General features: G+C 60.6%; 57 protein-coding genes, 1 tRNA gene and 1 riboswitch (1 of these 59 cut by a window edge). Of the genes, 30 read left to right on the top strand and 28 right to left on the bottom strand.

Translation table 11 applies throughout. From position 1 onward, the window contains the following. Window positions 1-625: nucleotidyltransferase family protein (locus ACPYOI_RS05440; protein ID WP_481422651.1), on the top strand; the 625-nt coding region annotated here is incomplete at its 5' end. A 2-nt stretch (window positions 626-627) separates the two neighbouring features. Continuing rightward, entirely contained in the window at window positions 628-945 is a 318-nt protein-coding gene (locus ACPYOI_RS05445; protein WP_168831163.1) for a TfoX/Sxy family protein, read from the top strand. Here the strand turns inward: ACPYOI_RS05445 and ACPYOI_RS05450 are convergent, their stop codons facing one another. The 5 genes from ACPYOI_RS05450 to ACPYOI_RS05470 all read right to left on the bottom strand — a co-directional run bounded on the left by ACPYOI_RS05450 (window position 946) and on the right by ACPYOI_RS05470 (window position 5729). Continuing rightward, window positions 946-1368 (bottom strand): NUDIX domain-containing protein, encoded by a 423-nt coding sequence (locus ACPYOI_RS05450; RefSeq protein ID WP_481414987.1) that lies wholly within the window; start codon window positions 1366-1368, stop codon window positions 946-948. A 7-nt stretch (window positions 1369-1375) separates the two neighbouring features. After that, complete coding sequence (locus ACPYOI_RS05455) at window positions 1376-2869, bottom strand: DEAD/DEAH box helicase (protein WP_481414988.1); 1494 nt, start codon at window positions 2867-2869, stop codon at window positions 1376-1378. Between the two features lie 157 nt (window positions 2870-3026). Then, window positions 3027-4334, bottom strand: a complete 1308-nt coding sequence (locus tag ACPYOI_RS05460; protein ID WP_481414989.1) for a peptidoglycan DD-metalloendopeptidase family protein — start codon at window positions 4332-4334, stop codon at window positions 3027-3029. Between the two features lie 100 nt (window positions 4335-4434). Then, window positions 4435-5259 (bottom strand): ferritin-like domain-containing protein, encoded by an 825-nt coding sequence (locus tag ACPYOI_RS05465; RefSeq protein WP_481414990.1) that lies wholly within the window; start codon window positions 5257-5259, stop codon window positions 4435-4437. Next, window positions 5256-5729, bottom strand: coding sequence for a peroxiredoxin (locus ACPYOI_RS05470; protein ID WP_481414991.1), 474 nt, complete (start codon window positions 5727-5729; stop codon window positions 5256-5258). Before ACPYOI_RS05470 ends, ACPYOI_RS05465 begins: the two co-directional genes overlap by 4 nt. 120 nt (window positions 5730-5849) lie before the next feature. Here ACPYOI_RS05470 and ACPYOI_RS05475 point away from each other — a divergent pair, with 120 nt between their 5' ends. After that, window positions 5850-9245, top strand: coding sequence for a YhdP family protein (locus ACPYOI_RS05475; RefSeq protein ID WP_481422652.1), 3396 nt, complete (start codon window positions 5850-5852; stop codon window positions 9243-9245). 44 nt (window positions 9246-9289) lie between these two features. On the opposite strand, the gene tyrS is transcribed toward ACPYOI_RS05475, so the two are convergent. Next, window positions 9290-10546: a tyrosine--tRNA ligase gene (tyrS, locus tag ACPYOI_RS05480; protein ID WP_481418587.1), complete on the bottom strand. Its 1257-nt coding sequence runs from the start codon at window positions 10544-10546 to the stop codon at window positions 9290-9292. Between the two features lie 116 nt (window positions 10547-10662). Here tyrS and ACPYOI_RS05485 point away from each other — a divergent pair, with 116 nt between their 5' ends. Both ACPYOI_RS05485 and ACPYOI_RS05490 read left to right on the top strand, forming a co-directional pair. Continuing rightward, window positions 10663-11781, top strand: a complete 1119-nt coding sequence (locus tag ACPYOI_RS05485; protein WP_481418588.1) for an anhydro-N-acetylmuramic acid kinase — start codon at window positions 10663-10665, stop codon at window positions 11779-11781. Next, window positions 11781-12302 carry a GNAT family N-acetyltransferase gene (locus tag ACPYOI_RS05490; RefSeq protein WP_481418589.1) on the top strand — a complete coding sequence of 174 codons (522 nt, stop codon included), beginning with the start codon at window positions 11781-11783 and terminating at the stop codon, window positions 12300-12302. Before ACPYOI_RS05485 ends, ACPYOI_RS05490 begins: the two co-directional genes overlap by 1 nt. A gap of 3 nt (window positions 12303-12305) precedes the next feature. Here the strand turns inward: ACPYOI_RS05490 and ACPYOI_RS05495 are convergent, their stop codons facing one another. Next, the gene (locus ACPYOI_RS05495) at window positions 12306-12983 is read right to left on the bottom strand and encodes an alpha/beta hydrolase (protein WP_022715287.1); all 678 of its coding nucleotides are present in this window, start codon (window positions 12981-12983) and stop codon (window positions 12306-12308) included. A 202-nt stretch (window positions 12984-13185) separates the two neighbouring features. Between ACPYOI_RS05495 and ACPYOI_RS05500 the strand changes: the two genes are divergently transcribed. The 9 genes from ACPYOI_RS05500 (at window position 13186) to ACPYOI_RS05540 (ending at window position 21421) form a co-directional block, all read left to right on the top strand. Then, window positions 13186-14352, top strand: a complete 1167-nt coding sequence (locus tag ACPYOI_RS05500) for a cysteine desulfurase family protein (protein ID WP_481418590.1) — start codon at window positions 13186-13188, stop codon at window positions 14350-14352. A gap of 141 nt (window positions 14353-14493) precedes the next feature. Continuing rightward, complete coding sequence (gene sufB, locus ACPYOI_RS05505) at window positions 14494-15963, top strand: Fe-S cluster assembly protein SufB (RefSeq protein WP_481418591.1); 1470 nt, start codon at window positions 14494-14496, stop codon at window positions 15961-15963. Between the two features lie 61 nt (window positions 15964-16024). Beyond that, window positions 16025-16366 (top strand): GIY-YIG nuclease family protein, encoded by a 342-nt coding sequence (locus tag ACPYOI_RS05510; RefSeq protein ID WP_481418592.1) that lies wholly within the window; start codon window positions 16025-16027, stop codon window positions 16364-16366. 101 nt (window positions 16367-16467) lie between these two features. Further along, window positions 16468-17223 (top strand): Fe-S cluster assembly ATPase SufC, encoded by a 756-nt coding sequence (gene sufC / locus ACPYOI_RS05515; RefSeq protein WP_168831176.1) that lies wholly within the window; start codon window positions 16468-16470, stop codon window positions 17221-17223. A 22-nt stretch (window positions 17224-17245) separates the two neighbouring features. Then, window positions 17246-18520, top strand: coding sequence for a Fe-S cluster assembly protein SufD (gene sufD / locus ACPYOI_RS05520; RefSeq protein ID WP_481418593.1), 1275 nt, complete (start codon window positions 17246-17248; stop codon window positions 18518-18520). A 13-nt stretch (window positions 18521-18533) separates the two neighbouring features. Further along, window positions 18534-19775: a cysteine desulfurase gene (locus tag ACPYOI_RS05525; RefSeq protein ID WP_481418594.1), complete on the top strand. Its 1242-nt coding sequence runs from the start codon at window positions 18534-18536 to the stop codon at window positions 19773-19775. 10 nt (window positions 19776-19785) lie between these two features. Continuing rightward, on the top strand, window positions 19786-20166 hold the full coding sequence (locus ACPYOI_RS05530; RefSeq protein ID WP_168831179.1) for an SUF system Fe-S cluster assembly protein: 381 nt from the start codon (window positions 19786-19788) through the stop codon (window positions 20164-20166). A gap of 136 nt (window positions 20167-20302) precedes the next feature. Further along, entirely contained in the window at window positions 20303-20698 is a 396-nt protein-coding gene (sufA, locus tag ACPYOI_RS05535) for a Fe-S cluster assembly scaffold SufA (RefSeq protein WP_481418595.1), read from the top strand. 93 nt (window positions 20699-20791) lie between these two features. Next, window positions 20792-21421, top strand: coding sequence for a LysE family translocator (locus tag ACPYOI_RS05540; protein ID WP_481418596.1), 630 nt, complete (start codon window positions 20792-20794; stop codon window positions 21419-21421). A 55-nt stretch (window positions 21422-21476) separates the two neighbouring features. On the opposite strand, the gene ACPYOI_RS05545 is transcribed toward ACPYOI_RS05540, so the two are convergent. Beyond that, window positions 21477-21782 carry a flagellar basal body protein gene (locus ACPYOI_RS05545; protein ID WP_481418597.1) on the bottom strand — a complete coding sequence of 102 codons (306 nt, stop codon included), beginning with the start codon at window positions 21780-21782 and terminating at the stop codon, window positions 21477-21479. 532 nt (window positions 21783-22314) lie between these two features. Between ACPYOI_RS05545 and ACPYOI_RS05550 the strand changes: the two genes are divergently transcribed. Further along, window positions 22315-23997: an arylsulfatase gene (locus ACPYOI_RS05550; protein ID WP_481418598.1), complete on the top strand. Its 1683-nt coding sequence runs from the start codon at window positions 22315-22317 to the stop codon at window positions 23995-23997. 68 nt (window positions 23998-24065) lie between these two features. On the opposite strand, the gene ACPYOI_RS05555 is transcribed toward ACPYOI_RS05550, so the two are convergent. Next, entirely contained in the window at window positions 24066-25076 is a 1011-nt protein-coding gene (locus ACPYOI_RS05555) for a trypsin-like serine peptidase (RefSeq protein WP_481418599.1), read from the bottom strand. Window positions 25077-25205: 129 nt separating this feature from the next. Between ACPYOI_RS05555 and ACPYOI_RS05560 the strand changes: the two genes are divergently transcribed. After that, a complete protein-coding gene (locus tag ACPYOI_RS05560) occupies window positions 25206-26006 on the top strand; it encodes a class I SAM-dependent methyltransferase (protein ID WP_481418600.1) in 801 nt (266 codons plus the stop codon). 42 nt (window positions 26007-26048) lie between these two features. Here the strand turns inward: ACPYOI_RS05560 and ACPYOI_RS05565 are convergent, their stop codons facing one another. From ACPYOI_RS05565 to gcvT, 4 genes are all read right to left on the bottom strand, one after another. Beyond that, window positions 26049-26432 (bottom strand): VOC family protein, encoded by a 384-nt coding sequence (locus ACPYOI_RS05565; protein WP_481418601.1) that lies wholly within the window; start codon window positions 26430-26432, stop codon window positions 26049-26051. A gap of 159 nt (window positions 26433-26591) precedes the next feature. Beyond that, window positions 26592-29456 carry an aminomethyl-transferring glycine dehydrogenase gene (gene gcvP, locus ACPYOI_RS05570; protein ID WP_481418602.1) on the bottom strand — a complete coding sequence of 955 codons (2865 nt, stop codon included), beginning with the start codon at window positions 29454-29456 and terminating at the stop codon, window positions 26592-26594. Further along, window positions 29456-29818: a glycine cleavage system protein GcvH gene (gcvH, locus tag ACPYOI_RS05575; protein ID WP_481418603.1), complete on the bottom strand. Its 363-nt coding sequence runs from the start codon at window positions 29816-29818 to the stop codon at window positions 29456-29458. The genes gcvP and gcvH overlap by 1 nt, the downstream gene beginning before the upstream one ends. 24 nt (window positions 29819-29842) lie before the next feature. Then, the gene (gene gcvT, locus ACPYOI_RS05580; protein WP_481422653.1) at window positions 29843-30979 is read right to left on the bottom strand and encodes a glycine cleavage system aminomethyltransferase GcvT; all 1137 of its coding nucleotides are present in this window, start codon (window positions 30977-30979) and stop codon (window positions 29843-29845) included. Window positions 30980-31131: 152 nt separating this feature from the next. Beyond that, a riboswitch (glycine riboswitch) is annotated at window positions 31132-31224 on the bottom strand. Between the two features lie 25 nt (window positions 31225-31249). Between gcvT and ACPYOI_RS05585 the strand changes: the two genes are divergently transcribed. The 3 genes from ACPYOI_RS05585 (at window position 31250) to ACPYOI_RS05595 (ending at window position 32804) form a co-directional block, all read left to right on the top strand. Beyond that, a complete protein-coding gene (locus tag ACPYOI_RS05585; RefSeq protein WP_481418605.1) occupies window positions 31250-31381 on the top strand; it encodes a hypothetical protein in 132 nt (43 codons plus the stop codon). After that, window positions 31381-31761 (top strand): hypothetical protein, encoded by a 381-nt coding sequence (locus ACPYOI_RS05590; protein WP_481418606.1) that lies wholly within the window; start codon window positions 31381-31383, stop codon window positions 31759-31761. The genes ACPYOI_RS05585 and ACPYOI_RS05590 overlap by 1 nt, the downstream gene beginning before the upstream one ends. A 77-nt stretch (window positions 31762-31838) precedes the next feature. Further along, window positions 31839-32804, top strand: a complete 966-nt coding sequence (locus ACPYOI_RS05595; RefSeq protein ID WP_481418607.1) for a copper chaperone PCu(A)C domain-containing protein — start codon at window positions 31839-31841, stop codon at window positions 32802-32804. 56 nt (window positions 32805-32860) lie between these two features. On the opposite strand, the gene ACPYOI_RS05600 is transcribed toward ACPYOI_RS05595, so the two are convergent. After that, complete coding sequence (locus ACPYOI_RS05600) at window positions 32861-33127, bottom strand: hypothetical protein (RefSeq protein ID WP_481418608.1); 267 nt, start codon at window positions 33125-33127, stop codon at window positions 32861-32863. Window positions 33128-33245: 118 nt separating this feature from the next. On the opposite strand from ACPYOI_RS05600, the gene crcB reads away from it, so the two are divergent. The 7 genes from crcB (at window position 33246) to ACPYOI_RS05635 (ending at window position 38710) form a co-directional block, all read left to right on the top strand. Continuing rightward, window positions 33246-33623: a fluoride efflux transporter CrcB gene (gene crcB / locus ACPYOI_RS05605; protein WP_481418609.1), complete on the top strand. Its 378-nt coding sequence runs from the start codon at window positions 33246-33248 to the stop codon at window positions 33621-33623. 91 nt (window positions 33624-33714) lie between these two features. Continuing rightward, on the top strand, window positions 33715-34707 hold the full coding sequence (locus ACPYOI_RS05610) for an RluA family pseudouridine synthase (protein WP_481418610.1): 993 nt from the start codon (window positions 33715-33717) through the stop codon (window positions 34705-34707). Then, window positions 34704-35354, top strand: a complete 651-nt coding sequence (locus tag ACPYOI_RS05615) for an HAD-IA family hydrolase (protein WP_481418611.1) — start codon at window positions 34704-34706, stop codon at window positions 35352-35354. Before ACPYOI_RS05610 ends, ACPYOI_RS05615 begins: the two co-directional genes overlap by 4 nt. Before the next feature lie 9 nt (window positions 35355-35363). Beyond that, window positions 35364-36152 carry an ATP12 family chaperone protein gene (locus ACPYOI_RS05620; protein WP_481418612.1) on the top strand — a complete coding sequence of 263 codons (789 nt, stop codon included), beginning with the start codon at window positions 35364-35366 and terminating at the stop codon, window positions 36150-36152. 67 nt (window positions 36153-36219) lie between these two features. Further along, complete coding sequence (locus ACPYOI_RS05625; RefSeq protein WP_481418613.1) at window positions 36220-36678, top strand: hypothetical protein; 459 nt, start codon at window positions 36220-36222, stop codon at window positions 36676-36678. Window positions 36679-36713: 35 nt separating this feature from the next. Next, complete coding sequence (locus tag ACPYOI_RS05630; RefSeq protein WP_481422654.1) at window positions 36714-38246, top strand: acyl-CoA carboxylase subunit beta; 1533 nt, start codon at window positions 36714-36716, stop codon at window positions 38244-38246. Between the two features lie 77 nt (window positions 38247-38323). After that, window positions 38324-38710, top strand: coding sequence for a DoxX family protein (locus tag ACPYOI_RS05635; protein ID WP_481418615.1), 387 nt, complete (start codon window positions 38324-38326; stop codon window positions 38708-38710). Window positions 38711-38735: 25 nt separating this feature from the next. Here the strand turns inward: ACPYOI_RS05635 and sugE are convergent, their stop codons facing one another. From sugE to lipB, 9 genes are all read right to left on the bottom strand, one after another. Then, window positions 38736-39050, bottom strand: a complete 315-nt coding sequence (sugE, locus tag ACPYOI_RS05640; protein ID WP_481418616.1) for a quaternary ammonium compound efflux SMR transporter SugE — start codon at window positions 39048-39050, stop codon at window positions 38736-38738. A gap of 188 nt (window positions 39051-39238) precedes the next feature. Continuing rightward, on the bottom strand, window positions 39239-39700 hold the full coding sequence (locus tag ACPYOI_RS05645) for a YaiI/YqxD family protein (protein WP_481418617.1): 462 nt from the start codon (window positions 39698-39700) through the stop codon (window positions 39239-39241). Between the two features lie 104 nt (window positions 39701-39804). Then, window positions 39805-40383, bottom strand: coding sequence for an S-(hydroxymethyl)glutathione synthase (gene gfa, locus ACPYOI_RS05650; RefSeq protein ID WP_481422655.1), 579 nt, complete (start codon window positions 40381-40383; stop codon window positions 39805-39807). Between the two features lie 295 nt (window positions 40384-40678). Beyond that, window positions 40679-41806: an S-(hydroxymethyl)glutathione dehydrogenase/class III alcohol dehydrogenase gene (locus ACPYOI_RS05655; protein WP_481417066.1), complete on the bottom strand. Its 1128-nt coding sequence runs from the start codon at window positions 41804-41806 to the stop codon at window positions 40679-40681. 135 nt (window positions 41807-41941) lie between these two features. After that, window positions 41942-43207 carry a zinc metalloprotease gene (locus ACPYOI_RS05660; protein WP_481417067.1) on the bottom strand — a complete coding sequence of 422 codons (1266 nt, stop codon included), beginning with the start codon at window positions 43205-43207 and terminating at the stop codon, window positions 41942-41944. Between the two features lie 113 nt (window positions 43208-43320). Next, a complete protein-coding gene (locus tag ACPYOI_RS05665; RefSeq protein WP_481417068.1) occupies window positions 43321-45330 on the bottom strand; it encodes an acetyl-CoA carboxylase biotin carboxylase subunit in 2010 nt (669 codons plus the stop codon). Between the two features lie 103 nt (window positions 45331-45433). Next, the gene (locus tag ACPYOI_RS05670) at window positions 45434-46126 is read right to left on the bottom strand and encodes a hypothetical protein (RefSeq protein ID WP_481417069.1); all 693 of its coding nucleotides are present in this window, start codon (window positions 46124-46126) and stop codon (window positions 45434-45436) included. 86 nt (window positions 46127-46212) lie between these two features. Then, window positions 46213-47151 carry a DMT family transporter gene (locus tag ACPYOI_RS05675; RefSeq protein ID WP_481417070.1) on the bottom strand — a complete coding sequence of 313 codons (939 nt, stop codon included), beginning with the start codon at window positions 47149-47151 and terminating at the stop codon, window positions 46213-46215. A 58-nt stretch (window positions 47152-47209) separates the two neighbouring features. Next, a complete protein-coding gene (gene lipB, locus ACPYOI_RS05680; protein WP_481417071.1) occupies window positions 47210-47923 on the bottom strand; it encodes a lipoyl(octanoyl) transferase LipB in 714 nt (237 codons plus the stop codon). Window positions 47924-48098: 175 nt separating this feature from the next. On the opposite strand from lipB, the gene ACPYOI_RS05685 reads away from it, so the two are divergent. After that, a tRNA-Leu gene (locus ACPYOI_RS05685) sits at window positions 48099-48183 on the top strand. A 221-nt stretch (window positions 48184-48404) separates the two neighbouring features. Here ACPYOI_RS05685 and ACPYOI_RS05690 read toward each other — a convergent pair. Continuing rightward, on the bottom strand, window positions 48405-48959 hold the full coding sequence (locus tag ACPYOI_RS05690) for a TetR/AcrR family transcriptional regulator (RefSeq protein WP_481422656.1): 555 nt from the start codon (window positions 48957-48959) through the stop codon (window positions 48405-48407). A 195-nt stretch (window positions 48960-49154) separates the two neighbouring features. Between ACPYOI_RS05690 and ACPYOI_RS05695 the strand changes: the two genes are divergently transcribed. Continuing rightward, on the top strand, window positions 49155-50384 hold the full coding sequence (locus ACPYOI_RS05695) for a YbfB/YjiJ family MFS transporter (protein WP_168831209.1): 1230 nt from the start codon (window positions 49155-49157) through the stop codon (window positions 50382-50384). 119 nt (window positions 50385-50503) lie between these two features. Continuing rightward, the gene (locus tag ACPYOI_RS05700) at window positions 50504-50995 is read left to right on the top strand and encodes an ester cyclase (protein WP_481417073.1); all 492 of its coding nucleotides are present in this window, start codon (window positions 50504-50506) and stop codon (window positions 50993-50995) included. Between the two features lie 31 nt (window positions 50996-51026). Here ACPYOI_RS05700 and ACPYOI_RS05705 read toward each other — a convergent pair whose 3' ends face one another. The 3 genes from ACPYOI_RS05705 to ACPYOI_RS05715 are packed head-to-tail and all read right to left on the bottom strand — an operon-like array spanning window position 51027 to window position 54287. Further along, a complete protein-coding gene (locus tag ACPYOI_RS05705; protein ID WP_481417074.1) occupies window positions 51027-51668 on the bottom strand; it encodes an Isoquinoline 1-oxidoreductase subunit in 642 nt (213 codons plus the stop codon). A 2-nt stretch (window positions 51669-51670) separates the two neighbouring features. Then, window positions 51671-53824 (bottom strand): xanthine dehydrogenase family protein molybdopterin-binding subunit, encoded by a 2154-nt coding sequence (locus ACPYOI_RS05710; RefSeq protein ID WP_481417075.1) that lies wholly within the window; start codon window positions 53822-53824, stop codon window positions 51671-51673. A 4-nt stretch (window positions 53825-53828) separates the two neighbouring features. Continuing rightward, window positions 53829-54287 (bottom strand): (2Fe-2S)-binding protein, encoded by a 459-nt coding sequence (locus ACPYOI_RS05715; RefSeq protein WP_481417076.1) that lies wholly within the window; start codon window positions 54285-54287, stop codon window positions 53829-53831. Between the two features lie 329 nt (window positions 54288-54616). On the opposite strand from ACPYOI_RS05715, the gene ACPYOI_RS05720 reads away from it, so the two are divergent. Then, on the top strand, window positions 54617-54943 hold the full coding sequence (locus tag ACPYOI_RS05720; RefSeq protein ID WP_168831213.1) for a hypothetical protein: 327 nt from the start codon (window positions 54617-54619) through the stop codon (window positions 54941-54943). A gap of 123 nt (window positions 54944-55066) precedes the next feature. Here ACPYOI_RS05720 and ACPYOI_RS05725 read toward each other — a convergent pair whose 3' ends face one another. Continuing rightward, window positions 55067-55096: the 3' end of a BON domain-containing protein gene (locus tag ACPYOI_RS05725; protein WP_481417077.1), read on the bottom strand. 468 nt of this gene lie beyond the right edge of the window; the window shows 30 of its 498 coding nt (coding positions 469-498); its start codon lies off the right edge, out of view — the gene reads right to left on this strand; the stop codon is at window positions 55067-55069.

The raw sequence follows: 55096 nt of genomic DNA on the forward strand, positions 1-55096 counted from the left end.
GACTAGTCGTCGGCAGCGTCAGATGTGTATAAGAGACAGGCTGGCGGCCGGCCGCGCGCGCCGGATGGGCGAAGCCGGCCAGCACAAACTGCTTGCGGAGTTCGATGGAATACCGCTGGTCCGCCGCTGCGCATCTGTTGCCATCGGTAGCAAGGCGGGCTCGGTTATCGTTGTAACAGGTCACCGGAACAGCGAAATCGAAGCCGCGCTTGAAGGCCTCAACGTAAGGCCCGTCTTCAACGCCGATTACACCTCAGGCATGGCAAGTTCGCTCGCCGCCGGCTTTGCGGATGCCCATGCGAGGGGCGCCGACGGCATTCTTGTCATGCTCTCGGATATGCCGGGTGTTTCGACTGCGGATCTTGATAGTTTGATCGATGCATTCGAGCGGGCAGACGGGCGGGTGATCGTTCGCGCCGTTGCGCAGGGAAAACGCGGAAATCCGGTTATCCTGCCGCGATCGCTTTATCAGGCGGTGCTTGCGCTCGAGGGAGACGTCGGGGCGCGTCACATCATCGAAGCGGCAGGACTTCCTGTCATCGATGTCGATATAGGCGAGGGCGCGCATCTTGACGTGGATACCCCCGAGGCCGTTGTCGCTGCGGGCGGCATTTTGAAGGAATAGCAATGGACGCCGCCGGCATAGAGGAAATGTTCCAGGGTCTCGGTCCCGTGACGATCAGGCGCATGTTCGGCGGCAAAGGCATCTATCACCTTGGCCGTATCGTGGCGGTCGAAGTCGGCGGAGAGGTGCTGCTCAAGGCCGATGCCGAAAGCGCGCCGGAGTTTGCGGCCGCTGGTTCCAGCCAATGGTTCTACGAGGGCAAGAAAGGCAATCCCGTAAAGATGCCTTACTGGTCGGTCCCCGAGGCTGCCTATGACGATCCCGATGAGATGGCGAAGTGGGTACGGCTCGCCTATGAGGCGGCGTTGCGGGCGGAATGACTAGCGGAAGTCGGTTTCGCTGAGGGCGGCAATCGCGGCCTTCGTGAAAGCTGAAAGCGGTTGCGGCGGGTCATGGCGGCCGAACCAGCCGAAATCGGAAAGTTTGTCGGGCTCCGTCAGTTGCGGTTCCCCCTCGACATCTCGCGCCACGTAAAGGAGTGAAATCCAGTGCTGGCGGTCTGCCTCGATAATCTGCTCGGTCGGTTCTAGCAATTCGACGTGGCCGATCTTCAGCCCGGTCTCTTCCTCTGCCTCGCGGCGGGCGGCTTGCTCGGCCGGCTCCATGTGATCGACCTTGCCGCCGACGATATTCCAGAAGCCGGCTTCGGGCGGAAGCATGCGCTTGTAGAGCAGGATTTTGCCGTCGCGCAAAATCACCAGGCCTACACCGAGGCCCGGAAAATCGATGCCGGGCTTGCCCATCGAGAGATCAGATCTTGGCGTTTGCCGCGATCAGCATGAATGCGGGAATATCGTCGCCGAAGCCGACGGGCGTCGGGCCGTCGTCGTGGTCGCGATAGCGGCGGCGTTCGCGAACGTCGTCGTTCGCCGGATAGGGCCGGGTGTTGCGCGCGGTGTTTTGCGGCTTCTGGTCTGCTTTGCGCTCTTGCTTCACGCTTTCGGCCCTTGCTGGTGCTGCTTCGATGGTTTCGGCGGCATTATCCTCGGCGCCGATATCAGATTTATGACCCCGGCGATCCTTGCCGCGGCCACGGTCCCTGTCGCTGCGATCCCGGCTGCCCTTGCGGCGCGCGCGGTCGTCCTCGCGGCCCGGCTCGGGCGGCGGAAGAGCGGTAAGGTTGCCATTCAGCCATTCGACCTTCTCGCCGATCAGCTTTTCGATCGCATCGGCGTGTTTCTGGTCACGACCGGTGACAATGGTGAAGGCAGCGCCAGATCGGCCCGCGCGACCGGTGCGGCCGATGCGGTGCACGTAGTCCTCGGAATGGATCGGCACATCGAAATTGAAGACGTGGCTGACATCCGGAATGTCCAGGCCGCGGGCGGCGACGTCGGATGCGACGAGCAGTTGCAGCTGGCCATCACGGAAGTTCTGCAGCATGGTCGTGCGCGAGCGCTGGTCCATGTCCCCATGGAGAGCGCCGACGGAGAAGCCGTGGCGTTCCAGCGAGCGGAAGAGGTCGGCCACGTCCTTCTTGCGGTTGCAGAAGATGATCGCGTTCTTCAACTCTTCCTGTGCGCGGATCAGATCGCGCAGCGCAGCGCGCTTCTCGTAGTCCTTGCCGTGCGCGGCGACGAAACGCTGCGTGATGTTCTTGGCGGCGGATGCCGGCTTTGCGACTTCGATGCGTTCCGGATTCTGCAGGAAGCGGTCGGCGAGCTTCTGGATTTCCGGCGGCATAGTCGCCGAGAAGAACAGCGTCTGGCGCGTGAAGGGGATGAGCTTTGCGATGCGCTCGATATCCGGAATGAAGCCCATGTCGAGCATACGGTCGGCCTCGTCGATGACGAGGATTTCGACGCCGCTCATCAGCAGCTTGCCGCGCTCGAAATGGTCGAGCAGCCGGCCGGGCGTGCAGATCAGAACGTCTGCTCCGCGCTCAAGCTTGCGGTCCTGGTCTTCGAACGACACACCGCCGATCAGGAGCGCGACGTTCAAGCGGTGGTTCTTGCCGTATTTTTCGAAGTTTTCCGCGACCTGCGCTGCGAGTTCGCGCGTCGGCTCGAGGATCAGCGTGCGCGGCATGCGGGCGCGGGCGCGACCCTTTTCCAGCAGCGACAACATCGGTAGCACGAAGGACGCGGTCTTGCCCGTACCCGTCTGCGCAATCCCGCAGATATCGCGGCGCTGCAGAGCGAACGGGATTGCGCCCGCCTGAATAGGAGTAGGGGTCGTGTAGCCGGCGTCGGTAACGGCGGAAAGCACTTTTTGGCTCAGGCCAAGATCAGCAAATGTCGTCAAAGGGAAAACTATTTCCGTTCAGGTTCGGCCAAACTCCGGTTGAGTCGGCGGGATTGCATGCCGCAATGCAGCGCGACATAGTCCCAAACGGCTTGCAAGTCAAGGAATACGGCAACTGCAACCTGTGCGCAGGTAAAGTGATGGTTACTTCATTTGGTTATTTGATGTAACTCGCGAGTTTCAGCCCGGCATTCATGAAATACATGGGGTCTACCGCGCGGCCATTTTGGCGGACCTCGTAGTGCAAGTGCGTGCCTGTCGAACGCCCGGTGCTTCCCGCAAGACCGATCACCCCGGACCGCTCAACCGTGTCCCCGGCTTTCACCAAAATCTGCGACATGTGGCCGTAGCGAGTGGAGATGCCATTGCCATGATCGATCTCGACCATGTTGCCGTAACCGCCGGTCCAGCCCGCGCTGAGGACCTTGCCAGGCGCAGCCGCGCGAACCTTTTCACCGGCGGCGAACCGGAAATCGATGCCGGAGTGAAGCGCGAGCCGGCCTAGAAACGGATCGCGCCGGTTGCCGAACGGACTGGTGATTTCCTTGCCGGCCGCCGGAGTGCCAAAGGGGAGCGATTGCGCCGTGCTGCGCACCGCCTCAAATCGCGTCAGAGCAGTGTCGAGCTGTGCAAGGGAATTGTTGAAGTCGTCGTCGCTTTCCGGTTCGATGTAGGGCCCGCCGACAGCGCTGTCGTCTGCAGCTTTGGCGAGTGCCTGCTCCGGAACGGCGATATCGAAGCGGGTCAGGATTTTCTCGATGTTGTTGGCAGCGTCGCCCGCATCGGCGGTGAGCTGGTCCACACGGGCGCGTTGCTGCTCCTCGATGCCCTTCAGCGTCAGCGTAACCTTCGAAAACAAGCGGTCGGCACGGTCGCCGGCAGTTTCACGCGCAGGTACATAGGCGAGCGTAGAATTGTCGGGTGTGGCGTCGGCGGGTTCGTCCCTGCCTGCCAGAAGTTTGTCGATCGCTGCGGCTCCGGCTGAAAGCGACGCGCGCTTGTCCTTTATCTCGGGTGCGTAGGATTGAACTGGAACTGCCTCATCCTTCTGCGTCAGCCCGGAATTTTCGGCGCGGTCGAACAGGGAGCCGAGCTTTCCGTTGCGTGACGTGAGCGCCATCTGTTGCTCCAGGAGCTTGTCGACCTTGTCTTCAACCACCTGCTGGTCGAGCAGCTGACGCGAGGTCACGCGATCGACCTGTGCGCGAAGAGCAGCGATACGGTCTTCATAATCATGCTGCATGCGGGCCTGGCGGGCCATAGTCGCGCCGATCAGGTCGTCGCGAAGGACAAGATAGGATGTGGCAAGGAGATAACCGATGACAAAGACGCCGCCGAAGCAGAAGGCGAGGGCGGCCATCCACGGCTTTATGGTCGCGTGGCGGACCTTATCGCCGCTGGCGAGAATGAGGATATGCTCCTGCGAACGCTTGCCGAATACGCGACTATGCTGTGCATGCGTCACGGAGAATCTCCCGATTGGTCGCCCGCGCTTAGGTCAGGAGATGATTACACACGGTTATGGTTAATAACGCCTTAGCGAAAAAGTTAACAAGAACAGTACTTTAGGCAATGCTAATAGATGTCAGCGAGCGGTAGAACGATGGCGTGAGGCCAGCCTCTGCGCGCGCCAGATCGTTGAACGGCGGCTTCAATGGCCCGCGGAAGTTGGCCCGCACCAGGTCCTTGAAGGTCTGCGCCGGGTCGCGACGCTCGCGAGCGCAAAGAAAGCGAAACCACTTGGCGCCGATTGCCACATGGCCTTTCTCGTCATTGTAGATGACATCGAGGACGGCCGCGCTGTCGAGATCGCCGGTTTCGCGCATTTTTGCCTGGAGCGACGGGGTGACGTCCAGCCCGCGGGCTTCGAGGATAAGAGGAACGACGGCGAGCCGTGCCGTCAGATCGCTTCTGGTCGAATGGGCTGCCTGCCAGAGGCCGTCATGCGCGGGCATATCGCCATAATCGGCGCCGAGGTCCTGCAGGCGCTTACGCACCATGCGGAAGTGCTTGGCCTCTTCGAAGGCGACCTGCATCCATCCGTCAAAGAAGGAATTGGGAACCGCTTCAGTGGCAAAACGTGCGACGATATCGAGCGCGAGGTCAACGGCATTGAGCTCGATATGGGCAATTGCATGAAGCAGTGCGATGCGGCCGTTGACCGTGTGAAGCGAGCGCTTCTCGACCTGCGTCGGCGGGACCAGCGCCGGTTTCTCCGGCCGGCCGGGCCTGTCGGGCAAGGAGGCATCGAGGGGCGACCGCAGCGAAATCTTGCGGGCGAACCAGCGGGTTGCGGCCTCCTGCGCGAGCGCCGTCTTGCGATCGAGATCGGCGGAGCGGATAGCGTCGATCGCACCGCCGCGTAGCGACGTCATCGAAAGCACATTCATGCGGCGAGGTTCCTGACGGCCTTCAGAACGTCTTCGGCATGGCCGGGTACCTTTACCTTCTGCCAGATCATCGCGATCGTGCCTTCGGCGCCGATGAGGAAGGTCGTGCGTTCGACACCCATGAAGGTGCGGCCGTACATGCTCTTTTGCTTCCACACGCCATAGGCCTGCAGCGTCGTCTTCTCCTCATCCGAGGCGAGCGCAACGGAAAGCTTGTGCTTCGTGACGAAACGATCGTGGCATGCGGCCGAATCGGGGGACATGCCGATAACCGCCGCGCCTGCGGCGTCGAATTCGCCGGCCAGAGCGGTGAAGGCCAGCGATTCAGCCGTACAGCCGGTCGTATCGTCCTTCGGATAAAAGAACAGGACCAGCGGCTTTCCGCGGAAATCGGCAAGCGATACCCGCCCGCCGCCGTCGCGAGGAAGGTCGAATTCGGGGGCCGAAGCGCCAATGCCGAGAAGAGCCATGTGTGGAAACCTTTCTTTTGCCGGGTTTTAGGATGACACTATGTCCCGCGGATATATATTGAAGACCAATTCGTCCAGCCAGGCTGGACCAGTTTCGAGGCAGGGGGCTATCCAAAACGCATGGCGTCGATTCGCGGCGAAAAGGTTACGTTTCGCAAAAAGGACATCGTCGCGCTGCATGAGCTCCCATCCGCCCAGGCCGAAGATCCCATCATCGTGCATTGCCCGCGGCCTCGCTCTCGCATTCGCCGTGCTACGGGCGTAACGGCGGGTTGTATTGTCACTCTCCTCTTCATTCTCGCCGCGATCATTTTCACCGTCGAAAGCGGAATGTTCGATGCAACGCTGTCGCGCCAGGCGCAGACCGCATTGAATTCGGCAATAGGTCCCCGCTATCGCGCGGAAGTCGGCTCGACCGTCATCCGCTTCACCTCCGGCCTGCAGCTCGCCCTGGAAGCCCGCAACGTCAACATGGTCGATCAGCAGAGCGGGCAGCATCTGTCGACCACCGGCGCCATACGCATGGCGCTTGATCCCTTGGCTCTATTTCGAGGCCGTGTGGCGGTAGCTGCAATCGAAGCGGACGACATTGCGCTCGATACGGCTCTGCTTCCGTCCGGCGGTCCTCTCGACTTCAGCCAGCTTCGCATCGACGCAATTCCGGTGGCGATGGAAGCTGTGTTTTCCCGCCTTGATGTGTTGGATAGTTTTGTCGAGCGCGGCGGCACGGATACCGTCCGCTTATCGGGTATCAACATCAAACTGGCCGATACCGCCAACGGCCCGCTCTCGGTCGAGATCGACAATCTCGCGTTCACACATGTGGGGGCGTCTTCGCTGCAGTTGAAGGGCGAAATCGCCATCAACGGCGAAGTGGCGGCGCTGAATGTTCTTGTCGACAAGGTAGCGGGGAAATCCTCCCGGGTTACGGCAAAGCTCACTCATGCCGACCTGACGCCCTTTACCTTGAGGCGGAATGCGCTCGGGGAAATTCGTCAGGGCGTCAATGGCTTCGCCGACCTTGCCGTTTCAGCCGTGCGCGGCGAAGGCGACATTGCGCCCTCGCTCGAGGCGGCTGCGGATATCGCGCCGGGGCTCCTCTATGTCGACGGTGATGAGCAGCGGCTTTCCGGCGGCCGGATCAATCTCGGCTATGATTTCGGTAAGCAGACACTGGAGATATCCAGATCGCAAGTGCAGTTCGCAGACACGTCCGTGCCTTTCAATGGCGCGGTCATCGATCTCGACAAGCTCGATCAGGCCGCCGGCAAGGGCTTCGGTGTCGATCTTCTGATCAGCGGGGGTACGGCAGCACCCGCAGGGTCGGGCGAGCATCCGTTGCCGTTCGATCTTCAGATGACGGGCCGCTACCTCATCGCCTCGCGAGAACTGCAAGTTCCGGGCCTGACGGTCTCCAGTCCCTTGGGGCAGTTGTTCGGATCGCTTCATGTCAGGTTTGGCGACAGGTCGCCGGAAATCAGCTTCGTGGGGAATTCGCAGCAGCTCCAGACGGCGGCGATCAAGCAGCTCTGGCCGTTCTGGATGGCGTCCAAGGCGCGTGAATGGGTGCTTGGAAATCTCTTCGGCGGGACAGTCACGGATGCGTCGATCTCCGTATTCATCCCGTTCGGCAAGCTGGACGAAGCCGTCGGCAAGGGACTGAAACTCGACGATGACCAGATCCGCATCAATTTCGATATCGCGGATGCGCGCATGAACGTCACGGGTGATATTCCGCCGATCCGGGACACGTCGGCGCACTTCGATCTGATCGGACGGAAGGCAACGATTTCGATCAAGAGCGGCACGTCCTACTTCGCGTCGGGCCGCTCGGTCAGTCTCGGGGAGGGCACTTTCGTGCTGCCTTCGACCTACGACAAGCCGCTGATGGCGGAAATGAAGCTCGCAGTCTCCGGCGACGCCGATGCCGTGGGAGAGCTCCTGACCTACAAGCCGATCCAGGTCTTGCAACGCGCCGGCTTGGCACCCGGAGACCTTAAGGGCGAGATCACCGCCGAGGTCGAAGCGAGGTTAGGTCTTCTGCGTTCGCAGAATCCTCCGCCGCCAGAATGGAAGGCAGCGATGCACCTGGCCGGCGTGGATGTCGCCAAGCCGATTTCGGGCCGGATGGTGACGAAACTCGATGGCGAACTCAACGCCGATCCGCAGCAGGTGATGCTCAATGCCAAGGGGCAGCTTGATGGCATTCCGGCCGAGATCGATCTCGTCGAGCCGACCGACAAATCGTCCGGTGTCAAGCAACAGCGCATCATCACGGCGACGCTGAACAACGACCAGCGTGAGAAAGTGCTGCCTGGTCTTTCGGGCATTATCAACGGCAGCATGAAGATGCAGCTGACGCGGATCGACGAGGATCACCAGAACGTTGAGATCGATCTCGGCAAGGCGTCCCTGCAGCTCCCCTGGATTGGTTGGGCAAAAGGCAGCGGAATTCCAGCAACGGCGGAGTTCGACGTGTCGGGGCCTGCTGAAAACACGCAGATTAGGAACTTCCAGCTGAAGGGCGACGGTTTCGGCGCCAGCGGCGCGCTGATGCTGAGCAAGGGCGGTTTGACATCGGCCGACTTCGACAGCGTGAAGCTGTCCTCTCTCGATGACTTCGCCATATCGATCAAACGCAGCAAGGGTAGTTTTGATGTCGCGGTTTCGGGGAGCACCGCCGATGCGCGTCCCATTCTTTCAAGGTTGAAGAACGGGCAGGGCGACAGCAGCGATGCAGATGGCAGCAATGCCAGCATCTCGGTCCGTGCCAAGCTCGACAACGTTGTCGGCTTCAACGACGAAAAGATCCGCAATTTCGAGGCTGCTTACATCTCGAGCGGCGGCCGGCTGCAGGCGCTGAATTTTTCGGGGGTTACCGACAGCGGCGAAGCAGTCGTCAGCCAGACGAGAGAGGGCCGTGTACTGAACATCACCAGCGGCGATGCCGGCGCCGTCTCGCGCTTCGCCGATCTCTATCAGCACATGCAGGGCGGCTTGCTCAACATGTCAATCAGGCTCGGCGACGCGCGCAACTGGGACGGCTCCGTCGACATACGCCGCTTTGCCATCGTTAACGAACAACGCCTTCACTCGATTGTTTCGACGCCGGTCGGGCAGGACCAGCGCAGTCTCAGTTCCGCGGTCAAACGCGACATCGATGCGTCCGCACAGCGCTTCCAGCGGGGCTTTGCGCGCGCCGTGTCCCGCGGCGGGGTGATCAGCATCGAGAACGGTGTGGTGCGCGGCGATCAGGTCGGTGCGACGTTCCAGGGCGTGATCCGGGATCAGAGCGGCAACATGGACATGACGGGTACCTTCATGCCGGCCTATGGGCTGAACCGGCTCTTTGCGGAGCTGCCGGTCATCGGCATCATTCTCGGAAACGGATCGGATCGCGGCCTCATCGGCATTACGTTCAGGCTGACGGGCAAATTCGATAAGCCCGCTCTGGTGATCAATCCGCTTTCAATCATCGCACCGGGCGTTTTTCGCAATATCTTCGAATTTCAATAAAAAAGCCGGCGCTTGCGCCGGCTTTCATTGGTCAGAGCTGGAGCTCAAGCCGCCGGGCGGATGAGGATATGCTTCTTCTTGCCGAGCGAGAGCTTGATGACCCCATCTGCGGTGATTTCGCCGCTACCGATCATTTTGCGCTCATCACTGATCGCCTGATCGTTGATGCGCACGGCACCGCCCTGAACGTGACGGCGGGCTTCGCCGTTCGAGCCTGCAAGCCCGGCCCGGACGATAAGTGAAAGCAAGCCGATGCCGGCATCCAGCTCGGAGGCGGGAATGTCGACGGAGGGCAGGTTTTCGGCAATGGCGCCTTCCTCGAAGGTCTTGCGGGCTGTCTCTGCCGCTTCCTCGGCAGCGGCGCGCCCGTGCAGGATTGCCGTCACTTCGGTTGCCAGGATCTTCTTGACTTCGTTGATCTCCGAGCCGCCAAGTGCGGAAAGGCGAGCGATCTCGTCCATCGGGAGCGTGGTGTAGAGCTTCAGGAAGCGCGAAACGTCGGCGTCTTCGGTGTTGCGCCAGTATTGCCAGAAGTCGTAGGCCGAGAGCATGTCGGCATTCAGCCAGACGGCGCCCGTGGCCGATTTACCCATCTTGGCGCCGGAAGAGGTCGTCAGGAGCGGGGAGGTCAGAGCATAAAGCTGCGGCGTCCCCATGCGGTGACCGAGATCGATGCCGTTGACGATGTTGCCCCATTGGTCCGAGCCGCCCATCTGCAGACGGCAATCATAGCGCTTGGCAAGCTCCACGAAGTCATAGGCCTGCAGAATCATGTAGTTGAATTCTAGGAACGACAACGACTGCTCGCGGTCGAGGCGCGTCTTGACGCTGTCGAAGGCCAGCATCCGGTTGACGGAGAAATGCCGGCCAACGTCACGCAGGAATTCCAGGTAGTTGATCGAACGCAGCCATTCGGCATTGTTGATCATCAGCGCGTCTTTGGGCCCGTTGCCATAGGTCAGGTAATTGGAGAAGACGCGCTTGATCGAGGCAATGTTGCTCTCGATCGTATCGATGGTCATCAGCTGGCGGGCCTCGTCCTTGAAGGAGGGGTCGCCCACCATGCCGGTACCGCCGCCCATCAGGGAAATGGCGCGGTGGCCGGTTTTCTGCAGCCAATGCAGCATCATGATCTGGATCAGCGAGCCCGCATGCAGGCTCGGCGCCGTGGGATCGAAGCCGATATAGGCTGTCACGGTTTCCTTCGCCATTAGATCGTCGAGGCCCGATTCATCGGAAATCTGATGAATGAAGCCGCGCTCTTTCAGGGTGCGCAGGAAATCGGATTTGAACTCGGACATGACCTTTTGCTCTCGGATGCGGATTTTGGGATTGGCTATTGTTGAAGCGTCGCGGCGCGTTTAGCACTGTTTTGTTGAACAGTCACCATTTGGTGGAAATCTTCCGGCGGGGTGCCATGGGGAAAATGAGAACGGCAATCGGCCTGATGAGCGGCACGTCGATGGATGGGATCGATGTCGCGTTGGTTCGCACCGACGGCCTTGCTGCCGTGGAACGCGGGCCGTTTCTGGGAGTGCCTTACGATCCGGCCTTCCGCGACAGGTTGAAGCTGGCGCTCGAACAGGCAAAATCCATTCGCCAGCGAAACGAGCGCCCCGGCGAGTTGGCAGCGATCGAGCACGAACTGACGCAGCGTCATGCAACTGCCGTTACGGAGTTTCTTGAACGCAACTCTCTGGATCGAAGCTCGATCGATCTCATCGGGTTCCATGGTCAGACGGTGCTTCACCGGCCCGACGAGGCGCTGACGGTCCAGCTCGGCGACGGGCCGCTGCTTGCCAAAGAGACCGGCGTAGCGGTCGTTTACGATATGCGCGCCAACGACATGGTGCATGGCGGTCAGGGCGCACCCTTGGTGCCCGCCTATCATGCGGCGCTCGCCGGGACCATTCGAAACGCCAGGCTGCCGGTCTGCTTCGTCAACATCGGCGGCATTTCGAACCTGACCTATGTCGGCGCCGATGGTGCCGTCGTTGCCTACGACAGCGGGCCGGGAAACACCTTGATCGACCAATGGGTCGAGACGCACGCCGGAATACCGTTCGACCAGGGCGGCATGATCGCCTCGGAAGGCAACGTGATCACCGAGTTGGCCGACCGCTATCTCGACAACCCGTTCTTCACGGCCGAGAAACGCCGATCGCTCGATCGCAATGATTTTTTGCCGCTGGGCGGAAAGGACGCCGAGCTTGCCGATGGAGCCCGGACGCTGGCTTATGTCGCTGCCGCCTCGATCATCAAATCGGCCGGTCACCTGCCGGTGACGCCGGCGCTCTACGTGATTTGCGGTGGCGGGCGCCTCAACCGCACCATCATGCGGGACTTGAGCGATCTTGCAGCCCGCCAGAACGCCGGCGTGATCTCCGCCGAGGAGGCCGGCTTCAACGGCGATGCGATGGAGGCCGAGGCCTGGGGCTATCTGGCCGCCAGATCGCTGGAGGAATTGCCGCTGACGTTCCCGGGTACGACCGGTGTTCGCGAGCCGGTTACCGGCGGCATTCTTGCGAGGCCATGATGACGGAAACGATCATTCTCGAAACGCCGCGCCTGCGGCTGGTGATGTGGGATAGGGATGACGTCGGACTCGTTCTCCACCTGCATTCGACGATTGGAACGACGCGCTATATGTCCGGTGGCGCGCCGTGGACGAGGGAACGGTGCGAGGAGCGACTGACGCGCTGGTTCGGCGAGCATGCCCGCGACGGGACGACCAAATACAAAGTGCTCAGCCGTGACGATGGCCGCTTCATCGGCCGCGCCGGCATTTCGCTTTACAACCGGCAAAAAAACGAATTCGAGCTTGGTTACGCGCTGCGCGAAGAGGAATGGGGAAAGGGCTACGCGACGGAGATCGCCCGTGCGCTAGCCGACTGGTTCTTTGGCAAGCGGTTTGCGACCCACCTTATCGCCTTCACGCATCCCGAGAATGCGGTGTCGCAGCACATCCTAACAAAAATCGGCATGCGAAGCCGCACGCCGATTTTGATCGATGGGATTTTGTGCCCGACCTTCGAGCTCACCGCTGATGTCGGGTGAGTCCTAGCGAATGCGCTTCGCCGCCGGTTCCGGCACCAGTTCGCCGTTCAGACGGCGGTCGAGGTAGTCCTCGCATTCGGCCATCAGCGTTTCGACCTGGCCGTTGAAGAAGTGATTGGCGTTCGGCACCGTGCGGTGGGTGATAAGGATGCCCTTCTGCGTCTTCAGCTTCTCGACCAGACCGTTCACATCCTTTTCAGGCGCGACCTTGTCGGCTTCGCCATTGATGATCAGGCCGGAGGACGGGCAGGGCGCCAGGAACGAGAAGTCGTAGGTGTTCGGCTGAGGCGCAATCGACATGAAGCCTTCGATTTCCGGACGTCGCATCAATAGCTGCATGCCGATCCAGGCTCCGAACGAGTAACCGGCGACCCAGCATGTCTTCGAATCGGGATGCAGGCTCTGGACCCAGTCGAGTGCGGAGGCCGCATCCGAAAGCTCGCCCGCGCCATGGTCGAATTCGCCCTGGCTACGGCCAATGCCCCGGAAATTGAAGCGCAATGTCGTAAACCCGCGCTTCTGGAACATGTAGAAGAGCTGGTAGACGATCTGATTGTTCATCGTGCCGCCGAACTGGGGGTGCGGGTGCAGGATAAGGGCAATCGGCGCGCTTTTTTCCTTGGAGGGCTGGTAGCGGCCTTCAAGACGGCCGGCGGGGCCGTTGAAAATGACTTCGGGCATCGGTACTCCGGGTTTTATTTTCAGCGTTCTTGCTGCTTAGACTTGACGGATGTTGTCAGGTTTTCTAAAACGCAGTTTAGAACAATTCGAAACTTGCATGGCGGTCCACGGTCTTCGTGGAACGTGTCATAAGGCAAGCCCGGCCGAAATTTCAAGGAAAATGAGCCGAGCTTAGCAGGAACCAAGCGCAGGACCCGAGAACATGGCGCCGCCCCGCCTCTATCTTGATTGGAACGCGACGTCGCCGCTGCATCCCGCAGCGCGTGAGGCGGTTCTGCGCGCGCTCGATCTCTTCGGAAATCCGAACTCGGTTCATGGCGAGGGACGTGCGGTACGCGCTGCGATCGAACGCGCCCGCCGCCAGGTTGCGGCCCTGACCGGCGCCGAGCCTGCACATGTGACCTTTACCAGTGGCGCGACGGAAGCGGCGAATATGGTGCTGACCCCGGACTTCCGCATGGGACGCACGCCGCTTGCGATCGGTCATCTCTATCATTCGGCGATCGAGCATCCCGCCGTGCGCGAGGGCGGTCGGTTTCCGGCTGAGAAGAAAACCGAGATTCCGGTAACTTCCGCAGGTTTGGTGGATCTCACGGCGCTGGATACGCTGCTTGCGAATCACGACAAGGCTTCGGGCCTGCCGATGGTGGCGATCATGCTCGCCAATAACGAGACCGGCATCGTTCAGCCTGTTCGCGAGGCTGCGAAGGTGGTTCAGGCGCATGGCGGCCTGCTCGTCGTCGATGCCGTGCAGGCCGCGGGACGCTTGAGGCTCGACATCAATGAGCTTGGTGCCGATTTCATGATCGTCTCATCGCACAAGATCGGTGGCCCGAAAGGCGCCGGCGCTCTGATCAGTCGTGGCGAGGTCCTGATGCCGCGCCCGCTGATCCACGGTGGCGGCCAGGAGAAGGGTCACCGCTCGGGGACCGAGAATTCGCTTGCCGTGATCGGCTTTGGCGCGGCCGCCGAAGCTGCCGTTGCGGAATTCGATAGACGCAATGAGGCGGTTTCAGCCCTGCGCGATCGATTGGAAGCCGGAATGCGCCGCGCCGCACCTGACATCGTCATCTACGGCGCCGGCGCTTCGCGCGTTTCGAACACCACCTTCTTCACGCTTCCGGGCCTGAAAGCCGAGACCGGCCAGATCGCCTTCGATCTCGAGGGTGTGGCGCTTTCGGCGGGGTCGGCGTGCTCGTCCGGCAAGGTCGGCGAGAGCCATGTTCTGGTGGCGATGGGCCGCGACCCGAAGCTGGGTGCGCTGCGCATTTCGCTCGGTTTTGCGACGACGGAAGAAGACATCGACAGGGCGGTTGCCGCCTTTGCGAAAATTGCCGGCCGGTGCAGGCCGGCCGGAGAAGCGGCCTGATTGCTTCAATTAATTGCGGAAACGCAAATTTCCGCTTGCCAATCGGGCTGAAAACGGCCTTCTGGCCACCTACATACGGGGTAGTAAAAATTACCCCAAGACGACCTGCCGGACCTTGACCCGGCGAGATTGGAGAACGACATGCCCGCCGTCCAGGAAACGGTTGATCGCGTCCGACAGATCGACGTGGACCAATACAAATACGGTTTCGAAACCGTCATCGAAATGGACAAGGCACCCAAGGGCCTGTCCGAGGATATCATCCGCCTCATCTCCGCCAAGAAGCAGGAGCCGGAATGGATGCTCGAATGGCGTCTCGGGGCCTACCGGCGCTGGCTGACGCTTGAGGAGCCCACCTGGGCACGCGTCAATTATCCGAAGATCGATTTCAACGAGATCCATTACTACGCCGCACCGAAGAGCACGCCGGGTCCGAAGTCGCTGGACGAGGTCGATCCGGAAATTCTGAAGGTTTACGAAAAGCTCGGGATTCCGCTGAAGGAGCAGGAGATCCTCGCCGGTGTCGAAAAGCCGAAGATCGCCGTCGATGCCGTTTTCGATTCCGTCTCGGTCGTCACGACCTTCAAGGAAGAGCTGAAGAAGGCCGGCGTGATCTTCATGTCGATCTCCGAGGCGATCCGCGAGCATCCGGAGCTTGTCCAGAAGTATCTCGGCTCGGTCGTTCCGACGACGGACAACTACTACGCGACGCTGAACTCGGCGGTGTTCACCGATGGCTCGTTCGTGTTCGTGCCGAAGGGTGTCCGCTGCCCGATGGAGCTTTCCACCTATTTCCGCATCAACGAGAAGAATACCGGCCAGTTCGAGCGCACGCTGATCATCGCCGAGGAGGGTGCCTACGTCTCCTACCTCGAAGGCTGCACCGCGCCGCAGCGTGATGAGAACCAGCTGCACGCAGCTGTCGTCGAACTCGTCGCTCTCGATGATGCCGAGATCAAGTATTCCACAGTCCAGAACTGGTATCCGGGCGACAAGCAAGGTAAGGGCGGCATCTACAACTTCGTCACCAAGCGCGGCGATTGCCGCGGTGCCCGCTCGAAGATCTCCTGGACGCAGGTCGAAACCGGCTCTGCGATCACCTGGAAGTATCCGTCCTGCATCCTGCGCGGCGACGACAGCCGTGGAGAATTCTATTCGATCGCCGTGTCGAACGGTCACCAGCAGATCGACAGCGGCACCAAGATGATCCATCTCGGCAAGAACACGTCGAGCCGCATCATTTCCAAGGGTATTGCTGCGGGCGTTTCGCAGAACACCTATCGCGGCCAGGTTTCGGCCCACCGCAAGGCGTCGAACGCACGCAACTTCACCCAGTGCGACTCGCTGCTGATCGGCGACAAGTGCGGTGCGCATACCGTGCCTTACATCGAAGCGAAGAATTCGACGGCGCAGTTCGAGCACGAAGCGACCACCTCGAAGATCTCCGAAGACCAGCTCTTCTACTGCCTGCAGCGCGGTATCCCGGAGGAAGCGGCGATCGCACTGATCGTCAACGGCTTCGTCAAGGAAGTCCTGCAGGAGCTGCCGATGGAATTCGCCGTCGAAGCGCAGAAGCTGATCAGCATCTCGCTTGAAGGCTCAGTCGGCTAAATCTCGGGTTCCGTCATCCTCGGGCTTGTCCCGAGGATCTGCGGCGGCTTACGGATAAAGGATGAGTGGCTTCGTCTACATGATGTCCGACAAACCGCGCGGCGTGATCTACACCGGGGTTACGAGTGATTTGCATGGTCGCGTTTGGGAGCATCGCAACGAAGTACACAAGGGGTTTACGGAGAGATACAGAGCGAAAAATCTGGTCTGGTTCGAAACCCACCCGAACATCGTGCTGGCGATAAAGAGAGAAAAGTCTCTGAAGCGCTATGTGCGTGAATGGAAGATCAAGCTTATCGAGGGACTTAATCCGACTTGGATGGACCTCTACGAGCGGATCGATGAAATCGAGAGTGTCTATCGGCCGCATCCGAACACGCGGCAGTGGAGCGACTACAATTGAAGGCTTAGATCCTCGGGACAAGCCCGAGGATGACGATCAGGACCGGTATGAGACGGTCAATCAGGCGGCACTTGAACCCGCCCTACGAACAGGAACTTGAAATGCTTGAAATCAAAAACCTGCACGCCCGCATCGCCGAAGACGGCACCGAAATCATCCGCGGCCTGAACCTTACCGTGAAGGCCGGCGAAGTTGCCGCCATCATGGGCCCGAACGGCTCCGGAAAGTCGACGCTCTCCTACATTCTTGCGGGCCGCGAAGACTACGAAGTGACTGAAGGCGACATCCTTTACAACGGCGAGAGCATCCTCGAGCTCGACGCCGCCGAACGTGCCGCCAAGGGCATTTTCCTCGCCTTTCAGTACCCGGTCGAAATTCCGGGCGTTGCCACCATGCAGTTCCTGAAGGTCGCGATGAACGAACAGCGCAAGGCGCGCGGCGAAGAAGAGCTGAAGACGCCTGATTTCATGCGCCTCGTCAAGGACGCGGCCGGCAAGCTTCAGATCAACACCGAAATGCTGAAGCGTCCCGTGAATGTCGGCTTCTCGGGCGGCGAGAAGAAGCGCGCCGAGATCCTGCAGATGGCGCTGCTGCAGCCGCAGCTCTGCGTGCTTGACGAGACCGACTCCGGCCTCGACATCGACGCTCTGAAGATCGTCGCCGACGGCGTCAACGCCCTGCGTTCGCCCGACCGTGCGGTCGTCGTCATTACCCACTACCAGCGCCTGCTCGATTACATCGTTCCGGACACCGTTCACGTTCTCTACAAGGGCCAGGTGGTCAAGTCCGGCGACAAGACGCTGGCCCATGAGCTCGAGGCAAACGGTTACGCTGACATCATCGGGGCGGCAGCCTGATCAGGCGGAAAGGACCAGTCTCATGAACATGCAGACGACGAGCCGCCTGACCGTTGCGGAAGCGGCGCTCATCGAGGCTTTTAACAACCAGTTCGGCGACCTGCCGGGCGACGGCGCCGTTACCGCGACGCGCGACCGCCTTCTTGACGACCTGAAGAAGAGTGGGCTGCCGACGCGCCGGGTCGAAGCCTGGCACTATACCGATCTCAAGACCCTGCTTCGTGAGGTTCCGGCCGTTGCCGGCGATGCCGCCGCCAAACAGATCGAGCCGCTGATCGAGGGGTCTTCGGTTCTTTCGCTAGTGCAGGGCCATGCAGACCCGAAAGCGACGGCCGGCGACCTCGGTGTTTCGAGCTATGCGCAGAGCCTGCTCGACGGTTCGGCTGCTGCGGCGCTCCGTGTCCTCGGTACAGATGATGCCGTCGGCAGCATCAACGGGAGCTTCGTGCGCGACGGCTACGTCGTGGATGTTCCGGCGGATATCGAATTCGACAAGCCGTTCGAGGTCGATATCACCCATGCCGGTGGGCAGATCCACACGCGCCTGCCGGTATCGTTCGGCGCAAACGTCAAAGCGACGGTCATCGAGCGTCACCAATCGGTGACTGGCGATGCGGCGCTCGTGTCCCACGTCAGTGACATCACCGTCGGCGAAGGCACGGAACTGACCTGGATCATCCTGCAGCAGCAGGGCGCCGAAGACACCCACCTCGGCCAGATCCGCGTCGACCTCGGTGCCAACGCCAAGCTGAAGCTGTTCGTCATCAACGCCGGCGGCAAGCTGGTTCGGCAGGAACTGCATATCAAGGTGACGGGCGAAGGGGCCGATCTGACGCTTCGCGGCATCAACCTGCTCGGTGGCGATACCCACACGGACGTCACCATGGTGCTCGGCCACAACGTTCCGCATACCAGCTCGACGGACGTCATCCGCAACGTCGTTTTCGACCGCGCCAGGGGCGTCTTCCAGGGCATGATCCGGGTGGCTCCGGACGCGCAGAAAACCGATGCCAGAATGGCCTGCAACACGCTGCTGATGTCTGATGATGCGGAGTTCTCGGTGAAGCCGGAGCTCGAAATCTTCGCCGACGACGTGCAGTGCGGCCACGGGGCGACCGTCGCCGATATCGACGACAACCATCTCTTCTACCTGCTGTCGCGCGGCATTCCCGATAAGAAGGCGCGGGCAATGCTCGTCAACGCCTTCGTGGCGGAGATAGTCGAAGAGCTGGAAGACGAAGCCCTGGTCGAGGCGCTGGAAGGCGTCATTTCGGCCTGGCTCGAAAAGCACGCCTGATCGGACAAGAGCCATGGACAAGATAGTACCAGCAGCAAGCTACGACGTCGAAGTCATCCGCAAGGATTTTCCGATCCTTGCGACGGAGGTCTATGGGAAGCCGCTGGTTTATCTGGACAACGGCGCCTCCGCCCAGAAACCGCAGGCGGTCATCGATGCAATCTCGCATACCTATTCGAACGAGTATGCGAACGTCCACCGCGGCTTGCACTTCCTCTCGAATGCCGCCACAGAGGCCTATGAGGGAGCCCGCGAAAAGGTGCGCCGCTTCCTGAACGCGCCTGATGTCAACGACATCATCTTCACCAAATCATCGACCGAGGCGATCAATACGGTCGCCTATGGTTGGGGGATGCCGAAGATCGGCGAGGGCGACGAGATCGTCGTCTCGATCATGGAGCATCACTCCAACATCGTGCCCTGGCATTTCATTCGCGAGCAGCAGGGCGCCAAGCTCGTCTGGGTGCCGGTCGATGACGAGGGCGCGTTCCACATCGAGGACTTCGAGAAGAGCCTCACGGAACGCACCAAGCTCGTCGCCATAACGCATATGTCGAATGCGCTGGGCACCATCGTTCCGGTCAAGGAAGTATGCCGCATTGCGCATGAGCGCGGCATTCCGGTGCTGATCGATGGTTCGCAAGGCGCCGTGCACCTGCCGGTCGACGTCCAGGACATCGATTGCGACTGGTATGTGATGACCGGCCACAAGCTTTACGGTCCTTCGGGAATCGGTGTGCTTTACGGCAAGAAGGATCGGCTTCGGGAGATGCGTCCCTTCCAGGGCGGCGGCGAGATGATCTTCGAGGTGACGGAAGACAACGTTACTTACAACGATCCGCCGCATCGTTTCGAAGCAGGCACGCCGCCGATCGTTCAGGCGATCGGCCTCGGCTATGCGCTGGACTACATGGAGAAAGTCGGCCGCGAGGCGATCTCGCGCCATGAAGCCGATCTGACGGCCTATGCCACCGAACGGCTGCGGTCGATCAACTCGCTGCGTGTTTTCGGAACGGCGCCGGGCAAGGGTGGTATCTTCGCCTTCGAACTGGCCGGCCTACACGCGCACGACGTGTCGATGGTTATCGACCGGCAGGGCGTTGCGGTTCGCGCCGGCACCCATTGCGCGATGCCGCTCTTGAAACGGTTCGGCGTCACCTCCACATGCCGAGCATCCTTCGGCATGTACAACACGCGAGCCGAGGTTGATGCCCTGGCCGATGCGCTGGAATATGCGCGCAAGTTTTTTGCCTGAGGAGTGCCTTATGAGCCTGGACGAAAGCGAACAGAAGATCGACGTGCGCGAGGGCATCGTGCATTCGAGCATTCCGGCCGACGAGCTGGCGCGCCTTAGCGATGACGTCATTAGCGCGCTGAAGACGGTTTACGATCCGGAAATCCCGGCCGATATCTTCGAGCTGGGCCTGGTCTACAAGATCGACATCGAAGACGACCGCATGGTGAAGATCGTCATGACGCTGACGGCGCCAGGATGCCCGGTGGCCGGCGAAATGCCGGGCTGGGTCGAAAATGCCGTCGGTGCCGTCGAAGGCGTTTCTGGCGTCGAAGTCGAGATGACCTTCGATCCGCCGTGGACGCCGGACCGCATGTCGGAAGAGGCGCAGGTCGCCGTCGGTTGGTACTAGCATGACCCCGAAAAGTTGCAGACTTTTTCGGACAGGATCATGCGGCGGACTGGTATTGATCGGTTAAGCTGCTGGCACTACATTTGAATCGTGAAACGCCGGACCTTGAATCCGCGCGCGGAAGGAGAAGAGGCCGATGGGCTTTGCAGTAATGAGCATGACGGAAGCCGCCGCGAGCCGCGTCAAGGCGATCGTCGAGAATTCCGGGCCGGACGCCAAGGGCATCCGCGTTGGCATCAAGAAGGGCGGTTGCGCCGGGATGGAATATACCATCGATCTGGTGACCGAACCGAATGCCAAGGACGACCTGATCGAGCGCGACGGCGCCAAGGTCTGGGTCGAGCCGTCTGCGGTGCTCTACCTGCTCGGCACGGAGATGGGCTTCGAGATGACGACCCTGCGCTCCGGCTTCATCTTCACGAACCCGAACCAGACGTCCGCCTGTGGCTGCGGCGAATCCGTGGAGCTGAAACCGGCGGATCTGGCAGCGCTTGCCGCTCGGGGCGATGCGGTGGTCCCCGCGGCGCACTAACGCCTTCGGGATCGAGATCCGAAGAGCCGCCAGCGATGGCGGCTTTGTTATTTTTGATTTGCCCCTTTTCGGCGCCAAACCAGTTTCTGCCGTATGATCATCGAAACGCTGCTTGTGCTTTTCGTCAAAGGCGCTTTGCTTGGCCTTGTCGTCACCGCGCCGCCGGGCCCGATCGCGACGCTGTGCATCAATCGCAGCCTTCATCGCGGGTTCGGTTCGGGGGTGGCGATTGGCATTGGCGCGGCGCTGGGGGATTCCTGTTACGCGCTGGTTGCCGCAGCAGGGCTTGCGATGGTGTCTGATGCCCTGGATTCTTATTCCCTGCCGATTGCGGCGGCCGGTGGTATCGTGCTCATCGTTCTTGGCATCCGCGATCTTATGACGCCGCCGGCAGAGGCGGTGGAAGTCGGCGCCCGCAATTTTTTCCGGACCATCGTATCAACCTTCCTGCTGGCAATTTCCAATCCCGGCGCATTTCTGTCCTTCGGAGGCCTCTTTGCGGGGCTAGGCTTGGTGAACGGCAATACGGTGACGGAGACCGCAGCGATCGTCATCGGTGTGTTCTTCGGCGCGATGGCGTGGTGGACGGCGTTGAGCGCGGCGGTCAATCTCGCCCGCGACAGGATTTCAAGCGATCTGACGCTGCTGATCCGACGCATCTCCGGCGGCCTGATTATCGCCTTCGGTGTCGTCGTGCTCGGCTATGCCGCGACGTTGCTGTAACGGGCTTTCATCGCTGATGATCGAGGCGATGCGCGGGATCGGCGGGTACGCTTTCCTAATCCCGCTTTATGCTCATCAGCACGTCCCACATGTCCGCGCCTGTCTCGAACACGCTGGCGTTGGCGGTAAAGCTCTGCTTGGCTTGGAGCAGGTCAGTCAGCTCGCCGGCCGGATCGACTTCGCCATCGGTCTGGCTGACGATCGCCTGAACGCCATTCGGGGAGAGGGATTGCAGGCGGGTATTCAGCGCCTGGTAGCCGGGCGTACTGACGTTCGCGGCGTTATTGGCGATAGCGCTTAGGCGTGTCGTCTGCGCCAGCATTCCCGAAAGAGCGGTACTCGTGATGCCTGATATGCTCATCGGTCCTATCCCTGAAAAATTGGATGGAGCCTTTCTACAGGCAGGAGCTTAGGGAATGCTGAAGGGGCTGGGTTAGCGAAGAGCTGCGAGCAGGCGCGCATTATCGCGGTTTCTGTATTGTATTGGCACAGAACTCAGCCGACAGCGACTGCTTTTAGGCGGAACCGGCCGACCGTGGGTTTCGGCATTCCCTTCATACCAAAGGATGCGGCCACTCGCGTGAGACGAGAGCTTTCAATCTGGCAGTGAAGGTAAAGATGTGCCATATTCGCGCTTAGGACGACTGCCTACACTGGGGCAGACGCCAGAGCGAGCATTTTATCGCTAGCCTTCGACGCTTCGATGGCGGGGACGCCTGTCGCTACCTTATGGCGACTAATCAGAGCTGCATTCACATACCCAGTATATCCCGCTGTGCCGGCCGCCGCGCCGCGCAGTTTCACAAACTCAGATCGTCGCAGACATGAGGGTGCACCCTTATGCTGTGAGAAGACAATCGCGATTTAGACCAAGTGAAACGGAGGGTATAATCATGAGTAGCACGAGAAATCTTTGCCTTGGTTTGCTGGCATCCGCGTTCGCCACCGCGCTGGGTGCGCCGACAGTCGCACAGCAGCAGCCAAAACCTAACATCCTTGTCATCATGGGCGACGATATTGGCTGGTTCAACCTTGGCGCCTATCACCGGGGAATCATGTCCGGGAAGACACCCAACCTCGACAAGCTGGCGTCCGAAGGCATGATGTTCACCGACTATTATGCAGAGGCGAGTTGCACTGCCGGCCGGGCGAGTTTCATCACCGGAGAAATTCCGTTGCGTACCGGCCTGACGACTGTTGGTCAGGCAGGCGCAGATGTCGGCATGCCTGACAAGGCGGTAACCCTAGCCGCCGTTCTCAAGAACGAGGGATATGCCACCGGTCAGTTCGGCAAGAACCATCTTGGCGACTTGAACAAGTATCTGCCGACACTGCATGGCTTCGATGAGTTCTTTGGCTATCTCTATCACCTCGATGCGATGTCAGACCCCTATTGGTATTCGTTTCCGAATGATCAATCGTACCGGGATAAAGTCGGGCCGCGTAATTTGGTCCACACCTTTGCAATGGACACGGACGATACGACGGAGCAGCCGCGCTGGGGCAAGATCGGCAAGCAGAGGATCGTGGACGAGGGTCCCCTGGCGCCATATCCCGACATGTCCAACGTGCCGAACATGCATGACGTCATGCCCAAGGCCAAGTACGACATGGGCACGTTCGACGAAGTGCTGGTCAAGGCTTCGTGCGACTTCATGGACAAAGCCAAGACTGACGCCAAGCCGTTTTTCGTCTGGCACAACACGACACGCATGCACGTCTGGACTTTTCTGTCGCCCAAATACCAAGCCCTCATGAACAGCGATTCCAACTATGGCCTTGAGGAAGCCGGAGTGGCGCAGCTTGATGACAACGTCGGCGCTCTTCTCAAATGCGTGGAAGATGCGGGCGAGAGCGACAACACCATCGTCGTTTTCACGACCGACAATGGGGCGGAGGTGTTTACCTGGCCCGATGGTGGCATGACCCCGTTCAAGGGCACCAAGGGTACCGTGATGGAAGGTGGCTTCCGCGCACCGGCCATCATTCGCTGGCCGGGCAAGGTCAGGCCGGGTACCGTCGAGAACGGCATATTTTCGGCCCTGGATTGGTTCCCGACGTTGGCGGCCGCCGCTGGCAACACCGAGATCACCGACCAGCTGCTTAAAGGTGTGAAGCTGGGCGACACGACCTACAAGAACCATCTTGATGGCTACAATCAGATGGACCTGTTGTTGGGCAAATCACCATCCGCACGGCATGAGTTTTTCTACTTCGCTGGCCCTGCTCTTGGGGCAGTTCGGATCGATAACTTCAAGTTCCAGTTCTTGCAGCAGCCGCAGGGCTGGCCCGGTGGAAAGGTAACGACGGACATGCCCACCATGGTCAATATCCGTCAGGATCCCTTCGAGAGGACACCATCGATTGGCGAGCAAAGCCTCAATGACCTCGGTGGAGGTTACATGAATGACTTCTTTGCCCGCGAGTTCTGGCGCTTCGTCAGCGTCCAGCAGGAAGTCGGGAAACTTGCCCTCACCGCGGTCGACTACCCGCCGATGCAGGACCCGGCTTCCTTCAATCTCGATGCTGTGAAAAGGCAGATCGACGCGGCCATCCGGAACAAGCCGGGCAACTAGTCGAGTGCGGTAAAGTCCAAGGGCGGCCCGGAAGGGCTGCCCTTTGTTCATGGCGCAGGCCTCTCCGTCTATTGCCAGTTATCCCAGCCGTAGCGAACCACGCCCACCATCGGACCGCCGCCGGCGAATACGCCGCGAACGGGATCCCATCCATCGGCCTCATAGCCGCTCTTGACGCCGCCGACACGAGGGTCGCCGTCGATCCAGTCCCAGAGCGGGCCGCCCGACCAGCCGCCGGCGAAGGCGGTGGAATAATCGACCTCCAGTTCCAGGCTGTCGTTGTCGTCGCCATCGATATCCTCGATGTCAATGTTGACGTCCATCACCGGATCCTGTCCACCCATATAGACTGAGGGATAGCCGATGCTGAGCCAGCGACGGTCGTAATACTTGTCCTCGTCGCCGAAGGACTGCGAGCCCATCCAGCCGACACGCTCGCCGAGCGGGGTATAGAGGCGGCAGATGACATAATCGAGACCGTAGGGATCCTCATGCGGCCGATATCCGTGGACCGATTGCACGTAGGAGCGTCCATACGGCTCGAGGCCGCTGACGTAGCCGGGCGAAAAGCGCATCCACCAACCTTCCGGCGGATGATCCCACGGCATCAGGTGGCTCGCAGTCAACATCAGATTTGGTCCAACCAGCGTACCCGTTCCCCAGCCGAGAGGCCGATCGAAACTGGTTCCGTGACCATACTCGACGCGGCCGACGGTAGAATAGGGATAGAGGCAGGGCGGCAGTTCCGATCGGCTCAACGTCTTCATCACCGGCAGCCCAAGAAGCAGGAGTGTGGTGGCACGAGGGAAGGCCATGGCGTTGGGCCGGCGGGCGCGGGGCCGAAATGGTATGAGGGGCGGCAGATGGGTGAGCGTTGTCCACGCGGGGCGATAACCCTCGATGATCCCCGCTGTCGGCATCTTGAGCGCGGTGATTGGCTCCAGCACGGCATCTTTCCCGCTCTGTCCCTCGCAGGCTTTGCCGGCGGCCTGTTCGGTCAGGATCGCTTTCTCGATATCGTCGGGGAAGGGCTCCGTCGCTGGCTGGTCGGGGAGTGCCCACAATTCCATAGCGTCCATCGTACTCTCCTCTCCTGTTCGAGCACTCAGAATATGAAAACATGCTAATGTTTTAAAGGCAATCTGGGGGCGATGCCTTGGCAATCTTCCAGTCGAGGTTTACCATCTGTTCTGCAGATGGAGGCTCGCATGTCTTCAAGCTTCACTGTTCACGATGCGGCTGGATACGAACAGCTCATGGGACGCTGGAGCCAGAAGCTCGCGCTTCCATTCATAGAGTTTGCGGGCCTTGGCGATGGCGAGAAGATACTTGACGTCGGCTGCGGCATCGGCAGCCTGACCTTCGCGCTCGACCGAGCCGCCAGTCTCGGCGAGATCACCGCGATCGACTATTCGCCCGTCTTCGTCGAGGAGACAATTCGGCGCAACACCAGCCCTCGCATTAAGATCAGCCAGGCGGATGCCTGCTCCTTGCCGTTCGAAGACGGCACCTTCGACCGTGCTTTGGCGCTGCTCGTCCTACATTTCGTGCCCGAGGCCGATAAGGCGGTGGCGGAGATGGGCCGCGTCGTGCGGCCCGGCGGCACGGTGGCGGCAGCCGTCTGGGATCATCTCGGCGGCATGCCGGTCATGCGCATGATGGTCGACACGGTGGCGGCACTCAGCGAGGCCGGGCGCCAGCTACGCAGTCGCTATTGCTTTCAGCCGATGATGCAGCCGGGCGAAATGAAGCGGGCTTTTGTCGAGCAAGGCCTCTTGGACGTTGCGGAAACACAGCTGCTGATCCGCATGGACTACCAGAACTTCGCTGACTTCTGGGCACCTATCGCTGCGGGCGAAGGGCCTCTCGGTCAATATATGACGACGCTCGGCGCCTCGGAGCGAGCCCGCATCGATGCCGCCATCCGCGACGCCTACGAGGCCGGGCGACCGGACGGCCCGCGATCCTTTGCCAATGTCGCCTGGGCCTGCCGAGGCATTGTTCCCTGAGGCCCAAGCAACTCGTATGCGAAGGGCCGCTACAGCAGACTGTCATTGCTGTGCCGGCTGGAACAGTTCGACGAAATTCCCGGAAGGATCGACCAGCAAGATTTGAGCGCCTCCGGGCCCTTTGACGATGTCGTTCCGGAAACGGACGCCAGCAGCGCGCAGCCGCGCTACGGTGGCAGGCAAATCGTCAACGATGAGATGAATGCGATTCCAGCCGCCCGGCTTTGGCTGTTCGCCATCCGGCATAGACCGTCCCGCCGAGCTTGTCGGCCCGCTTAAGAGGAGCCGTAAATTCCCCAACCGCACATCCGCGAAGGCCGGAGCATAGTTCGTCAGAAGCGAGAAGCCGAGGTGGCTCGTATACCATGCGATGGCGGCCTCCACATCATCGACCATGTAGCGGACATTGACGGTGGTTTCCGGCATTGTTCTCACTCCCGCACTCATGGGCACGTTCAGGCTGACCCGCGGCCGTCATGCACACGCCACTACTTTTACCACACCTGAGGCACGGCCGATCGAAAAAAGCGAGGTGAGATTTGCAGGAGCCCCTTCTCCCCGGGCAGGGAGAAGGGGATCTTCAGGTTATTCGGCAGCCTCGGCGTAGCTCTCCACCGGCGGGCAGGTGCAGAGTAGGTTGCGGTCGCCATAGACGTTGTCGACGCGGTTGACCGGCGACCAGTATTTGTCGACGCGGAAGGCACCTGGCGGGAAGCAGGCCTGTTCGCGCGAGTAGGGGCGGTCCCATTCGCCGACCAGGTCTTCGACCGTGTGCGGGGCATTCTTCAGCGGGTTGTTCGCCTTGTCGGAGCGGCCCTCCTCGATGTCGCGGGCTTCCTGGCGGATCGCCAGCATCGCCTCGCAAAAGCGGTCGAGTTCGGCCTTGGTTTCCGATTCAGTCGGCTCGATCATCAACGTGCCGGCAACTGGCCAGCTCATGGTCGGTGCGTGGAAGCCGCAGTCGATCAGGCGCTTGGCGACGTCGTCGACGGTGACGCCGGCGCTGTCGACTAGCGGGCGCGTGTCGATGATGCATTCATGCGCCACGCGGCCAGCTTCGGACTTGTAGAGCACATCGTAGGCGCCCTTGAGGCGGGCGGCGATGTAGTTGGCGTTGAGGATCGCGACCTTGGTCGCCTGCGTCAGGCCTTCGCCGCCCATCATCAGGCAGTAGCTCCACGAGATCGGCAGGATCGAGGCGGAGCCGAAGGCTGCCGCCGAGACCGCACCGGAGCGACCGTCGGCTTCCGGATGGCCGGGGAGATAAGGTGCCAGATGCGCCTTGACGCCGATCGGCCCCATGCCCGGACCGCCGCCGCCGTGCGGAATGCAGAAGGTCTTGTGAAGGTTGAGGTGGGAAACGTCCGAGCCGATGTCACCGGGACGGGACAGGCCGACCATGGCGTTCATGTTGGCGCCGTCGAGATAAACCTGGCCGCCGTGGCTATGGACGATGTCGCAGATTTCCCTGACGGTCTCCTCGAAGACGCCGTGCGTCGACGGGTAGGTGATCATGCAGCAGGAGAGGCTTTCCGAATACTGCTCCGCCTTGGCACGGAAGTCATCCATGTCGATGTCGCCGTTGTCGCGAACCTTGACCACAACCACCTTCATGCCGGCCATCTGCGCAGAGGCGGGGTTGGTGCCGTGTGCCGAGGTCGGGATGAGGCAGACATCGCGATGAGTATCGCCATTCGCCAGGTGATAATTGCGGATCGTCAAGAGGCCGGCATATTCGCCCTGCGCGCCGGAATTCGGCTGCATCGAGAAGGCGTCGTAGCCGGTCACTGCGCAAAGCTTGTCGATGAGATCGTCGATCATCTCGCGGTAGCCCAGCGCTTGGTCGGCCGGCACGAAAGGATGGATGTCGGAAAATTCCGGCCAGGTGATCGGCAGCATTTCCGCCGTCGCGTTCAGCTTCATCGTGCAGGAGCCGAGCGGGATCATCGCCCGGTCGAGCGCCAGGTCGCGATCCGAAAGCCGGCGGATGTAGCGAGTCATTTCGCTTTCGGCACGGTTCATGTGGAAGATCGGATGCGTCAGGTAATCGCTGGTCCGCAGCAGGTCCTTCGGCAGACGGTAGCCCGGCTCGAAATCGGCGATCGCGAAGTTACCACCGAAGGCGCGCCAGACGGCCTCAAGTGTCGCGGGACGGGTGCGCTCGTCGAGGCTCATGCCGATCTTCGTGTCGCCGACCTTGCGAAGGTTGACGCCTTCCGCGATGGCGGCACGCAGGATGAGGCCCTGCATATGGCCGACGTCCACGGTGAACGTGTCGAAAAAGGTTTCCGGCTCGACCGTGTAGCCGAGCTTTTCGAGGCCCTTCGCCATCAGCACCGCCTTCTGGTGGACCTGCTGGGCAATCGCCTTGATGCCCTTCGGACCATGGAAGACGGCATACATGGAGGCCATCACGGCCAGCAGCACCTGCGCGGTGCAGATGTTCGACGTCGCCTTTTCGCGGCGGATGTGCTGCTCGCGGGTCTGCAGCGACAGACGATAGGCGCGGTTGCCGCGCGCATCGACGGAGACGCCGACGAGACGGCCGGGCATGGAGCGCTTGATGGCGTCCTTGACGGACATGTAGGCCGCATGCGGGCCGCCATAGCCGACCGGAACGCCGAAGCGCTGCGAGGAGCCGATGGCGATATCGGCGCCCATTTCGCCCGGCGACTTCAGGAGTGTCAGGGCCAGGATATCGGCTGCAACGACAGCGATCGCGCCAGTCTGGTGCAGGCGGGCGATCAGGCCGGAGAAATCATGCACATGGCCGTGCGTGCCCGGATACTGGAAGATCGCGCCGAAGACTTCGGTCGGGTCGAGATCGGTGAAAGGGTTGCCGACGATGACGGTCCAGCCGAGCGGCTCAGCGCGGGTGCGGATGAGCGCGATCGTCTGCGGATGGCAGTCGGCATCGACGAAGAAGGCCTTTGCCTTCGACTTGGAGACGCGTTCGGCCATAGCCATGGCTTCGGCGGCGGCCGTGGCCTCGTCGAGCAGCGAGGCATTGGCGACGTCGAGGCCGGTGAGGTCGCAGATCATCGTCTGGTAATTCAGCAGCGCCTCGAGGCGGCCCTGGCTGATTTCAGGCTGGTAGGGTGTGTAGGCCGTGTACCAGGCCGGGTTTTCGAGGATGGTGCGCTGGATGACCGGCGGCGTGATCGTGCCGTAATAGCCCTGGCCGATCAGCGAGGTCAGCACCTTGTTCTTGTTGGCGGTCTCGCGCAGCTTGTCGAGCGCCTCGCGCTCCGTCATCGGGGCGCCCCAGGTCAGCGGCTGCTTCTGGCGGATGGAGGGCGGTACCGTCGCATCAATCAAGGCATTGAGGCTGCCGTAGCCGATGACCTTCAGCATGTCAGCCATTTCAGCCGGCGAGGGGCCGATATGGCGGCGATTGGCGAAGTCGTAGGGCTGGTAGTCCGTGAACTGGAATTCCGTGGGCGTCGTCATTACGCGGTGAGCTCCTTGTAGGCCGCCTCTTCGAGGAGGCCATCTGCATCGGCCGGGTTCTTGAGCTTCAGCTTGAAGAACCAGCCGGCACCCTGCGGGTCGGAATTGACCAGCGACGGATCGGCGGTAATTGCCGGATTGACTTCGGTGATCTCGCCATCGAGCGGACAATAAACGTCGGAAGCAGCCTTTACGGATTCGACCGTTGCGGCGGCATCATTCTTGGAGAAGCTGCTGCCTACTTCCGGCAGTTCGACGAAAACGAGGTCGCCGAGTTGATCGACGGCATAGCTCGTGATCCCGACCGTCGCAACGCCGCCTTCAATCTTCAGCCACTCGTGTTCTTCGGTAAATTTCAGCATGGTTCGTCCTCTCTGGAAAAACTATTAGCGTTTATAGGTCGGCGTGATGAAGGGAAGCGCGCTGACGGTGAGGGGCAGGTACTTGCCGCGCACCTCGGCGTAAATCTGAGTTCCCGCGGCAGAATGCGAAACCGGCACGTAGCCCATGGCAACCGGACCTTCGACACTGGGGCCGAAGCCGCCCGAGGTGACTTCGCCGATTTCGGTCTTGCCTTCGGCATCCGCGTAAAGCTTTGAGTGGCCGCGCACCGGCGCCTTGCCCTCGGGCTTCAGGCCGACGCGGCGGCGCTTGGCGCCATTGTCGAGTTCGGAAAGAATGCGTTCGGCACCCGGAAAACCGCCGGCGCGGGCTCCGCCCGTCCTGCGGGCCTTCTGCATGGCCCATTCGAGCGCGGCCTCGATCGGCGTAGTCGTCGTGTCAATGTCGTTGCCATAGAGGCAGAGACCGGCTTCCAGCCGGAGTGAATCGCGGGCTCCGAGGCCGATCGGCTGCACGTCCGGATGCTCGAGCAGCCGTTTGGCGATATCTTCGGCCATCTCCTGCGGCACCGAGATTTCGTAGCCGTCTTCGCCGGTGTAGCCGGAGCGGGACACAAGACAGGAGACATCGTGCAGGCGGCAATGGCGCACGTCCATGAACTTCATCGAGGCGACGTCGGCCCAGAGTTCGGCGAGCACATCGACTGCGTGCGGCCCCTGAAGAGCGATCAGTGCCCGATCGAGCACGGTAATGTCGCAGCGGTCGCCGATATGCTTCCGCAGATGCGCGACGTCGACCTCCTTGCAGGCGGCGTTGACCACGACGAAGAGGTGGTCGTCGAGATGGGCGATCATCAGGTCGTCGAGGATGCCGCCGTTCTCGTCGGTGAAGAAGCCGTAACGCTGGCGCCCTTCAGCGAGACCGAGGATGTCCACAGGGACGAGGCTTTCGAGCGCGAGCGCGGCGTCTTCGTATTTGCCGGATTTCGCTTTCACGATGACCTGTCCCATGTGCGAGACATCGAACAGGCCGCCTGAGGTGCGCGTCTGCAGGTGTTCCTTCATGACGCCGGCCGGATATTGCACCGGCATCTCGTAGCCTGCGAAGGGGACCATGCGGGCGCCGAGCGAAAGATGCAGCGCGTGAAGCGGAGTTTTCTTGAGGGCAGCAGTATCGTCCAATGACGCCTCCGGGGTTTGCGCGTGGAATCCCAAGCGCGGGCTCAAATCTGCAGGCACCGCCGCGCCCGTCTTTCGAGCCCCCTCTGTCCCTGTGCCTGAGATTGCTATCCCTTCGGCGAGCGTTTCGAGAACGCTTCTCTCCAGAGTTCCGTCTGCCCCTTGTGGTCCTTTTGCCTGAGAGTTTCCGGGGCGGTTGCTCCTTCGGCACCGGTCGCTAGCGGACCGGATTCTCCCAACAAGGTCGCCGCAATTATCCGGCGGAGCGGGTTGTTGGCAAGGGGGAATGTCGCCACCGAGCAAATTTTTGTCGCGCTTTCCGTGGGGCAGCGTCTGATCTGCGGCAAAACGCTTTTGCTTTTCGCCGGTAAAGTGGTTAATCGCAAAGTCGCCGAGGGGATTTGATGACGGACAGGAGCCGAAGAGCTGGGATGCTGACGCGCGTAGTCTGCGCGTTGAGCCTGCTTTTGCTCGGCCTTGCGCATCAGGCTCCGCGGGTTTCGTCCGAGCCCGCTTATAACGGCGCCGAATATGCCCTGCCGGACGGCTCGTATGCCTCGCTCTGCGTGACGGTTACCGACACTGACGGCAAGACCGTTCCACCGAAGCCGAATTGTGAAGTCTGCCATCTCGCGGCTTCCGTCATTCTGCCGGGGCCCGATTCCGGCTCGTGGCTGAATCTCGAATTTGCCTCGCTGCATAACCCGCCGGTTGAGGCGCATGTGACTATCGGCACGCGTGCCGTCGAACAGCCGAAATCCAGGGGGCCCCCGGTTCTGGTCTGATCTCCAGCCATGACCGAAATGACATTATAGTGCTGGTGCGCCAAGGTTTGTGGGCGATACCGGCGAGGAGATATCCAATGAAGACAATCAAAGCACTCGGCGGCGTCGCGCTGCTTTCCGCTACCACGTTCACCGCCGCGCAGGCACATGTGACTTTCCTCGATCCGCAGGCGCCGCAAGAGAAGACGATTCTTGCCACGCTGCAGGTCTCGCATGGATGCGACGGCAAGGCGACGAACGAGGTACGGGTCAAACTGCCCGAAGGGTTCGTGTTCGCAAAGCCGCAGCCAAAGGCGGGCTGGGAACTCGAGATCGTCAAGGGCGACTACAAGAAGAGTTACGACAATCACGGCACCGCAATGACATCCGGCGCTGTCGAGATCCGCTGGAAAGGCGGCAATCTCTCCGACGATTTCTACGACACCTTCGTCATTCAGGGTAAGATCTCTGGCGTCGAAGGCGGGACGTCGCTCGCTTTTCCGGTCACCCAGCTTTGTGGCGATGCCGTAGCAGCTTGGGATGAGGTCGCCAAGGAAGGCGGCGATCCGCACAAGCTCAAAAGCCCGGCGCCGGTGCTGACGGTCGTTGCAGGCGCAGAACATGATCACGGCCATGATGATATGGCTGGCATGGATATGAGCGGCATGGGAGGTGACACGGTAACGCTCGGCGATCTCCAGATTTCCGGCGCTTTTGCAAAGGCGATGCTCCCCGGTCAGCCGGTCGGCGGCGGCTTCTTCACCGTCAAGAACAACGGCAAGACCGACGACAGGCTCGTTTCGATCTCATCTCCCAATGCGGGCGAAGTTGAACTGCACGAGATGGCGATGCAGGACAATGTCATGAAGATGCGGGAGCTGAAGGACGGGATTCCCGTGCCGGCTGGCGGGACCGTGACGCTCGCGCCGGGAGGCCTGCACCTGATGTTCCAGAAGGTCAAGGCGCCGTTCAAGCAGGGCGACAGCGTGCCCGTGACGCTGACCTTCGAGAAAGCCGGCAAGGTCGATCTGACGTTGAAGGTGCTTTCGGCTCAGGGCAAGTAATCAGGCGGAAGCCCGCGGCATGGGTCGCGGGCTTTTTTCTTCCCCGGCGACGGAATTCAGGAATCTTCGTAGGATTTCAGAGCCTGCCGTAAACCGGCCTGCGGCTGCTTGTTGCCACTCGTCATGAGGTCGAGAGCGATCTCGGTCGATTGGATGATGTTCTGGGTTTCCTCGACTTCATCCGCCGCCGTGCCCTTGAGCTGGCGATCGGCGATACGGCGCGCATCCTTGGCCGCAACGCTCGCCGGCACGCGGGGAGCGATCCTCAGCGTCTCGAAAGCGGCAGCGGCGGTGCTCGCGGATATGGTAATGACCTGTGCCATACTGATATGGTACAGGCCTTTTGTTTGTGTCCGGCTAAAGAAATTAATAGCATTTTACAGAACTGCAGATCTTTTCTTGCCGATCGGAATCCATGGATTTGTGACGTAAGGCGAACGTATGATTCAGGCTTTTCTTGTGGGCGCCGGCGGCGCCATCGGTTCGCTTCTGAGATATTATGTCGGCCAGTGGTCCCTTCGGCTCATGGGACCGAACTTTCCATGGGGCACGCTGATCATCAACGTCGTGGGATGCTTTGCCATCGGCGTTCTTGCTGAAATGATCGCCCGCAGGTTCAACGCCTCTGTCGAACTGAGGCTTTTGCTCATCACCGGCTTTCTCGGCGGCTTCACGACCTTCTCGGCCTTTTCGCTCGACGCGATTTCGCTCTTCGAGCGCGGCGAGGCTGTCTCCGGCTGGCTCTACATCGCCGCAAGCGTCGGGTTTTCGATGGCCGCTGTCATGGCTGGACTCGCCGCGGCGCGCGCTTTGATCTGAAAGGCGGTTTCCGTGTGGACAAAAATGCTCTAAAGCCACGGGCAAAGGCCGCGTTCGGCGCAGGCATCCCATTTCCGGAAAGAAAAGAAAAATGGCCGGTATTGAACATATCACGGTGGAATCCGACGAGGCGGGCATGCGGCTCGATCGCTGGTTCAAGATTCATTATCCGGGTCTCGGCTTCGGCCCGCTGCAGAAACTCATGCGCTCGGGACAGGTCCGCGTGGATGGCGGCCGGGTGAAGACGGATGCCCGCGTGCAGCCGGGGCAGGTGGTGCGCGTGCCGCCGCTCGACGTCGATGCGAAGAAGAGCGGACCGATCGCCAATCACGATCTGAAGCATGGGGGCGACTACGAGCTTCTGCAGCGCATGGTGCTGCATGAGGACGACAAGGTGATCGTACTGAACAAGCCGGCCGGTCTTGCCGTGCAGGGCGGCTCCGGCGTGACGCGCAATATCGACAAGATGCTCGAAGCCTGGACGAGCCCCAAGGGCGAGAAGCCGCGGCTGGTGCATCGCCTCGACCGCGATACCTCCGGCGTACTCGTGATCGCCCGCACGCGCGGAGCGGCGCAGAAGCTCACTGCGGCCTTCCGTGAGCGGGATACCAAGAAGACCTACTGGTCGCTGGTGAAGGGTGTGCCGCGCAAGCACGAGGACAAGATCTCCACCTGGCTGGTGAAGGAAGCGACCGCCGACGGCGATCGCATGCGCGTTGCCAAACATGGTGAGGATGGCGCCGATCACGCCGTTTCCTATTATCGCGTCGTCGAGACTGCCGCTCAGAACCTCGCCTGGCTGGAAATGGAACCCTATACCGGGCGCACGCACCAGCTTCGTGTGCATGCGCTCCATATCGGCCACCCGATTATCGGCGACCCCAAATATTTCATCGAAGATCCGAACTGGGACTTCCCCGGTGGCATACAGAAGCGGCTGCACCTGCATGCGCGCAAGATCGACATTCCGCATCCCTCCGGCGGGCGCCTGCGCGTTACTGCGCCGCTGCCGCCACACATGGTCCAGACATGGAATCTGCTCGGCCTCGATCTTGCCGGTGCGGAGAGGGAAGACGAAGAATGAAACTTGCTCTTTTCGATTGCGACGGCACGCTGGTCGATAGTGCCGCTCTCATCCATGAGGTTATGGCGCGTACCTTCGTGCATTTCGGCCATCCCCGGCCCGAGGTCGCCAGCACCAAGTCGATCATCGGCCTGACGCTCGATATCGCCATTGCTCGCATGCAAGGCAAGCCGCATGTCGACGACGAGGCCGCTGCCATGACTGCGCACTATAAGTCGATCTATATGGATGTCCGTCAGCAGCCGGGCATGGACGTTCCGCTGTTCGCCGGCATAAGGCCGATGATCGAGGCGCTGACCCAGAGGGAAGACATCCTGATAGGCGCTGTCACGGGGAAATCCCGCCGTGGCCTCGTGAACATTCTCGAAACCCACGGCTTCGCGCCACATTTCATCGTCTCGCGCACAGCCGACGATTGTCCGTCCAAACCGCATCCGGCGATGGTGACCGAATGCTGCGACGAGGCCGGCATGAGCCCGGCCGACGCCATTGTCGTCGGCGACGCTATTTACGACATGCAGATGGCAAAGGCTGCAGGTGCGAAGGCAATCGGTGTATCCTGGGGATATGCGAGTGTTGTCGATCTGATCGCCAGTGGCGCTGATGCCATCGCCTACCATCCGAATGACGTGCTTTCCAATTTTTGAGGTGACGCTATGCGCGACCTGCTGGACGACCTATCCGAGGGCCTGAGCCATCCTGATCCGATCCGCCGTGCGCAGATCCAGATGAAGAAGCCGCTTCCGGCTCGCTTCTACGAAAGCGCGGCGGTTGCCGAGCGGGGTGATGAGGGTTTCGCAATCGAGCTCGACGGCAAGGTCGTGCGCACCCCGGCCAGGCAGGTACTGGCAGTGCCGGTTCGGGCGTTGGCGGATCTCATCGCCGCCGAATGGGATGCGCAGGCGGAGGTCATCGATCCGGTGACCATGCCGGTGACTCGTCTCGTCAACACCGCGCTGGACGGCGTTGCCAACGACCCACAGGCTGTCTTTGAAGATATCTTGCGTTTCTCCACGAGCGATCTTCTCTGCTATCGCGCCGAGAGTCCCGAAGCTCTGGTACAGCGCCAGACCGAGCGTTGGGATCCTGTTCTCGATTGGGCGGGGAACGATCTCGGCGCGCGTTTCATCCTGATCGAAGGCGTCATGCACCACGAACAGCCCCGCGAGGCCATCGCCGCGCTTGGGGTCACCCTGCGGAGGCATGACAGTCCGCTCGTGCTTGCCGCGCTCCACACCATGACGACGCTCACAGGGTCAGCAATACTTGCACTCGCCTTCGCTGAACGCCACCTGACGACTGAGGAAGTCTGGTCGCTTGCGCATCTCGACGAGGACTGGACGATCGAGCATTGGGGCAGCGACGAGGAGGCCGAGTTACGCCGCGCCAAGCGCTTTGATGAGTTCAAGGCTGCGGCGGATGTTTTTTTGGCGCTAAGGGCCTGAAAGACATTGCTTTGCGGACCGTTATGACGAAATCTGCGACTCCAATTGGGGAGCGCGGAATTTCGGGATGAGACGGTTGAGGTCGTGTTTTTGTCAGCTGATGCTGATTTGCGCCACGCTGACGGCCTGTGCGAGCTGGTTCTCCAGCGAACCGCCCGGTCCCATCTACGATGTTCGCAGCGCCGTCGTTCTAGGCGGCCCCGAGGTATCGCGAGAATTGCTCTCGGGTATCGGCGATCGCATAAATTCCGCCATCAATGCGACGGTTCGCACCGAGGTCTATCCGCGCGTCGTGCTGACAATTCGCGTCGCTTCCGTCCAAAAGGCGGTCGGTTTCGATCGGAACCGAAACGTTGCCAAGATGAGGATCGACGCTGCTTCCGTGGACGATGGTTCGGTCATCGCCGTCAGCGCTTTCGAGGTTACGAGCACCGCAAACGATGAGAGGATGGTTGATCAGATCCTCGCGGAAGATGTCGCCGCGCGCATCCGTTCGGCCTTCCAGCTCACGGCCGGCGGCGCTTGAAATCATGCCGCAATTTCTGCGGCGAGGGGAGATTCATGAAGGAAGTTCTCGAAGAGCTCGAGCGGCGCCGTGAGATTGCCCGGCAAGGCGGCGGCCACGCGCGCATCGAAGCGCAGCACAAGCGTGGCAAGCTGACGGCGCGTGAGCGCATCGACCTCTTTCTCGATGAGGGCTCGTTTGAGGAGTTCGACATGTTCGTCGAGCACCGGTCGACGGCTTTCGGCATGGACAAGAGCCGTATCGCCGGCGATGGCGTCGTCACCGGCTGGGGAACGGTCAACGGGCGGACCGTCTTCGTCTTCGCCAAGGATTTCACCGTCTTCGGCGGCTCGCTTTCCGAGGCGCATGCCGAGAAGATCATGAAGGTGCAGGACATGGCGCTCAAGAACCGGGCGCCGATCGTCGGGATCTATGACGCGGGCGGTGCGCGCATTCAGGAAGGCGTTGCGGCGCTCGGCGGCTATGCCGAGGTCTTCCAGCGCAATGTGCTCGCCTCCGGCGTCATTCCGCAGATTTCGGTGATCATGGGGCCGTGCGCGGGCGGTGACGTCTATTCGCCTGCCATGACCGATTTCATCTTCATGGTGCGCGACACCTCCTACATGTTCGTCACCGGCCCTGACGTCGTGAAGACCGTCACCAACGAAACCGTGACGTCCGAGGAACTTGGCGGCGCGACCGTCCATACAACGCGCTCATCGATCGCCGACGGCGCCTATGACAACGATGTCGATACGCTGCTGCAGGTTCGTCGCCTTGTGGATTTCCTGCCTCTGTCGAATACCTCGCCGGTGCCGGAGATCGAATGTTACCAGTCGGTGACCGGTGCGGACATGTCGCTGGACACGCTCGTCCCGGCCAATGCCAACAAGCCGTATGACATCAAGGAACTGATCAACAAGGTTGCCGACGAAGGCGATTTCTTCGAGATTCAAGCCAGCTTTGCCAAGAATATCGTCTGCGGTTTCGGACGCATCGAAGGTTCGACTGTCGGCTTTGTGGCCAACCAGCCGATGGTGCTCGCCGGCGTGCTCGACAGCGATGCGTCGCGCAAGGCGGCACGTTTCGTTCGCTTCTGCGACTGCTTCAATATTCCGATCGTCACCTTTGTCGATGTCCCGGGCTTCCTGCCTGGTACGGCGCAGGAATATGGCGGGCTGATCAAGCATGGCGCAAAGCTGCTTTTTGCCTATGCGGAGGCCACGGTGCCGAAACTGACGGTCATTACCCGCAAGGCCTTCGGCGGGGCCTACGACGTCATGGCCTCCAAGCATCTGCGGGGTGACCTCAACTACGCCTGGCCGACCGCACAGATCGCCGTGATGGGGGCGAAGGGCGCTGTGGAAATCATCTTCCGCAAGGACATAGCCGATCCAGAAAAGATCGCCGCACATACCAAGATGTACGAAGACCGCTTCCTGTCGCCCTTCGTGGCTGCGGAGCGGGGCTATATCGATGAGGTGATCATGCCGCATTCGACAAGGCGGCGTTTGGCGCGGGGTCTGAAGATGCTTCGCAACAAGGATCTCTCGAATCCCTGGAAGAAACACGACAATATTCCACTCTGACGAATAAAATCGGCTCTGAGGTGTTTTAGGCGCAAAAGCGTCCGGGGGGCGCGGCTTAGACTTGATCGGAGAATTTGATGTTGGAATTCGAGCGCCTCGGGCAGTACCGGCCATATGCCCTTGCAGTTCTCAGGATTGTCACCGCGCTTCTGTTCATGGAACACGCAACGCAAAAGCTCTTCAATTTTCCGCCATGGCAATATGGTGAGATGACAACGCTGTTCACCGTTGCGGGCGTCATTGAGCTCATAGGCAGCATCTTCATCATTCTTGGGCTTTTCACCCGACCGGTTGCCTTCCTTCTGAGCGGCGAGATGGCCATCGCCTATTTCATGGAGCATCTGCCGATCAGCGTCTTTCCGGTCATCAACGAGGGCGACGGCGCCGTGCTTTTCTGCTTTATTTTCCTGTATCTGGTTTTTGCGGGGGGCGGCGCCTGGTCGCTGGACAGCCGCCGCGCCTGATATCGTCTGCTTGGGACTTGCGGCTTCAGGATACGAATTTCAGCCCTGCAATCCCCATCACGATCAGACCGATGCAAGCGAGCCGCGTGGGCGTTGCGGGATCACCGAGCAGCCAGATGCCCAGCAGCACCGTTCCGACGGTGCCGATGCCGGTCCAGACTGCATAGGCCGTCCCGACTGGCAAAGTTTTGACCGCAAGTCCAAGAAGGACCACGCTGATAATCATCGACACCGCCGTGAAAATTGTCGGCACGGGGCGTGTGAAGCCATCGGTATATTTCAAGCCGATTGCCCAACCACATTCAAAAAGACCTGCAAGAAACAACAGGAACCAAGCCATTTTGCTCTCCTTTAGCAAGAGCGAGGCCGTCCCCGCGACGTTTGCGCCAGGAAATCAGGCGCCGCAGTCGTCTGCGTCGATGCCTATATGCACAGTTTGACGGCTGGTTTCAAGTTGGGGATTGGCATAGCTGCCATGCCACCCGTTTCTTGCGTTCCTCAGGAAACAGGCAGGGCTCGATGACCCAGTTAGCCTGTACTCGTCTGTGATATGCTCTTTGCGCGGCGGCAGAGCCGGTCGAAGGTTTCGAGAAAACGCGACCGGTCTTTGGGACCGAAGGAGGCATTGTAACCTTTGCTCTCGCCAGTCTCGCGGAGATGCGCACCGAGATCGCGCATGGCGCTCGCCATGCCGATATTCGTTTCGTCGAAGACACGGCCGGACGGGCCGCAGACAAGCGAACCGGATGCGACACACCTGACCGCCAGCGGTACGTCTGCCGTCACCACGACGTCGCCCTTCGTTGCATGTTCCGCAATCCAGTTGTCGGCGGCATCGAAGGCATTGGAGACGATGACGTTATGAACCATCGGATCCCGCGACGGACGGAGCCCGGAATTGGCGACAAACGTCACTTCGATCCCGTGGCGTTCCGCGACTTTGAGAATTTCCGATTTCACGGGGCAAGCGTCTGCATCGACGTAGATCATGAATTTCAATCTGCTCTGGCTGGAAACGCTACGCGGCCTTGGCGGGCGCGTAGCGGCGGTTCGATCGGATCTAATAGTCCGACGGTTGCCCCTCGTTCAAGACGTCAGGCTTCCTTCAGCGTGCCTGCCTTTTTCGCCACCCAGGTTGCTATGACATCCATCAGCGTCGGGTTCAGGCAATCGTAGGGCGTGACGCCGAGTTCGTTCAAGCGGCTGCGCACGCCTGCCATCGCCGAAGGCGGCGTGCCCGATTCGATGATCGAGGAAACGAAGGCCGCAAATGTCGGCTCGGGCCAACCGCTTTCCTGAAAGCGTTCCGGGTGAATGAAGTCGAGACCTTTGAATGCGTGGTCCCGCTCCACCGGTCCGTACATGTGCACGCCGCATTCCTTGCAGGCATGGCGGCGGATCAGTGCGTCGGGATCGATGATCTTTAGCTTGTCGCCGTTTTCGAGAACGGTGACGTTCTCATGCGGCGTGACGGCGACGACGGAGAAGGCGGCGCCCTTGGGCTTCCAACATTTTGTGCAGCCGCAGGCGTGGTTATGGGCGATATTTCCCTTGATGGCGACTTTGACGGGACGGTCGGAGCAGGCACAGACGAGTGTCCCGCCGCTGAAATTCGCCTGTCCCGCCTTCACGCCGCCGTCGAGGGCGGGGTGTATCGATACTTGACCTGGCATGTTCAACTCCTCCTCCTGGCGCAGACCCCCTAAATCGGGATCGATTTAGGGAAAGGATCATGTGCAGATTCAAAGTGCTGCAGTCCCGTTTTGTGCGTCATCCATGACGCACGGTACTGCGCCTTCCCGCGGGCCGCCGGTCGAATGGAGCGACATTGAAGCCGCAGGCAAAGGGCACCTAACCTGCTTTTCGCACGGTGTCCGATGCCGCTTCTGTGTCGCATCGTTTTGCCGAAAGGCGTCTCGGCCCCTCGGCACTATACTTCATTCGAAGTCGCCTTGCCGCTATCCGATATTAGTAGAGCACCACGCTTCTGATGCTCTTGCCGGAATGCATGAGGTCGAAGCCCTTGTTGATGTCTTCGAGCGGCATCGTGTGGGTGATCATCGGGTCGATCTGGATCTTGCCTTCCATGTACCAGTCGACGATCTTCGGCACGTCGGTGCGGCCGCGCGCGCCGCCGAAGGCGGTGCCCATCCAGGTGCGGCCGGTGACCAGCTGGAAGGGGCGGGTGGAGATTTCCTGGCCGGCGCCGGCAACCCCGATGATCACCGACTTGCCCCAGCCGCGATGCGAGGCTTCCAGCGCCTGGCGCATGACCTTGGTGTTGCCGGTGCAGTCGAAGGTGTAGTCGGCACCGCCGATCTGATCGGCGCCGCGTTTCGTCATGTTGACGAGATAGGACACGATGTCTTCGCCAACCTCCTTCGGATTGACGAAATGCGTCATGCCGAAGCGTTCGCCCCATTCCTTCTTGTCGTTGTTGAGATCGACGCCGATGATCATGTCGGCGCCGGCAAGCCGCAGGCCCTGGATGACGTTGAGGCCGATACCGCCAAGTCCGAAGACGATGGCTGTCGCGCCCATTTCGACCTTGGCCGTATTGATGACAGCACCGATACCCGTTGTTACGCCGCAGCCGATGTAGCAGATCTTGTCGAAAGGCGCATCGGGATTGACCTTGGCGACGGCTATCTCCGGAAGAACCGTGTAGTTGGCGAAGGTCGAGCAGCCCATGTAGTGGTGGATCTTGTCCTTACCGATCGAAAAGCGTGACGTGCCGTCCGGCATCAGCCCCTGGCCCTGCGTTGAGCGGATCGCGGTGCAGAGGTTGGTCTTGCGGCTGAGGCATGACGGGCATTCGCGGCATTCGGGCGTATAGAGCGGAATGACATGATCGCCCTTCTTGACCGAGGTGACGCCCGGGCCCACATCGACAACGACGCCCGCGCCCTCGTGGCCAAGGATGGCGGGGAAGAGACCTTCCGGATCGGCGCCCGAAAGCGTGAAATCATCGGTATGGCAGATGCCGGTCGCCTTGACCTCGATCAGTACTTCGCCGGCCTTGGGGCCTTCGAGCTGCACTGTCATGACTTCCAGCGGTTTTCCTGCCTGAACGGCAACGGCGGCGCGAACGTCCATCTTATGGTCTCCCTATAGAGGATTTGTTTGCCGGACCTTGGCACGGCCAGAGAGGCACGCTCAAGCGAAAAGGGAATACGGCGCCGACATAATTGCGAAATCGGCTGGCCTGCGGCGCTTACTTTCCCCAAAGCGTCAAAAGAGCTTTTCGGCCGAGAATAGAACGGCATAGCCATGAATGGCGATCGCGGCGAAAAGCCCGAAGGCAACCAGTATTCGCTCGCCGTCCTTCATCTGGTCAAGCTTGTGGCGGGGCTTTACTGAGCTGGCACCGATCATGCTCAGCAAAATGAATACGGCGAGACCGGCCATGAGCATTTTCGCGGAAATTCCGAGTTCCCAACCGATCCACAGAATGAAGATCGTGGTGGCAAAGCTGGCCCAGATCAGAGAACGCCGAGTGGTGAAGACCTGGCGCAGGACCTGGCCGCCGTCGAATCTTTGCATCGGCAGAAGATTGAGCAGATTGAAACTGCCGAGGATGAGCAGGAAGATCAGCAGCGGGCTGCCCAGTTGCTCCGGCAGCAGCAAGTCGCGGGCAGTGCCGTTGTATCCGGCAACCAGAATGGGCACGGCAAAGGCCGACATACCGGAGCCCATCAGTGCACAGACCGCTACTTCGAACTGGCTCTTGTAGGGCCTTCCGCCGATCGCAATGCCACCGAGGAGCGGCACGAAGATCATGCGCACGGATTCGTGCCCGAAGGTTCGGTAGGCAGCGAGATGTCCAAGTTCATGCAGGGCGATGACAAGCGTGAGGAATGCCGAGATCATCAGGCCGGAGACCGTCAGTCCAAAGAACGGCCAGAGGAGCAGCGTCGAGATGAGGGCCAGACCGAATTGAACGGCGGGGTGCTCTACGTACCCCTGGGGAACCGATCTGCCGGTTTCCAGCCATCCTTCCAGCGCGCGCAGTTCGCGCCGCAGCACGAAGTAGCGGAAGAGAAGGGATGCGAGGCCGCGATAGCGATCCATTTGAGTAATCTCGATTTCGGCTCCGTCCGGCAGGCGGCGGACGATCCTGCTTTCTCTGAAATCCCGCCAAAAGGCCGCATCCAGCGTGCTGTCGTCGGCAATGCGCGTGTGGAAGCCGCGTCCTCCGGCGGCCGCCAAGGGTTCCAAGGCCAGGAGCCGCCGCTGCGGTTTGCCGTTGCGGTCGAGATGGCTGTAAATCTGTTCGACCATATCCGCGCGATTATCGAGCGGCTCGCTGCTCACGACGGAATGGTGCCAGTTGGCGTTGGTCCCTGAAGGATTGATGGCGCTCCACAGTTCCTCCGGCGGGCGTCGGAACGTCCGCCTGAGACAAATGGTGCGCAGGCCGAGCGGCATGCGCATGAGCAGCCAGAGGAGCCCCAGATTGATGAAAAGCAGCAGGGCGGCAGATTGCAGCGCCGTCATTGGTGCCTCCGGACCCCAGCCACAGGACGAAAACGACGTATCGTAAGCTGCCAGACCTTAACAAAGGCGAAGTGCTTAAGCCTAGGGCGCAGCTGGGGCTGTCCCAATCTGGATCAGGCGAATTCCAGGATCACCGCATCGACAGCAAGGCTCTCGCCAGGCTTTGCATTGATCTTGCCGACCACCAGGTCGCGTTCGGCGCGCAGCACATTTTCCATTTTCATGGCTTCGACGACGGCAAGCGTCTCTCCGGCTTTGACAGCCTGGCCTTCGGCGACCGCGATCGAAACCACCAGCCCGGGCATCGGGCAGAGCAGCAGCTTCGACGTATCCGGCGGAAGCTTGACGGGCATCAAGCGATCGAGTTCGGCGTGACGCGGCGTGAAAACCCTGGTCAGGACGGAGAGGCCCTGCCAGTCGATACGCATGCCGCTGACGAGAGGCCGGATCTGGGCCGTTACCGGGCGCCCGCCGACCGCGCCGCTCCAGACCGCATCGCCCGGTCTCCAGTCGGTGGCAATGTTGAGCTTTTCGCCGGCGGCTTGCATGTCCATCTCGAACGGGATGGTCACCAGTCCGTCCATGAGCGTGACAGGCACATAGTTTTGGCCGACCTTGACGACCCATTCCTCGCGGAGATTGTCGGCTGATGCGCGCAGGCGATCCGTGTGGTGCTCGCGGCGGTTTGCCTCGATCAACGTCGCGGACAGAGCGACGGCCGCAAGCAGCGCCTCTTCCTGCTGGTCGGGGACCATCGGTGCAAAACCGTCCGGATATTCCTCGGCAATGAAGCCCGTGGAAAGCCGGCCTTCGCGCCAGCGCGGATGCTTCATCAACGCCGAGAGGAATGGGAGGTTGTGGGCGATACCGTCGACCACGAAGCCGTCGAGCGCCTGGCCCATGGCCTCGATCGCGGCGGGACGGTCCGATGCCCAAGTGCAAAGCTTGGCGATCATCGGATCGTAGTACATCGAAATTTCCGCACCCTCGAAGACACCGGTGTCATTGCGGATGATGGCATCGCCGTGCTTGCCTTCGGCCGGCGGACGGTAACGCGTCAGGCGTCCGATCGAGGGCAGGAAATTGCGATAGGGGTCTTCCGCGTAAAGCCGGCTTTCAATCGCCCAGCCATTCAGCTTTATGTCGCTCTGGCTGAAAGGAAGCGTTTCACCCGCCGCGATCCGGATCATCTGCTCGACAAGGTCGATGCCGGTGACCAGTTCCGTTACCGGATGCTCGACCTGCAGCCGCGTGTTCATCTCGAGGAAATAGAAGTTACGGTCGCGATCGACGATGAATTCGACAGTTCCTGCGCTCTGGTAGTCGACCGCCTTGGCAAGGGCGATCGACTGCTCACCCATCGCCTTGCGGGTTTTTTCGTCGAGAAAAGGCGAGGGCGCCTCCTCGGCGACCTTCTGATTGCGGCGCTGGATCGAGCATTCGCGTTCGCCGAGATAGACCGCATTGCCGTGTGCATCGGCGAGGACCTGAATTTCGATATGACGCGGATCGACGATATATTTTTCGATGAAGACGCGGTCGTCGCCGAAGGAGCTCTTTGCCTCCGAGCGGGCGCGATCGAAGCCGTCTCGTACTTCCGCCTGGTTCCAGGCGATGCGCATGCCCTTGCCGCCGCCGCCGGCTGAAGCCTTGATCATGACGGGATAGCCGATCTCGGCGGCGATCTTTTCGGCGTGCCCGGCATCCTCGATGACACCAAGATAACCCGGCACCGTTGAGACCTTGGCAGCATTGGCGAACTTCTTCGATTCGATCTTGTCGCCCATGGCCTTGATGGCCTTCGGCTTGGGACCGATGAAGACGATGCCCTGCTTTTCCAGAGCCTCGCAGAAGGAGGCACGTTCGGAGAGGAAGCCGTAGCCGGGGTGCACGGCTTCGGCACCGGTCTCCTTGCACGCGGCGATGATCTTGTCAGCAACGAGATAGCTCTCGGTCGCCGCGGCTGGGCCGATATGCACGGCCTCGTCGGCCATTTCGACGTGGAGCGCATCCCGATCGGCATCCGAGTAGACCGCGACGGTTGAGATACCCATGCGGCGCGCAGTCTTGATCACGCGGCAAGCGATCTCGCCACGATTCGCGATCAGGATTTTCTTGAACATGCAGACTCCACCCGAAAAATGCGTCGAGAAGTTCTACGCAGAAACTGGGGGACGCACAATCGGGCGGAACCCGGCTATCGGAACGATTGTCTTACCCGAGAAGTCACGCGACGGCTTGCTCGTCGTCCACAAGACGTAGCCATCGGCTGGTGCGGGGCGAGGTGTACTCGCGCAGCTCGAGCGCGCGCAGGATATCGGCCCAACGAGGATGATTGGCGGAAGGCCGCGTCTCCGCGCCGATCCGGTGCAGCACATCGTAAGTGAGCTGCCCAACCGGGATGACGCCGGCCTCGCAAATGCTCCTCAGCACACGCATGATGAAATCGACGTCCTGGCGGGTTACGCCCCTGCGGTCGACCGCGCGCACGAGCTTGTAGGCGCCGATGTTATCGGTGACCGCAAGGCGCAGCTGATCGAGAGCAAATGCACGCAGCTCATCGGGAACATGGGAGGATATTTCCATGATGTGGAGCACGAGCTCCAGCTCGAGTTCCGAGTTGACGATACCGTCAGTCGCGAACATGCGCGTGATCCATGCGACATTGATCTCGTCCAGCGATCCCTGCGGATAGCTGTAGTTGACGATGAAGCTGGCGAGGCTTTCCACAAAGAAGGAGTTCCATTCCGGGCATTTTTCGGGGCAAAAGTTATGCAGCGCCAGCATGACGCCGACGTCGTCGGGCGTCCTGACGCCCTCCGGGAAGCTGTGTTTGCGCAACAGGCCGATATCCTCGGCACTCAGCCGATGCTTCCCCGCGATCACGCATGCCGGGAAAGCGAGTCGGAATTCGCTCATCTTGTATCTCCAGGCCTCATCATGAAGCCAGAGGTGGTTCTAACGCGCCAAGATTGAAGAAGCCCTCAATAACAAGGGTTAACCGACTACGCAGGCACTTCCGACGATTTTAACGATTTCGATTGAACGCGCTCGCGCCAGATGATGAAAAGCCCTGACGCCACGATGATAAAGATGCCGATCCATTTGGAAGGGTTCGGAAAATCATTGAACAACACGTAACCGAGAATCGTGGCCGAGATGATCTCGAAATACTGGAAGGGGGCAAGCAGCGACAGCGGCGCCAAGCGGAATGCCCTGACGACCAGCATGTGCGCATAGCCGGAAATCGTGCCGAGCGCGAGCAACAGCACGAGACCAAGGGCGGACGAGGGGAGCGACATTTCGAAGTCGGGTATGGCGAGCGCATTTCCGCCGAGGAGCGCGGCTCCCATGAAGAGCGTCCCGCCGATCCCGGCCATGGTTTGCATCGTCAGCGGGGAATCGGCCTCGCCAATTGCCCGGTTAAGGAAGAGATAGAGTGAAAAGAGGAAGGCGCAAAATACCGGGAGAAGCGCCTTCAGGCCGAAGATTTCATAGCTCGGCTGAATGACGATCATCGCGCCCCCGAAGCCGACGACGATTGCCGTCCATCGCCGCCAGCCGACCTTGTCGCCAAGGAAGAGCGCCGAAAGCGCCGTCAGCATGAAGGGTTCGACGAAATAGATCGCGAAGACATCCGCAAGCGGCATGTATTTGACTGCGACGAAGAAAAGCAGGCTGGCTGCCCCGTGCAGGGCGCCGCGCAGCAGATTCATCCACGGCCGCTTTGCCGAAAGGGCCTTCCAACGGAAGATCGCGAAAAGCACGGGGAGGGTGCAGACCAGCTGGAAGAAGAAGCGGTAGAACGTCACCTGTCCCGGCGACATCGATTCGAACGTCGCCATATACTTGGCGATCGCATCCATGGCAGGCAGGATGACCATGGCGCCGGCCATGATGGCCATGCCTTGAAGCGGATTTTGAGGAGATGGTGCTTGGGACATGCTGCGGCTTCCGGGAACGAAGCCATCAACCACAGGAATGCCTGCCGATCAATATGGCTTAGCGGTCGTGCACCGTTTCGCCGAACACCGATTCGAAGGCTTCCCGCAGACGGATGTCCACATCCGTCATCATCACTGGTAGGCCAAGATCGACAAGGCTCGTCACCCCATACGCGGAAATCCCGCAGGGGACGATGCCCGAGAAATGGTCGAGGTCCGGCTCGACATTGAGTGACAAGCCGTGGAACGTCACCCATTTGCGCAACCGGATGCCGAGGGCCGCAATCTTGTCTTCGCTCATGCTGCCGTCCGGCAGAAGCGGCTTCTCCGGCCGCCTTACCCAGACGCCGACGCGATCCTCGCGCCGCTCACCGCGTACGTTCATCGATTCGAGCGTGCGGATCACCACTTCTTCTAGTGCCGCCACAAAGGCGCGCACATCCTGACGGCGGCGCTTGAGGTCCAGCATCACGTAGGCCACGCGCTGGCCCGGACCATGGTAGGTGTACTCGCCGCCGCGACCGGTCGCAAACACCGGGAATCGGTCCGGCTGCACAAGATCTTTCGCATCGGCGCTGGTGCCTGCCGTGTAGAGCGGCGGATGCTCGACAAGCCAGACCAGTTCGTCGCCGCCTTCGGCGATTGCCGCGACTTCACGCTCCATCGTCTCTACGGCTTCCGGATATGGCATGAGACCATCGGCGATGCGCCATCGCACCGGCTTGGAGCCTTCGATAGGAAACATGGAGAATTGGAGATCGGTGCGAAGCATGAATTTTCCCTCGCCGCATGATGATCGCAGGCGGCAGACCGCCTATATGGCCCCGTTTTCAGGGCAATTCAAATGCTGTGATTTCTTTTGCAAAAATCTGTCACATCGCCCTTGTGCACCCAAGATGCTTTTGCTACATGCTGCCCCGCCGACGCAAATCGGCACCTACCACGATGCGGTCGTGGCGGAATTGGTAGACGCGCAGCGTTGAGGTCGCTGTGGGGCAACCCGTGGAAGTTCGAGTCTTCTCGACCGCACCAAGAACCCGGCTTTGGCCGGGTTTTTTGTTTTTAAATCAATGATTTACATTTTGATGTGTCCGATGCCAGAACCAAGCCTGGGAGACATTTACTCGCTCGCACTACTCCACGCGGGCGGGTGGCTTGGCCTTTTTTGCGTTGTGGTCAAATATTGAAATCGCTGTCTAGAACGGAAACATCCTGCCTTCAGGATGGGGCGGCATTGCTGCCCGTTCCTGCTTTCAAGACACTTTCGGTTTCAGCAAAAGCTGAATGAGCAGGTCGGCCATTGAGCGCATACGTGCCTCGTCGCCGTATACCCGCTCAATCACAACGAGCCCGCGCGTATGCGTGACGATCAAGCGCGCCGCATCTGATGGCGAGAGCGCCAACTGTTCTGCGTCGTCGGGTCGCGACAGTCTTTCATCCAAGGTCTTTTCGATCTCGTCTAGGAGGTCTCTGATCGCTGAGCGTACGGCCTCATCCAGCGCCTCAATGCCGAGCGCCGTTTTCGTGCTCAGGCAACCCCTTGTGGGCGCGCCGGTTCTCATCGACTTAGTGACAAATTCGAAAAAGCTCTGAAGCGCTTCGCGCAGCTTCGGCTTGTCCATCGCCTCGCGCATCCTTTGGACATAGGCGTCGCGGTAGACACCAAAGACACGCAGGAACAAGGTCTCCTTGTCTCCATAGGCATTGTAGAGCGAGCCGCGCTGCACACCGGTCGCCTCAGCCAGATCCTGCATAGATGTTTGCGAGAACCCCTTCTGCCAGAAGAGGGTCAATGCTTTGTCGAGCATCTCGCTTTCATCGAACTGGCGAACTCCCACCATTCTCTTGCTCCGTGGAATTGAAACCCGAGGGAATCATAAGCATCCTTGACACTGATGTCAAATTTGACTAGGTCGTCAAACTTGACAATTATGTCAAAGATGACTCGTGGCCGTCCCGATGGGGAAGGCGACAGTGTTCAACCTTCTATTTTTGGTGCGCGAATGTCTTCACAACCCGCTTCTTTCACATCGGCGAAGATCGATCAGTTGCTCGTCCGGCGTTATATCTTCGCAGGTTTATGCGCGAGCCTCGATAGTATCGGCCTCGCCCGCTTCGCTTTCACACCTCTTGTTCCGGAACTCATTCAAGCCCACTGGTTCTCGGCTTCCAGCGTGGCCTATCTGGCTGCCGCCAATCTGGCCGGCTATGTGTGCGGTGCGCTCATCGGCCGGCCGCTCGCCACGCGCTTCGCCAACGAACACATTTTGCGGCTTATGATGGTCTTGATTTCCGCCGCTTTCTTCGCGTGTGCCACCCCCCAGTCCTTTTCATGGTATTTCGCCTGGCGTTTCGTCTCAGGCATCGCCGGGGGCGTTGTCATGGTGCTGGTCGCGGCAACCATCCTGCCGCATGTCCCCGCAGCGCGGAAAGGCGCGGCAGGGGGTGCGATCTTCCTCGGACTCGGTTTGGGCATTGCCGGTTCGGGAACCATCATCCCTCTATTGCTGGAACTGGGCTTGGCGCAGACGTGGATCGGCCTCGGCATCATTTCCGTGATCCTGACGGCAGCAAGCTGGTTTGCTTGGCCATCGAGCTACCTCCACCCGCGTGTCGATAGCCGTGACGCCCCAACCAGTCACGCCATGCACTTCGGCAGGGATATCAAACTGCTCTATTTGCAATATGCTCTGATGGCCGCCGCCGCCGTGCCACCGATGGTTTTTCTCGTCGATTTCGTCGCCCGCGGCCTAGGCGAGGGCACCTATCTCGGGGCGGTCTTCTGGGCGATCTATGGTTTGGGCGCCATTGCCGGTCCTCCGTTGTATGGATACCTGGCCGATCGTCTCGGCGCCAAACCAACGGTCAGGATCGTGTCCCTTGTCGCGGCGGTCGGTCTTGCTGCCTTCTACGTCACCGATAACCTGATCGTCCTCGGGAGTATCACCCTTGTCGTCGGTACATTCGCTCCAGGTATCGTCCCCTTATTCCTTGCGCGAGTACACGAGGTCGTAACCCACAATTCGACCCGCCAGAACGTTGCCTGGACTCGTGCCAGCATCATTTCCGCCGCCGCCTTGGCGGTGGCCGCGTATGCCTTTTCCGCTCTGTTCAATGCTACGGGCGGCAGCCACCGTCTGCTGTTCCTGACGGCGGCCGCGATGTTGATTGTCTCCATGCTCGCTGGTGTCGCCACATCAGGCAATTCTCGCGCGGCAAGCAAGCGCGCGTAACCAAAATCCTTCCCAGTCGGGCGGCGGTCTCTCTTATACGACTGCCGTCCGGCTCGACGAAGCTTGCAGCAGACTTGGCAAATGACCCGGCGCAGCCGGCAACGGGAAAGGAACCTAAAGTGACGACGTCAGCCACCGATAGTGTTCAGCGCTTTTGGACCGAGGTCTGGCAGTCCCCTCAAAATCCGCAGGCCATTGATGCCTTGGTTCACGAGGATTTCGTGATAACGTCGGGCGCGCAGGATATCCGCTCGCGTGACGCGTTTAAGCAGTGGGTCATCGGTTTCCAGCGTCAGATCAACGACCTGAAATTCGAGGTTCTCGATATCTTTCAAAGCGACGATGGCACTCCCGTTGCCACGCGTTGGCGGGTTGTCGGAACCAACAACGGATTTCTCGGGACGGAACCGGACGGGACACCGATCACTATGGTGGGCAACTCAATCGTCGCGATCGGGAGGATGGACTACTCCGCCACAACTGGGTCGACCGAAACGCCTACGAGGTCCATGGCCATCTCAACGGAAAGGTGTCCAAGGTCTAGGAACCAGCGCGGATGCACTCGGCAGATCGCCGTCACCTCCATGCAGCACACGGCAAGCCTTGCTTAGAGAGCTGAGAGCGCCGGAAACGCCGACGTGATCAATCCGGACATGCGGCACCGGTATTCACCCAGGCGGCGATCAGGGCGGCAAAGGTCTCCTGCGAGCCGGGAGGGGCGCTTCGTCCTGCGCCCGGATGCCAGGCCCAGCCGACCAGATGGTCTTCGCCGGTATGGCGTATGAGATCGGCACGGGAACGATTGCCGTTCCGGCTCGTATCTTTCACCTGTTGGCAGATCTCGCCCACCGTCAGCCCTTGCCACGCCATGCTGGCTGGCGCCAATGACCAGTGCGCGTTCCCCGGAATGGATTTCATGCGGCTGCCGACGATCGGACGGTTCTCGGCACCGTGGCAGGTGCTGCATGCAAGTCCCGCCGGACCTACCGAGCTTTGGCTGGCATTCATCAACGGCACATGCGGGTGCATGTCCTCACCCTGCGTCGGGCTGCGCGTTGCCGGATGGCAGTTGATGCAGCGCGGATGCGTCAGGACGCGGCTTGCCTCCTTGAAGATGGCCTTCGACCGCGCGTTGGTGTCCGCAATCGCATCAAAGTCAGAGACGGCCTTGAGAGCTCCACCGTCGGACGTTTCAGCATGACTCTGCATTGACCCCATGCCGGCAACGATCCCGCTCGCAGCGAGAACGGCGGCGAGCGGGATAGCGAAAATCCGCTTGGTCATGATCACACCCTCCGCAATTCATTCTGATCGATCGGCAACGACCGCAATCGCTTGCCGGTCGCCGCAAAGATCGCGTTGAGGAGCGAGGGTGCGACACCAGGTGTGCCGACCTCTCCTATTCCGCCTGGGGCCTCGGAACTCGGCACGATGTGGACTTCGATCTTGGGTGTCTCGTAGATCCGCAGAACGGGAGAATCGTCGAAGTTGCTCTCCACCACGGCACCGTTACGGACGGTGATGCGTCCGTAGAGAGCGGCACTGAGACCGTAGATGATGCCACTTTGTATCTGGGCTTCGATCGTGTCTGGGTTGACGACTTGGCCGCAATCGACGGCGCAGATGATGCGGTCCGTCTTGAGCTTTCCGTCTTCTCCGATGCTCACTTCCGAGATCATCGCGGCAAAACTGCCGAAATCCTCCGCGACAGCAATGCCTCTTCCCTTGCCGGCCGGGAGGGCGGTTGTCCATCCGGCCTTCTCCGCCGCCAGATCGAGCGCGGCGAGGAGACGCGGTTTATGCTGAAGCAGGCGCCGCCGGTACTCCAGCGGATCGACGCCGGCAGCATGGGCCAACTCGTCGATACCGCCTTCAACTACGGGCACATTGCGGGTCGCGCCAACGCCGCGCCAATTGCCTGTCAACATGCCGTCCGGCGCCTCGTGGCGCACGAAGTCCGTATATTTGTTCGGGATCGCATAGGGCGTCTCTGCACCACCCATGATATCAAGGTCTATGCCATTGCGGGTGAAGGCCGGCAGCCAGCGTGCCATGACCGAGGGGCCGATGACGCGATGACGCCAGGAAACGGGTAAGCCGTCCGGCCCCAGTGTCGCGGTGACCTTGCTGTAGTTGAGATAGCGGTAACAGTCGTGGCGGATATCCTCCTCACGGCTCCAGGTGACCTTGACGGGGCCAGCCACCTGCTTTGCGATCTTCGCCGCCAGAATGACGCCGTCGACATCCAGTCGCCGGCCGAAACCGCCGCCGAGAAAGTGGTTGTGCACGACGATCTTTTCCAAGGGGAGGCCTGTAACATCAGCGACGACCTGCCTTGTTCGTCCCATGATCTGCGTGCCGACCCATACATCGCAGCCATCAGTGCGGACATGGAGCGTGCAGTTCATCGGCTCCATGGCCGAATGGGTGAGGATCGGGAGGCGGTAGACGAACTCAAGCGCAGGTCCGTGTTCGGCTTCCGCTTTCGCAACATCGCCCACATTGATGTGTGGCAGGGCGTTGCCGCCAATCGCATCTTCCGCGCGCTTCTCCAAATCAACCAGCGAAAGAGCGCCATTCGGGCCGGGCTCCCATTCGATGGAGAGAGCAGCGAGCCCCTTTCTTGCGGCACCGGTGTTGTCGGCCACCACGGCAACAGCATCCTCGATCCGGACGACCTGTTTGACGCCCTTTACCGCCATTGCCGGTCCGTCTTCGACCGCGCGCAGTTTGCCGCCGAAGTGGGGACAGATCGCGATCGCCGCGTAAGACACGCCTTCCGGGCGGGCGTCGATACCGTATTTCGCGGTGCCGTTGACCTTTTCCGGACTGTCAAGACGCCGGATGGACTGGCCGATCAGCTTGAAGCTGGACGCAGGCTTCAGGGGCATTTCCTGCGGAACAGCTTCGGATGCCGCAGCCTGTATCAGGCTGCCATAGGCAGCGCGGCGGCCGCTTGCGGCGTGGACGACATGCCCGGCCTCGGCGTTGCACGTTTCCGGCGCGACGCCCCAGCCACGCGCCGCAGCGTTCACCAGCATGATGCGAGCGGCGGCGCCCGCCTTGCGCATCGGCCCGTAAACACCGCGGATGGCGATAGAGCCGCCGGTGATCTGGTCGCCCAGCAAAGGGTTTGCATAACGCTTGGGATCGGCCGGTGCATGCTCCAGCGCCACCTGATCCAGGGTGACCTCCAACTCTTCGGCCAGCAGCATAGCGACCGAAGTATAAATGCCTTGTCCCATTTCCACGGACGGCATGACGAAGACAATCTTGCCTTCGGCAGGGATGCGAATGAAGGCATTTGGTTCAAACGCCTCTTCGGCAGCGGACGAAGGCGAAGGCTGCAGGCCAATGACGAGGCCCGCTCCTGTCAGCGATGCGCCGATCAGAAAGTTGCGTCGCGAGACGGCGAGATTGATCTTGTCATGAATGGACATCGCATCACCTCGCCTGTGCGGCCGCCTTGATGGCGGCTCGAATGCGCGGATACGTACCGCATCGGCAGATATTTCCGGCCATGACGGCATCGATATCGTCGTCGGTCGGCGACGGATTGGCAGCGAGCAGCGCGGCCGCGGACATGATCTGTCCGGATTGACAGTAGCCGCACTGGACGACATCTATGTCGAGCCAGGCCTTCTGCACACGGGCGCCCTCGGCAGTCTCGCCAATCGCCTCGATCGTGGTGATCGGCTTGTCCACCGCATCGGCGACCGGCATGACACACGACCTCACGGGCACGCCATCGACATGCACCGTACAGGCGCCGCACATTGCGATGCCGCAGCCAAATTTCGTTCCGGTAAGCCCTATGGTGTCGCGTAAGACCCATAGCAGCGGAATGTCGCCATCCACATCGATGGCATATTGCTTGCCATTGACCACAAGATCATAAGACATGTGAATATCGGCTGAAAGCCGTCCCCGACGAACACCCCAGCGCCTGCGAAACTACCAGTAAACCGCGGAGGTCGCCAGTTACATTTTGCGAGGCCGGCCCGCGCGATAAGCATGGGATTGTTCTGCTTTCCGAGCTGGCGGACCAGAAGGCTCCGTACCGGTCCTCGGCGCTCCGTTAATGCGGTCTGCCCGTGCCGGGTAGACGGACCCATCGAGAGCGCCGCTGGTGTTCTTTATTCCGCCAAAAAGTTCGTTCACGAGCCGTTAAGCGTAAACGTGCAATTTGAGATTCTGCGGGTGGGGCAGGCTCTAATCCCAACGGAGACAAAATGAAAAGACTAGTCTTGTCCACGCTCATCGCCGTTATAACGGCCAGCAGCGTCCTTACCGTGGCCGGCTCTGCGTCAGCAGACGACTGGCGCCGGCGGCATTACAACAATCACCACCATCATAATGGCAATGGCAATGCAATTGCCGGCGGTTTGGCTGCCGGTGTGATCGGCGGTCTCATCGGCGGCGCGATCGTCAACAGCAGCGGTCCGCGATACATTGATCCACCGCCGCCACCTCCGCCGCGTTGCTGGTTTGAGGACCGTCGAGTCCCGAACGCTTATGACGGTGGTTGGCACACGGAAAGCATTCGCGTCTGCCGATAGCCGCCTCAAAGGTGATGAAAAAGGCCGAGCGAAACACGCACCGGCCTTTTCGATCTATGTAAAAGTCAAAAACGCGCGGCTTGCAGCGATTTTCGCTTGCGCGCTCACGCGCAAGCGGGCTCATCAATCCTCGTCCGGAATATGTGAATCGAC

The organism is Rhizobium sp. SVR5-2C, from assembly GCF_056755115.1.

Excerpts from the sequence above, each read along its gene's own strand:
- ACPYOI_RS05445 (WP_168831163.1), top strand. The coding sequence starts at position 628 with ATGGACGCCGCCGGCATAGAGGAAATGTTCCAGGGTCTCGGTCCCGTG.
- ACPYOI_RS05450 (WP_481414987.1), bottom strand. The coding sequence starts at position 1,368 with ATGGGCAAGCCCGGCATCGATTTTCCGGGCCTCGGTGTAGGCCTGGTG.
- ACPYOI_RS05465 (WP_481414990.1), bottom strand. The coding sequence starts at position 5,259 with ATGAATGTGCTTTCGATGACGTCGCTACGCGGCGGTGCGATCGACGCT.
- ACPYOI_RS05470 (WP_481414991.1), bottom strand. The coding sequence starts at position 5,729 with ATGGCTCTTCTCGGCATTGGCGCTTCGGCCCCCGAATTCGACCTTCCT.
- ACPYOI_RS05475 (WP_481422652.1), top strand. The coding sequence starts at position 5,850 with ATGGCGTCGATTCGCGGCGAAAAGGTTACGTTTCGCAAAAAGGACATC.
- tyrS (WP_481418587.1), bottom strand. The coding sequence starts at position 10,546 with ATGTCCGAGTTCAAATCCGATTTCCTGCGCACCCTGAAAGAGCGCGGC.
- ACPYOI_RS05485 (WP_481418588.1), top strand. The coding sequence starts at position 10,663 with ATGGGGAAAATGAGAACGGCAATCGGCCTGATGAGCGGCACGTCGATG.
- ACPYOI_RS05490 (WP_481418589.1), top strand. The coding sequence starts at position 11,781 with ATGACGGAAACGATCATTCTCGAAACGCCGCGCCTGCGGCTGGTGATG.
- ACPYOI_RS05495 (WP_022715287.1), bottom strand. The coding sequence starts at position 12,983 with ATGCCCGAAGTCATTTTCAACGGCCCCGCCGGCCGTCTTGAAGGCCGC.
- ACPYOI_RS05500 (WP_481418590.1), top strand. The coding sequence starts at position 13,186 with ATGGCGCCGCCCCGCCTCTATCTTGATTGGAACGCGACGTCGCCGCTG.
- sufB (WP_481418591.1), top strand. The coding sequence starts at position 14,494 with ATGCCCGCCGTCCAGGAAACGGTTGATCGCGTCCGACAGATCGACGTG.
- ACPYOI_RS05510 (WP_481418592.1), top strand. The coding sequence starts at position 16,025 with ATGAGTGGCTTCGTCTACATGATGTCCGACAAACCGCGCGGCGTGATC.
- sufC (WP_168831176.1), top strand. The coding sequence starts at position 16,468 with ATGCTTGAAATCAAAAACCTGCACGCCCGCATCGCCGAAGACGGCACC.
- sufD (WP_481418593.1), top strand. The coding sequence starts at position 17,246 with ATGAACATGCAGACGACGAGCCGCCTGACCGTTGCGGAAGCGGCGCTC.
- ACPYOI_RS05525 (WP_481418594.1), top strand. The coding sequence starts at position 18,534 with ATGGACAAGATAGTACCAGCAGCAAGCTACGACGTCGAAGTCATCCGC.
- ACPYOI_RS05530 (WP_168831179.1), top strand. The coding sequence starts at position 19,786 with ATGAGCCTGGACGAAAGCGAACAGAAGATCGACGTGCGCGAGGGCATC.
- sufA (WP_481418595.1), top strand. The coding sequence starts at position 20,303 with ATGGGCTTTGCAGTAATGAGCATGACGGAAGCCGCCGCGAGCCGCGTC.
- ACPYOI_RS05540 (WP_481418596.1), top strand. The coding sequence starts at position 20,792 with ATGATCATCGAAACGCTGCTTGTGCTTTTCGTCAAAGGCGCTTTGCTT.
- ACPYOI_RS05545 (WP_481418597.1), bottom strand. The coding sequence starts at position 21,782 with ATGAGCATATCAGGCATCACGAGTACCGCTCTTTCGGGAATGCTGGCG.
- ACPYOI_RS05550 (WP_481418598.1), top strand. The coding sequence starts at position 22,315 with ATGAGTAGCACGAGAAATCTTTGCCTTGGTTTGCTGGCATCCGCGTTC.
- ACPYOI_RS05555 (WP_481418599.1), bottom strand. The coding sequence starts at position 25,076 with ATGGACGCTATGGAATTGTGGGCACTCCCCGACCAGCCAGCGACGGAG.
- ACPYOI_RS05560 (WP_481418600.1), top strand. The coding sequence starts at position 25,206 with ATGTCTTCAAGCTTCACTGTTCACGATGCGGCTGGATACGAACAGCTC.
- ACPYOI_RS05565 (WP_481418601.1), bottom strand. The coding sequence starts at position 26,432 with ATGCCGGAAACCACCGTCAATGTCCGCTACATGGTCGATGATGTGGAG.
- gcvP (WP_481418602.1), bottom strand. The coding sequence starts at position 29,456 with ATGACGACGCCCACGGAATTCCAGTTCACGGACTACCAGCCCTACGAC.
- gcvH (WP_481418603.1), bottom strand. The coding sequence starts at position 29,818 with ATGCTGAAATTTACCGAAGAACACGAGTGGCTGAAGATTGAAGGCGGC.
- ACPYOI_RS05590 (WP_481418606.1), top strand. The coding sequence starts at position 31,381 with ATGACGGACAGGAGCCGAAGAGCTGGGATGCTGACGCGCGTAGTCTGC.
- ACPYOI_RS05595 (WP_481418607.1), top strand. The coding sequence starts at position 31,839 with ATGAAGACAATCAAAGCACTCGGCGGCGTCGCGCTGCTTTCCGCTACC.
- ACPYOI_RS05600 (WP_481418608.1), bottom strand. The coding sequence starts at position 33,127 with ATGGCACAGGTCATTACCATATCCGCGAGCACCGCCGCTGCCGCTTTC.
- crcB (WP_481418609.1), top strand. The coding sequence starts at position 33,246 with ATGATTCAGGCTTTTCTTGTGGGCGCCGGCGGCGCCATCGGTTCGCTT.
- ACPYOI_RS05610 (WP_481418610.1), top strand. The coding sequence starts at position 33,715 with ATGGCCGGTATTGAACATATCACGGTGGAATCCGACGAGGCGGGCATG.
- ACPYOI_RS05615 (WP_481418611.1), top strand. The coding sequence starts at position 34,704 with ATGAAACTTGCTCTTTTCGATTGCGACGGCACGCTGGTCGATAGTGCC.
- ACPYOI_RS05620 (WP_481418612.1), top strand. The coding sequence starts at position 35,364 with ATGCGCGACCTGCTGGACGACCTATCCGAGGGCCTGAGCCATCCTGAT.
- ACPYOI_RS05625 (WP_481418613.1), top strand. The coding sequence starts at position 36,220 with ATGAGACGGTTGAGGTCGTGTTTTTGTCAGCTGATGCTGATTTGCGCC.
- ACPYOI_RS05630 (WP_481422654.1), top strand. The coding sequence starts at position 36,714 with ATGAAGGAAGTTCTCGAAGAGCTCGAGCGGCGCCGTGAGATTGCCCGG.
- ACPYOI_RS05635 (WP_481418615.1), top strand. The coding sequence starts at position 38,324 with ATGTTGGAATTCGAGCGCCTCGGGCAGTACCGGCCATATGCCCTTGCA.
- sugE (WP_481418616.1), bottom strand. The coding sequence starts at position 39,050 with ATGGCTTGGTTCCTGTTGTTTCTTGCAGGTCTTTTTGAATGTGGTTGG.
- ACPYOI_RS05645 (WP_481418617.1), bottom strand. The coding sequence starts at position 39,700 with ATGATCTACGTCGATGCAGACGCTTGCCCCGTGAAATCGGAAATTCTC.
- gfa (WP_481422655.1), bottom strand. The coding sequence starts at position 40,383 with ATGCCAGGTCAAGTATCGATACACCCCGCCCTCGACGGCGGCGTGAAG.
- ACPYOI_RS05655 (WP_481417066.1), bottom strand. The coding sequence starts at position 41,806 with ATGGACGTTCGCGCCGCCGTTGCCGTTCAGGCAGGAAAACCGCTGGAA.
- ACPYOI_RS05660 (WP_481417067.1), bottom strand. The coding sequence starts at position 43,207 with ATGACGGCGCTGCAATCTGCCGCCCTGCTGCTTTTCATCAATCTGGGG.
- ACPYOI_RS05665 (WP_481417068.1), bottom strand. The coding sequence starts at position 45,330 with ATGTTCAAGAAAATCCTGATCGCGAATCGTGGCGAGATCGCTTGCCGC.
- ACPYOI_RS05670 (WP_481417069.1), bottom strand. The coding sequence starts at position 46,126 with ATGAGCGAATTCCGACTCGCTTTCCCGGCATGCGTGATCGCGGGGAAG.
- ACPYOI_RS05675 (WP_481417070.1), bottom strand. The coding sequence starts at position 47,151 with ATGTCCCAAGCACCATCTCCTCAAAATCCGCTTCAAGGCATGGCCATC.
- lipB (WP_481417071.1), bottom strand. The coding sequence starts at position 47,923 with ATGCTTCGCACCGATCTCCAATTCTCCATGTTTCCTATCGAAGGCTCC.
- ACPYOI_RS05690 (WP_481422656.1), bottom strand. The coding sequence starts at position 48,959 with ATGCTCGACAAAGCATTGACCCTCTTCTGGCAGAAGGGGTTCTCGCAA.
- ACPYOI_RS05695 (WP_168831209.1), top strand. The coding sequence starts at position 49,155 with ATGTCTTCACAACCCGCTTCTTTCACATCGGCGAAGATCGATCAGTTG.
- ACPYOI_RS05705 (WP_481417074.1), bottom strand. The coding sequence starts at position 51,668 with ATGACCAAGCGGATTTTCGCTATCCCGCTCGCCGCCGTTCTCGCTGCG.
- ACPYOI_RS05710 (WP_481417075.1), bottom strand. The coding sequence starts at position 53,824 with ATGTCCATTCATGACAAGATCAATCTCGCCGTCTCGCGACGCAACTTT.
- ACPYOI_RS05715 (WP_481417076.1), bottom strand. The coding sequence starts at position 54,287 with ATGTCTTATGATCTTGTGGTCAATGGCAAGCAATATGCCATCGATGTG.
- ACPYOI_RS05720 (WP_168831213.1), top strand. The coding sequence starts at position 54,617 with ATGAAAAGACTAGTCTTGTCCACGCTCATCGCCGTTATAACGGCCAGC.